Source organism: Paenibacillus whitsoniae, assembly GCF_003955665.1.
Classification (GTDB): Bacteria; Bacillota; Bacilli; order Paenibacillales; family NBRC-103111; genus Paenibacillus_E; species Paenibacillus_E whitsoniae.
In genome coordinates, this window is record NZ_RXHU01000062.1 from 1 (window position 1) to 57,671 (window position 57,671).

The following is a 57,671-nucleotide window of genomic DNA, read 5'->3' on the forward strand; positions in this document are numbered from 1 at the left end:
AGAAACAAACAAACGGCGGAGGCTACTCTGACTACTCTTCTTCGGTAAGCCGTACGTTTGAGGCTGTTAAATCTGATACAACATTGACGTACAGCATTAACACCATCGGTGACCTCTACTCGGCGCAAGATAAGCTGACTACAGGCGTAGCAGCCGGCGAAGGTTTGGTCGCGGGCAACAGCCAATTTGATAAAAAATTGTCCGTAATCGCAAAAGACTCTGCAGGTAACAAAGTGATTCTGCCTTCCAACTACGTACAAGGCATCTCTAGCTCGGATCCATCCATCCTAAATGTTGTGGCCGATGGGAACCAAGATGGTTATGTATTGGGTAACAAAGCAGGAACAGCAACAGTCTCCGCGGTCGTGTACACAAACAAAGGTGAGACAATTAACTTGACGCAACAAGTGACAGTGAAAGCTGATGCGATTACAGTGGATAAACTGGAAGCTGGTAAAACAACGGCAACGCTTGATACTAGAACATTTGCTTATGAGTACTTTACAGATGGCGATAACACATTGAAAGTAACAGACCAATACGGCATTAAGTACGAAAACGCAGCAATTGCACAATATGATGCAGTACTTGGACTTCGTTACACTGTAGCGACAGTAGGCGGAACTGGTAACGTAACGGTAGATGCTAAAACAGGTGAGATTACACATGTAGATAGCACAGTAACAGAATTTGTTGTAACAGCAATTGCCCCTAACGGTAAATCCGTACAAGTATCGATCGCTGTTCCTCAAAACTAAGAACGAATAATTAAACAAAAAAAGACCCCATGGGGTCTTTTTTTGTTTTTTCGAAAGTTTTTTCAAATATTTTTATTTGCATCGCAACTTTTTAGAAAACTATGCGTTTAATACTTTGAAACTAAGCAAAAGAAATGCATTAAGAAAATAATTCTTTACGATGCTATTCGACCAATGTATAATGTGAATTGGTGTATGTGCCTATTTTTCTATCTAAAAGTTTACTAGTTTTCCTTTGTAGCATTATAAGCTGCAAGTGAACTTAGTTATATACCGCTCTAACTCTGGAAAGGGGGTGAACCAAAAAATGAGTACATCGAGCTACAATAAAGTTAGATCTAACCTAACAAATAATGATAAAGATATTCAAGGAGGAGAAAAAAAGGTTATGAAGAAAAGTTTATCCGTAATACTTACTTCCGCAATGGCATTATCCATGTTTTCTTCCGTAGCATTCGGTAAAACATCCGCAGACTTCACAGATCTTAAAGATCTTGACGCAGCTACAAAAGCGAAATTCGATGCAATGATTTCCGCTGGTATTTTTGATGGTGTGAGCGAAGATACTTTTGGCCTGAAAGAAGAAATGAACCGTGCACAATTCGCAAAAGTAGCAGCACTTCTTTTGGGGCTGAAAGCTGATGCAACAACTTCCAGCTTCTCTGATGTTAAGGCTGACGACAAAGCTAACGGCTATGCTCTTCCTTACATCGAAGCTCTGAAAACTGCTGGCGTAACAGATGGTTACGGCGAAGGCACTTACAACCCAGCTGGTAAAGTAACAAAAGAACAGCTGGCTACTTTCTTGGTTCGCGTTCTTGGTAAAGATGCTGATGCTAAAGCAAAAACTGGTACAGATGCAACTGTTTCTGACTGGGCTCAAGGTTATGTAGCACTGGCTCTTGAATTGAAGCTTCTTGCTAATGGCGAAGACGGCAAATTCGGTGGTCAAGCAAACGCTACTCGTGACCTTCTTTTGACTGGTGCGTATGAAGCGAAACAACAATACGTAGTTCCAGGTAAAATTTCTTTGACTGAAGCAAAAGCGGTTGGTGTTTATAAAGTTCAAGTGACTTTCAACAAACCGGTTGATACAGCAGCTGCGAAATTTGCTTTGACTAAAGGTACAGCGCCTGTAGTTACTACTACTACAGCACCTGTATGGTCCGAGGATAAGAAATCCGTTACTCTTACAACTGATTCAAGAATCAGCGAAGGTGACTACACTGTAACATTGTCTGGTCTTGATGCTGCAAATGTTGACAAAACAACTGCAACATTCAAAGGAACTGATGAGCAAGTTTCCAAAATCGACTTCGTAAATGCTGGCGATACAGTTGCGTACAGTACAGATGCTTCTGTTAAAGTTAAAGCTGTTAACCAATATGGTGAAGCTGTATCTATCTCCACTTCTGGCTTTACAGCACTTGTAAGCGGTCAAGCGCCTACTTCCTTTAAAAAAGACACTGACGGGAATTTCGTGCTTACATTCGCGACTAAAGCATTGAATAATGGCATTACTCAAGGCAATGGTATTGTTCCAATTACTGTTTACTTTAACAATAGCAACGTTACAGTATCTAAAAACTTTAAAGTGGGGACAGTTCCACTTCTAAGCAAAATTGAGGCTGGTAAGGTTACTTATTCCAATACCACAACAAACAAATTGACTTCTGCTGATGATAGTGCTTCAATTCCGTTGACATTACTTGACCAGTACGGAAATGAAATTGTTAGATCCCAGTTCAATGGTGGTACTCCAGAAGTTAATGCGAGCAATATTAACCCAGTGGTCACTCCATATGAGGAAAAACTGGTAGTTGATAAAGCAGGTTCGACGCTTGCTGTTGGCGACTTGTTTGATGACAATGGTAATGCACGAATCAAAGTAAAATTGACTGGAAAAGTAGACAAAAATGCTGATTTCACAATCAATATTTATGGTGGCTCTTCATCTGCATCTGCTACAGTTAGTGTAGGCGCTGGTAATCTGGCTACTAAAGTTGAGTTTGATACATCTGCTGTTTCCGTCAGTGCTACAGATAGAGAAGTATTCGTTCCACTGATCGTATCTGACGCTAACGGTAATAAACTGAGCGCTCAAGATATCGTTGATAACAAAGCACGATTCACTTTCTCGGTATCTAATGGTACAGCGGCAATTCAAGAAACAGGTGCAGATAAAGGTAAGCTTCGTCTTGCCTTCACTACAGACAATTCTGTAGGTAACAAGCTATACATTTCTGGTCAAATCAATCAATCCCAAAGCAATACATTTGTTCAAACGAGTGTAAATGTTGGTGAAGGACGTTACCCAGATTCCTTCGTTGTGAAAACAGAGTCTGCTGCAAAAGCAATTTTGGGTGCAGACGATAAAGTTGTTTTCCAATTGGTTGACCAATTCGGTAAAAACCTAAATGACAATATCGGTGCAACTATCCCTGGTCAAAATGGACGCACTGCTGAATACCAAATCAAAGCTGAAGTTACAAGAGATCAAGCTGGAAATGATACAGATATTACACCTAGAGGCACATATACATCGACCAGCACTGTTGGTAATGTAACGACTTATGTTTTTGACAACACAAAGATCGACCAATTCAACAAAGGTTTTGATACAAAGACTAACTTTACTGAAGGTAAAGCAACTATTAAAGTAGTAATTGAGAAAAAACCAGCTGGCGGTTCATGGGGCGAAAATTCCAGTACAGTTAGCCGTTCGATCCAAGCGGTAAAAGCTGACACTAAGCTGACATATTCCTTGAACGCTATCGGTTCCCTGTTTGCTGCTAAGGATAAATTGGGATCGGTATATCCACAAAGTCCTATGAATCCAGCTAATGAAACATTAGCTCCAGGCACAAGCGTTAGCCAATTCGATAAAAGCGTTGGTGTAACTGCGAAAGACGAAGCAGGTAATAAAGTTAAACTGCCTACGAATTACATCACTAGCCTGACTAGTTCTGACCCTAACGTAATCCTTACTGCTTCTAATACTGGCGCATACGATTGGGATCCGAATAATGCAACTGCACCTGTTCAAAAGGCTTATGTCCTTGGGTACAAGGCAGGGACAGCTACAGTATCAGCAGTTGTGTACACAAACAGAGGCGAAACTATTAACCTGTCGCAAGAAGTAACGGTTAAGGCTGATCCAATTACAGTTGATTCGATTACTGCAGGTCGTACAAGTGTAAACACAACTGAGAAACTAAGTGCTACAACTGGTTTCAACGTATGGCAGCTGTTCAACAAAGATAGCGACAATAAATTCAAAGTTGTTGACAACTATGGTATTGAGTACACTGATGCAGCAATCCTTACCTACAAAGCGGTGCTAGGCGTTAACTTCACGGTTAACACAACAGCTAGAACATCTGGCTCGGGTAGCGTTTCTATCGATCCTGCTACAGGTGTAGTAACAGTTCCTGCTGGTGTAGCCGAGTATGTTGTTACAGCTACTGCTCCAAACGGTAAATCCGTTCAAATCGTAGTAACTCCATAATCTTCGTTATAGTGAAAAGGACCCTTCGGGGTCTTTTTCTTTTCTAAATAAACTCATTAATAGAGTAAGGAGTAAAAACAGTGAAATTTTATACATCCTTGGCAATTATGGGGCTAATAAGTTTTGTCTTGCTCTCCACCTCCCAAGCCGAAGCCCCAACCGCGGGCTCTTCCAGTGATCCGGTGATCACGAAGAGCTACTTCGATCAGAACACCTTAAGCGAAGCAAAGGTGAAAGAGATTGTCGCCTCCGCGATCGCGGCCAATTCTGGTGGTAGCCAGAATGGCAGCGGGAGCAACGGAGGCACGGGCGTAACGCCAGCGGCGAATATGAAGGTTGTCCAGTTGAAAAATGGACAAACCCTGTACGCCGGCGCTGGCGCGGAATTTATCGTGCGAACGGGCAAGGTCCTCGCCGTGAGCAAAGATGGCAATGGCATCCCGGATGTCACGGGAGGCAAGGATTTGCCAGCGGGAACGGAAGTTGCGCTGAATCATCTTTTGATTTTCCCGACGGAAGGCCGTGGGATCCAGGTTTCACCGAAAAATGACGCCGAAGTTTATGTCATGGTACGCGGCGGATATCTTGTGCTCAATGCAGACGGCAGCACAGCCGAATAGCAATTTCATGAGGGTAAGCCAAGAGCTTGCCCTCTTTTGTTTTTGCGACGGGCATTGCCATCAGCAAACTCCTTGCCACGAAAGTCCGTGCAGATAACGCTCATTATTGCCTTCGAACATGGAAGTCGTTCCTTACATGCTCTCCAATATTTTACCCTTACAGCCAACTTCTTATTCGGTTTGAGCCGCGGAATCCAGCCATACTAAAGACATACCCCCACTAAAGCTCAGTCGTTAGAGGGGACCAATCTCTAAGAAACCTAAGGAGGCGTTTCGTTATGGCGAGAAACAGTAAAGTGGTTCCGGAATCCAAAAAGGCTTTGGATGTACTGAAATATGAAATCGCTGCTGAGCTAGGCTTGCCTGTTGGCAAGCAGATGTCATTAAATGCCGATACGGAGTTTGCAACAGAGCTAGGTGCGATCCCTTCCTCTTCTGTAAAAGAGGATTACTGGGGGCACATCTCCTCTAGAGACACGGGAGCGGTGGGCGGACGCATCACGGCGCGGCTCATTCAGAGAGCGGAAGAAACGCTTTTTAGTCTGTAGTGAACTTATTGTTTTTTTATTTTATAAAAGCCCCATGAATAAAAAATGATCGAAAGCTTAAAGTTTCCTTAAAGTATGGAACGGTGGATTTAAATTGACTTTCCTATATAAATGTAGTAAGATAACGAATTGAAGGTCTAACTTTCGTGTAACCTTTCTCGAGCGGGAAAGGTTCATTTTTTTTACGGAATTCGTTGTTCTTTCCAGCGCTTGCGCGCAAAAAGAGGGATTCCGTTTGGCGTGAAAAGCTGCCGCTAAAGCCGGGCCCATTTTGATATAGGCATCGATTAAAAGCTTTTCAATCATACTAAGAAATATAGAATGTAGGAGGATGAAGAGAATGGCGCATGTAAGCGGTCGTCGTTTATTTACATCCGAATCCGTAACAGAAGGTCATCCGGATAAGATTTGTGACCAGATTTCTGACTCGGTATTGGATGCGTTTTTGGCTAACGATCCAAATGCTCGTGTAGCATGTGAGGTTTCGGTAGCAACAGGTTTGGTATTGGTAATTGGTGAGATCACGTCGAAGTCTGAGTATGTGGATATCCAAGCTATCGCAAGACAAACGATTAAAGATATCGGGTACACGCGTGCAAAATTTGGTTTTGACTCCCAAACTTGTGCAGTGCTCGTTTCCCTAAATGAACAATCCCCTGACATTGCGCAAGGCGTTGACAGAGCGCTTGAAGCAAGAGAAGGTTCCATGTCGGATGCTGAAATTGAAGCGATCGGCGCAGGTGACCAAGGGTTGATGTTTGGTTTTGCTGTTAATGAAACACCTGAACTTATGCCGCTTCCTATTTCGATTTCCCACCAACTGGCTCGTCGTTTGACTGAGGTCCGCAAGAACGGTACGCTTCCATACTTGCGTCCAGATGGTAAAACACAAGTAACGGTTGAATACGTGGATGACAAACCGGTTCGCGTTGATGCGATCGTTGTATCCACACAGCATGATGAGAATGTGACTTTGGAGCAAATCCAAAAAGACATTAAAGAACATGTTATCGCGCCTATCGTTCCAGCTAACCTGTTGGACGAGAAAACAAACTACTTCATTAACCCAACTGGCCGTTTCGTTATCGGCGGACCACAAGGGGATGCTGGTTTGACTGGCCGTAAAATCATCGTTGATACTTACGGTGGTTACGCACGTCACGGCGGCGGCGCATTCTCCGGTAAGGATCCGACAAAGGTTGACCGTTCCGGCGCATACGCGGCGCGTTATGTTGCGAAAAATATCGTAGCTGCTGGCCTTGCTGACAAATGTGAAGTTCAATTGGCTTACGCGATCGGCGTAGCACGTCCAGTGTCTATCGCAGTTGATACATTTGGTACAGGCAAAATCAGCGAAGAAAAGCTGGTTGAGCTGGTTCAAAGCAACTTTGATCTTCGCCCAGCGGGCATCATCAAGGAGCTTGACTTGCGTCGTCCAATTTATCGTCAAACCGCTGCTTACGGTCACTTCGGCCGTAACGATCTGAACGTTCCTTGGGAGCGTACAGACAAAGCAGAAACGCTTAAAGCACAAGCACAAGCTTTGGTATAAAGCTGGCAGGTAGGAAACCGCCCGATTTGGGCGGTTTTTTGTCGTTTTTTATGACAAATTTCGACGAGAACGTTGCATTAAATTTGCATAAAAAATGGGAAAAAGCAATATTTTTGTCGTATAATATATTTGTGCAGTTAGGTGTGGTAAGATAGGAATAATCACTTATGAGACGGGAGTGAGTTGTTATGGATCATGAGTTGAAGGAAGTATTTAGAGCGGTTTTGAAAGAGGAATTGGTTCCAATTATTCAACGGCTCGACAATATTGAAACTCGACTGGAGAATGTTGAAGCGAGACTGGAAAAAGTCGAAGCTCGGTTAGAGAATGTTGAAGTAAGACTGGACAAGGTCGAAGCTCGATTGGACAATCTCGAAGTGCGTTTTGACAGCGTTGAACTTGAACAAAGCCAAATGAAGCAAGCGATCATGGAAACGAACGAAGCGGTGAAGCGCATCGAGAAGAATCAAGAGCAGCAACAGCAATTAATTGAGCTCTTATCGTATCGTTCGATCGAGCAAGAAGCGAAGTTGAAGAGAGTTAGCAGTTTATAAGCCTTGATTATAAATATAATCCAGTGTATCTCAAGCAGAGAGCAAACCCGCGGGCGGAAGCGAGGCATGCTCTTTTTATTTTTGGCTCGAAAACTGGGCGTTCTTTGAAATATAAATACAACGCGACAAATTTCGTAACTTTTTCCATAGTTTTAGAGTCTATATAAATATCATAAGACGATAACAATAGAGAGAGTATGGAAGAGGAGTGGAGATCCAGCATGAGGTTACAGAAGCAAGTCGGCGTCGCAGCATTAGCGTGCCTTCTATCATGGCAGTTAATTGCGGGGACGCAGGTAGCGGCCGTGGGTACGAAATTGACGCTGAGTTCACAAGAAATCATTACTTCCGGCGCAATAATGAAAAATTATATTTGGACAACCACCCGCAGCAACAAAGAGGTTTCCGTGAATGCGAATGTGATTGAGGTGGATTTGACGAACCCGAATGTGAAAATCGATGCGATGGCGGGAACGAACAATCAATTCACGAAAAATCAGAGTGTGTTGGGCATGGTGAAGGATACAGGGGCTGTTGCCGGGGTAAACGGTGACTTCTTCAACACACAAGCGGAGGGCGTGCCGGAAGGGGCGCAAATTACGAATGGACAGGTGATGGCGACGCCTGCGAAAATCTCCGGTCTGTACTCTTTCGCGATCACCAAAGATAATCAGCCGATTATTGATATTCTCGATTTTCAAGGGAAGGTAACTGCGAAGGATGGCACTTCATTTGAGCTCGGCGGTGTAAACAAAACGTTCTACTGGGATGATAATGGCACTCCGCTTATTGCAGATGGCTTATTCCTCTATACAAGCGCCTGGGCGATGACACAAAGGGCGGTTGATGGGACACATGTGCCGACGGAAGCACTCATTGAGAACGATATTGTCAAGGAAATTGCCGTGGACACGAATGTGAAAAAGGTTGCTCCCGTGAACGGTTATATTTTACGCGGGTCAGGGCTTGCGCGGGATTTTATCGTGAATCATCTCAAAGTCGGAGATAAAATTACGACAAAGTACGATATGATTCCTCATGATATTTCCAAAACGTATGATTGGAAAAATTTTAAAATGCTGATCGGCGGCTCGACGCTGCTGGTAGATGACGGGAAGCCAAGTTATTTTACCCGAGACATTAATGATTTCAGCGGCTACAGTCCTCGTTCTCGGACGGCGGTTGGGTATTCGAAGGACCTGAAGAAGGCATATATTATTACATCTGATCGCAGCAGCGGCAGTGCGGGAATGACGCTTCCGGAGCTCCAACAGTTCATGGTCGACGCCGGCGTATGGCGGGGGATGGTCCTCGATGGCGGCGGCTCAACGCAAATGGTTTCAAGATCGTTGGGAGATATGGATCCCAAGCTTGTGAATCAGACGGAGAACGGCAACCAACGCGCCGTTGCAAATGGTTTGGGCGTATACTCGACAGCGCCGAAAGGGAATTTGAAAGGACTTATCCTCAAAGGCCAGTCTTTACTTTTTATGAATGAATCCAGCACTTATCAATTTAAGGCCTATGATGATTATTACAATCCGATTTCCGTTTCAAGCGTAACGCCGCAATGGGGAAGTACAGGAAATATCGGCGTGTTTAAGGATAATGTTTTTACGCCAACAATGGTAGGAAAAACGCAGATCACAGCGAAATCCGGCAATGGCTCGGCATCGATGGATGTTGAAGTTGTAGGGCGGGATCAGATTACGTCTATGGCGTTTAGCTCGGGGGCTTTTTCCGTGACAGAGGGCGGAGACTTTAGACTGCCGATTACGGTGAAAACGCGAAGCGGTGCCACAAGAGAACTGCCTGCGTCGTCTGCGACATGGGAGTTAAGCGGAGTGAAGGGTACGATTACAAACGGTGTGCTGCATATCGACAGTGCCGCGGGGGCGAAGGCTGCCCAGGTTATTGCGAAATACGACGGGTACAGCACAATGGTCACGCTCCCGGTTGGTCAGGAGAAGATCTGGTACGACTTGGATAACTACGCAGTCATGACAACATCCGACAAGTATCCTGCTGAAGTAGGTGCCTCCGTAAATATTGTGACTTCCTCCGGAAGCAAAAACCTCGAACTCAGCTACGACTTCACTAAGGGAACCGGAACGAAAGCGGCTTACGCAAAGTTCAATGATAAGTATGGCGCTCCTATTGAGGGCGAACCGCAATTCTTGACGGCGAAAGTGTACGGTGACGGCAGTTTTAACTGGGTGAGAGCCGAGATTATTGACGGCAATGGAAAAAGTAATCTCGTCAGCTTGACGGAAAATATGAACTGGACAGGCTGGCGGAAGGTGACTGCAGACCTCTCCAACTTGAAATATCCGCTTACGATCAAGAGCGTCTATGTCGCTAATCCATTGAACGGTCAGGATGAAAGGGCGCCTAAGGGGAAAATTAATATCGATGATATTTCCTTTATTTATAAAGGTCAGCTTCCCGCACTCCCGAATAATAAAGTTCAATTAACGGTAAACAAGAAGCAAGCGACACTCAATACCCAGCCGATGACCTTGGAGCAAGCGCCGACGATCGTGAAGGATAATACGCTGGTCCCGATTCGTTTTGTGACAGAAGCTTTGAACGGTACGGTAAAATGGGACGAAAAAGAGCGCAAAGTAACCGTGATTCGTGGGGATAAGCTGATCGATTTGTGGATTGATAATGCGGATCTGATTGTGAACGGCCAGCGTGTTACCGCGGAGGTGGCTCCAGCCATTATGAATAACGTGACAATGGTCCCACTTCGTCTGATTTCTGAGAGATTAGGATTTAAAGTAGGCTGGGATCCCCAAAATTACGGGATAACGATTGAATAAATAGTACTAGAAGTTCACGGCAAAATCGAAGAAATGTGCTACAATATGGGGTAGACTAATTCCTATTAACTGGATTCACTAAAGGAGCTTGTGTCATTTGCAACCGGACGCTATCGATCGTGTCATAAAAAACGCCATTAACGTCATGGAGAGCAGCAAGTATCAGTTGTTTGAGATCGCTGAGGCCGCACGTTTGGAGAAAGAATCACTTGCGCGTGAGTTGGACGAGATTAAACAAGAAACGAGCCTCACCATTGAACTCGTCGACAAACTGGAGAAGGAGTATAAGCGATCTCGCATCCGCCTTACGGAAGTAAGCCGCGATTTTAATAAGTACCGCGAGGAAGATATTAAAGTTGCCTATGAAGCGGCGATTGCTTACCAACTCCAGCTTACCGTTGCTCGGGAGAAGGAGAACAACCTTAAGACGCGTCGTCATGACTTGCAGGTTCGTATGAAAAATGTGGACATGCAGGTTGAGCGCGCCGAAACGATTGTTTCGCAGATGAATGTGGCGTTGGAGTATTTATCCGGTGATTTAAATCAAGTGACTCGCATTATTGAATCCGCCAAAAATAGACAACTGATGGGTCTGAAGATTATTTTGGCCCAGGAAGAAGAGCGCAAGCGGATTGCTCGTGAAATCCATGATGGTATGGCGCAAACACTCGCCAACGTCGTGCTTCGCACAGAAATTGTACAGCGTATGTTGGTGAAGGAAGATTTTTCAGCCGTTAAGGACGAATTAGCGGATCTGAAAGGTCAGGTCAGAGGGGGGCTTGAGGAGGTCCGGAAGATCATCTTCAATCTCCGCCCGATGGCGCTTGATGATTTGGGGATTGTGCCTACGCTGCGGAAGTATGTGCAGGATTTTGAGGATAAGTATCGGATTGCGACGCAATTCAATCTGGTTGGAAAAGAGACGCGCATTCCGTCCGGTCTTGAAATTGCGATTTTCCGGTTAGTGCAAGAAGCTTTATCTAATGTCTACAAGCATGCAAAAGCGACTTTCCTTTCTGTTGAACTTACGCTCGAGTCGGACCAAGTGCAGATCTATGTAGCAGACAATGGTATCGGGTTCGATGTGCCGCAGACAGAGCAAAGAATAGCAAAGGGGAACAACTTTGGTTTACTGGGCATGCGTGAACGTGTTGAATTACTAGAAGGAACGATGGTTCTGGAGTCGGAAAAAGGTTCAGGCACAAAAATCACGATGCTCATCCCTATCGGCGGCGTTGAAGAGAACAAGGAGGAAAATGAGAATGGACAACACGGCTAGTCATAAACGCAATGTACAAATCGTGATAGCAGACGATCACCAGCTTTTTCGTGAAGGTGTTAAACGCATCATCAATATGGAAGACGACATGGAAGTCATCGGTGAATGCGGAGACGGTATCCAGGTGATTGAACTGTGCAATCAAATTGCACCCGACATTGTGCTGATGGACATTAATATGCCGCTCGAGAACGGTGTGGTGGCTACGGAGCGTCTTAAGCTGATTTTCCCGGAGATTAAGGTGATCATCTTGTCCATCCATGACGATGAGAGCTATGTGTTCGAGACGCTGCGCAAAGGCGCTTCCGGCTACTTGCTGAAAGACATGGAAGCGGAGTCGTTGATTAACGCGATCCGTTCGGTTGTCTCCGGCCATGCGTACATTCACCCTAAAGTAACGGGCAAGCTTATTAATCAACTACGCCGAATGACGTATTTGGACGATGCCGGGGTTGTGGGCAATGGACAAGGCGTCAAGGACAATGGTCTAAAATACATACATAATACAAACAGTCCACTAACCAAACGTGAGGCGGAAGTGCTCCGATTGATGGCTGAAGGGAAAAGCAATAAGCTGATCGGCGAATTCCTCTACATTAGTGAGAAAACGGTAAAAAATCACGTGTCCTCCATTCTGCAGAAGATGGAAGTGGACGACCGTACGCAAGCGGTTATTATTGCGATCAAAAATGGATGGGTGACGCTATAGCTTCGCCTGCCTGGCTTGTACCTAGCTAACAGAAGGAACCCCCCTTTGCGCTGCCGCATACACTGCAGGTAAGGGAGGGACCTGCGATGTGGATAGGATTGCTCGGCATTATCGGGTGTTATGGCATTAGTATAGCCTTGATTCATCTGCTGTTTGGTATTCGGAACAAACGGGGTAAGAAACCGATGAACGTTGTACTCGTGACGAAAAATAATCAGAGTCAGATTGAATGGGTGATCCGTTCAATGTTTTTCTTCTCGCGTATAAAGGGGAAGCCGGTTAAGGCGACAATCATCGATGAAGGGTCTTCCGATGAAACACGGGAGATTATTGAACGGCTGTCGCAGACGCATGCTTTGGATTTTCGGATTCAAACGGATTTTGATGCGATCGATCGTTTTCTGCGGGAACACGATGATGATCCTGTCGTGCTCATTCATCTCAGCAACCGGGAGGACCTTGTAAGAGTGCCTGTCTAAGCGGTGTTGGGGCAGTAAACGCTTTCGCCAATCTCAAAGGAAAGTGCGGTGGGGCATGAAGGTAGGAGTGTATGCTGTTCGTACGGGAACGCATTGGAGTTGGCATTACACAGTACATGAACAAACCGCTTGTCAATATTGGTTCGAACACTACGCAGCCGACGCCGGCCTCGTCGTGTTCGAACCTTTTGTTTCTTTAGGGCAAGGTGTGCGGGTGCTGGCGGCCTTGCGGCGTGGTGTGGAGGTGGCGCCGCCGGGCGAAGCGGCGGCGGGCTGGTTGCTCGAGCAGCTGCAGGCGGCTGCAGCTGCTTGCGGGTTGCCGGCGGGCCCGTTCGCGGCCCGCTGGGTGAGTTATGCGAGCTGGCGGCGCGCCAGCTCGGCGGGGTTGGACGCCGGCACGTACCGGTGTCTCGTGGAGGCCTACAGCGGCCGCTCGCTGCTGCAGGAGGAGCTGCACCAGTGCCTGGCGGCGCAGGGCCTGGTGCTTGAGGCGGGACGCGAGGAGCCGACGTGGCTCGCGTACCTAGAACTGGCCCAGCTCCACGGGGACGTGGAACTGACGCCCGGCCTCGGCGCCCGCAGTGAGCGGGACTGGCGCCGGGGGTTCCGGCGATCGCTCCGCTACCGCTGCAAGCGGTGCGGGAGCGGCAGCGATCGGCTGTTTTGGTCTTGGTGCGCGAGCTGCGGGGAGGACTGCCCTTATTGTGAGGCTTGCCTCACGATGGGGCGTGTCCGTTCCTGCTCGCTGCTCGTCAGGGGCGTGGCGGCAGGCGGAGCAGCCTCCTTGGAGGCCGCAGATGGCGATTTCAGCGCCTATCTGGGGCCCTGGGGGCTCAGCGAGGCGCAGACGGCGGCCTCGCTGGAAGGGCTGCGCTACCTGGCGTCGAGCCGGGTGTGCGTGGATCGCGGGCGTGAGGTGGCAGCGCGTCGGTTTTTGATCTGGGCGGTCACCGGGGCCGGAAAGACCGAGATGATTTTTCCTTTTATCCAATACATCGCTGCGCAGGGTGGTCGTGTGCTGATCGCGACACCGCGCAAGGACGTGGTACTGGAGCTACAGCCAAGGATCTCCCGGGCGTTCGAGGAATACCAGGTGGTGACCCTGTACGGCGGGAGCGAGGAACGCTGGGAGCAAGGTGTGATCACGATCGCGACGACGCATCAGCTGATGCGGTTTTATCAGGCTTTTGACCTGGTCATTATTGATGAAATTGATGCTTTTCCTTACCATAACAATCCCATGCTTGGTTTTGCGGCCGATCAAGTCTGCAAACCTGACGGGATGACGATTTTACTCTCCGCAACACCTCCGCCGGCCGTTCGGAAAGCTGTGGCTCGTGGGCGCTTGGCCCATGTCCGGGTTCCGGTTCGTTTTCATAGACATCCTCTGCCTCTTCCCCGGTTCATCCAAACGCCATCCCTTAGAAAAATGGTTGGAGCTCAGCGCATTTCCCGCTCATTGCTAGTTCTGGTGCAGCAATCCGTAGAACGGGGAGCGCAAGTGTTTATTTTTGTCCCTAACATTCAATTGGTCGAGCCTGTTGTTGGTCTGCTGAGGCGCGAAGTGTCGGTTCGCGTGGAAGGTACCTCGTCGCAAGACGATCTGCGAACCGATAAGGTACAGGCATTTCGCAAAAGAGACATTCGTGTGCTTGTCACGACAACGATTTTGGAGCGCGGAGTGACGGTGCCGAAGTCGGACGTGTTTATTTTAGATGCAGACTCAGGGTTGTTCGATGACGCTGCACTAGTGCAGATGGCTGGCCGTGCGGGGAGATCGAAGGAGGATCCGGCGGGCAGGGTTGTTTTTGCAGCGGCGGAAGTCACTCGGTCACAGAAGGAAGCACTGCATCAGATTCGAACGATGAACCGAATTGCGCGAAAGCGTGGGTTTTTGAAGGAGGACGCGAAGTGAAGCTGTGGTGGAACGGAGTGCGGGAGGCGCTTGTATCTTTTCTTGGCGCGAGCAGAGGAAACTGTTTGTTGTGTCAGCAGAGCAGTCCGCTCAAGGGAGAGGAGCTTGGGCTATGTTCATCTTGCTATAATCAAATTCCATGGATACATCGTGTGCTGTGCGCGTTTTGCGGGAGGGGGGAGTCTTGTCCGGATTGCCGACGTGAGCGCCATACGACTTTTGTGCTGAGCCGGAGCAGTGTGAGGTACGATGAGACGATGAAAGAGCTGTTGGCCAGGTACAAGTATCGCGGAGATGAACGGTTGCAAGCGGTGCTGGGGGCCATGTTGGTGCATGCTTTTCGTTTGGCACAGGAGAAGCTGGGAGCTATGGCAGCGGAGTCCCATGAGGTCATCACGTTTGTACCGGTGAGCGAGCTGAGGATGCAGGAACGGGGGTTCAATCAAGCGGAGCAAATGGCTCTGGAATTAGGACGGCGAGTTGGCCTCCCGGTAGTTCCGCTGCTCAGTCGGTCGAAGCATACGGACAAGCAAAGTTTTAAGGGGCGGCATGCGCGAATCGGGGATTTGGCGAATGTCTTTGAAGTCAGCTTGCCGGGGTCGGGAGCTCTTGCAGGAGTGGCTGTAACGCGGATTTATATCGTTGATGACGTATACACGACGGGGAGTACGATGAGCCAATGCGCTCGGGCGTTGGGAAAAGAATTCTCAGCTGAAATTTGCGGGTTGACCTGGGCGCGTTGACGTAAAATTTTCACATCATTTCTCCGATAATAGACATAGGCAAACGTTGTCGAATTAGGTAAACTGGAATTAATTCATCGGAAATGGGAATCATAAAAGGGGGCCATCTTATGGGCATGAATGTCGCGAATTGTCCGCGCTGCGGAAAAATATTCGTGAAAGGTTTTGCAGAGGTTTGTCCGAACTGCTTGAAGGATTTGGAGCAGCAATATGAGAAATGCCTGAAATACTTGCGCGATCATCGCGGTACGAATATTACGGATTTGAGCGAAGCGACGGGCGTATCGGTCAAGCAGATTACGAAGTTTATTCGTGAAGGCCGTATTTCGATTATGAACGCGCCGAACATGGGGTATCCTTGCGAGGTGTGCGGAACGCTGATTCGGGAGAATACGCTGTGCGAGCCTTGCCGGATGAAGCTGGTGAAGGATGTTCGTAACAACACCGAAGATGAACGCCGGAAAACGGAACAGGAAGTGAAGGACGCGCACGTTGCGTTCAAAATTCAGGAGCGTCTCCGCGATCGGCACTAGGCGCGGTGAAATAGGTCTGCGGAGATATAAAGTTTCATAAGAGAGATGCCGATAATAGTTCTAAAGATTATCGGCTTTTTATTTTGTCAGGTCAGAACTAGGAGTGAATCGGTATGAAAATTAACGATAATGGGCGAATCGGGGCTGTGAATCCTTATAAGAAAGCTGGGGATTCCGCTTTTGTTCCATCCGCAGGCAAGAAGGGGAAAGCGAAGGATCAAGTCGAAATTTCTGCAGAGGCGAAGGAATTGCTGGGCGCTCAAGGAGCGGTGCGTACGGAAGCGCACTCGCAGCGTTTGGAACAGCTCAAGTCGTCTGTCGCGTCGGGCACGTATTACGTGGATAGCGGGAAGATCGCAGAGAAGCTTCTACCTTACTTGAAATAGTGTTTGACCGTTAACCAACCAGATAAAGCAGGTGAAAGATCATGTCCATTCAGCCGTTGCTGGATACGATGGAGAAACTTCAAGAGGCGCACGAGGCTCTGCTGGAGCTCACGGTGCTCAAGACACCGGTTCTCGTGAGCAATGACATTGATCAGCTCAATGCAATTGTGAACCGTGAGAACAAGTGGATTCGGGCTATTGCCGAAGCCAATCAGGATCGGATCCAAGTGATTGGTTCCTACTTGATCTCGCGCGGATACAATCCGAATCCGAAGATTACGGTCGGCGATTTGATTAAGGTGATTTTTAAAGCGGAAGAGAAGCAAGCGCTGATGCAAGCACAGCAGAAGCTGCTGGCTACGATTGAGCAGTTGAAGGAAAAGAATGCGATCAACCAGCAATTAATCGAGCAGTCGCTTTCTTTTATCGATTATTCGTTGGATTTAATTATAGGCCCGCCTGAAGACGATGTGGTGTATCGGAATCCGAATCAGATGGGCGGCGGCAAGCGTATGGGGATGTTCGACCGGAGAGGTTAACGGAAACTAGCAAGTATGGGAGAGGGTAAGGATGAGATCAAGCTTTGGTGGAATTGAAATATCCAAACGGGGAATTCTGACACAGCAGGCGGCATTAACGACAGCGGGTCATAACGTAGCGAACGCCAATACGCCGGGCTATTCGCGCCAAGTGGTAAAAATGGTTGCTGCCGAGCCGATCGAGGCGCTGAGCTTGCAGCGTTCCACCATTCCTGGACAAATGGGGCAAGGCGTTCAGTTTACTGAGGTGAAACGGATTCGCGAAGCGTTCTTGGACAAGCAGTTTGCCAATGAGAATAAGAGTTTGGGCGAGTGGACGGTGAAGCAAGACACGCTTGAGAAGCTGGAAGCGATTATTAATGAGCCTTCAGATACGGGGCTTCGTCAGGTTCTGGATAACTTCTGGAACTCGTGGCAGGAGCTTAGCAAGCAGCCGGACAATCTTGAGACGAGAGCGGTAGTCAAAGAAAGCGCTTTGGCGGTGACGGATGCGTTCAATCATGCAGCGAAGCAGCTTAACGATCTTTCTTCCGACTTGAATGATAACATTTCGGTTAAAGTGACGCAGGTCGATACGACCTTGAGACAAATCGCGGGTCTTAATAATGAGATTTTTCGCGTAGAAGGCTTGGGGAATGACGCCAACGATTTGCGGGATCAGCGGGATCTCTTGGTAGATCAGCTGTCTAAAATTATTAATGTATCGGTTCAAGAAGAGTCTGGCGGCTATCATATTAAGATGGGCAATCAGGATTTGGTTGAGGGTAGCACGGCAACAACATTTGACGAGAGTGTAGCTACAGGTGCATATCCTAGCGATCTGAACAGCGGTGAACTGTATGGGCTGATGTATTCGAATGGCAGATATGTCGATGAATATCGGAATCAATTGAACTCTATGGTCACTACGATCGTGACCGCTGTGAATGACGCGCATAAAAATGGCTACACACTGGCGGATACGAATCCACCGACGAAGGGTGGAAACTTCTTCGATCCGGTCACGGATTTTGCTACGGCTGCTGCAACGGTTAAAGTAAGTTCCAATATCACGGACAATGTGGAAAATATCGCAGCTTCCTCCAGAACGTATACGGATGAGAATGGTGTAGTACGTGTGGTGAAAGGGAACAACGAGAACGCGTTGGCTTTGGCGAACATCAAGAATACGAAGTATAACTTTGACGGCTCCGGCGTGACGAAAATTATTTTGAACGGCGGTACGTTCGATGAGTTCCTTCGTGCGGTCGTCTCGGAAATTGGCGTTCAAACACAGGAAGCACAGCGGCAAGTGTCCAATCAGAAAATTCTGGTCGATCAAGTGGATGCCAGAAGACAATCCGTTAGCGGCGTTTCTTTGGACGAAGAAATGGCGGATATGATCAAGTATCAGCATGCTTACAACGCAGCAGCTCGTTCGTTGACAACTTTTGATGAGATGCTGGATAAGGTCATTAATTCGATGGGTACCGTTGGTAGATAGATTCGTAATTTGAACTCGATGAGGTGAAGAATCATGGCGTTACGGGTTACACAGGGCATGCTCAATACACAATTGCTTCGCAACTTGAACGGGAATATGACGCGCATGGAGGGGCTCCAGGATCAGCTGTCGACTGGACGCAGAATTAATAAGCCTTCGGATGATCCGGTCGGGATCAGTTTTTCGATGCGGTATCGCAGCGAATTGGATACGAATGATCAGTATAAAAGAAACGTCGATGCGACCGTATCGTTCCTTGATTATACGGATACGATGCTGGATCAGACTGGTAGTGTGATGCAGCGTGCACGGGAGCTAGCGGTAGCGGCTGCGAATGGTACAAATTCCGAGGATTCACTGAATGCGATGAAAACGGAGATTGACCAGTTGTACGGTCAGATGGTCAACATCGGAAACAGCCAGTTTAACGGCAAATATGTTTTTAACGGGCAGATTACGGATAAAGCACCTTTCCCAGATGCGGATAATGCGGCCAATGCAGTCACGGATAATGGTGAGATCAAGTTCGAGATTGGCGCTGGCGTTCAGATTGCGATGAATAAGACAGCGGAACAAATTTTTGGTACGTCTGGTACAACGAATAATGTATTTCAAATTCTCAAGGATTTGTCGGCTGCTTTGGGGTCTGGAGATTCTGCTGGTATTCAAAAGTCGATTGGCTTAATGGACGAGCGGATGAGCGTTGTATTAGGTGCTAGATCAGACGTCGGTGCAAAAACCAACCGTGTCCAACTGGCGGAAGATCGTTTGAGCGATATCGGTATTAACTTGCAGAACTTACAGTCCAAAACGGAAGACGCCGACATGTCGCTTGTCATAACGAACCTGAAAATGGAAGAGAACGTCTACCAGGCATCTCTATCCGCAGGCTCCAAAGTAATCGTTCCAACGTTAGTCGATTTTCTACGCTAATCGAAATGAGTAGGAGGCGGCTGTGATGCCGAGTATCCCCCAAATACAAATAAGCCAGCAGCCGGCCCTGATTGGCATTGACGCTGATTTAGGCACCCAGGATATCAAGCAGCCTCGTCCAACTTATGAGATGCAGGTAGAGCGGCCCAAGCAGGATATTCGTCAGCCGCGGGGCGATCTTGATATTGACCAAAGCAAAGCATGGGATGCGCTGGGGCAGGGGCCAATTTTACAGGCGATGAGCCGCATTTACTCGCAGTGTCATGAGATTGCCATGCAGGGCATTGCGCGTCGTGTCGAAGACGGAAATCGCATGTGGGCGATCCATCTTGGCGGCAATCCGATTGCCGAGATTGCGAAGGAGCTGAGCATCAGTCGTCCACAGTTTGATTACTACGGCGAAGCCAGTTACGACAACGTAGATATCACGTACACCGCGAATAAAGCGGAAATTAACGTTGTAGACGGCAAAGTTAATGTGAATGCGAGGGTCAATCCTCCGGAAATTGAGTATAATCGCGGTAAGCTCGATATCTACATGCGGCAATACCCTAAAGTTGAAATTACACCGCCGCAAATTGATTTCAAATCATAATGGGGTATAATCAGGCTATAGATGCGTTCTATGGCTTTTTTTATTGATCACATCACGGGTCGAAAGGACGGTAAGGGATGAAGGTTGCTACTTTATTTTTTGGTGAAGTCGATGTTCGAGAGGAAGATGTGATTACGTTCGGACAAGGATTGCCTGGTTTTGAGACTTTAACGAAGTTTACATGGATCCAATCGGAAGAAAGCGCGCCCTTTTCTTATTTGCAATCCACAGAAGAAGCGGGTGTTTCTCTGCTGGTGACAGATCCTTTCCTCTTTGTAAAAGAATACGATCTCACGCTGCCTGATACGCTGCAAAATGAATTGCAAATTGAGCAGGCTGAGGATGTTGCTGTCCTGGCGGTTGTCACCGTAAATAAAGACTACACCAAGTTTAGTCTGAACCTGCTCGCGCCGATGGTGTGGAATGTTAGGAGAAACTTGGCGAAGCAAATTATTTTACACGATTCGGATTATTCCACCAAATATGAAATTGCGATAGGCGAGATGATCGAGACCACACAGGCGGAGGGGTGAGAGGATGCTGGTATTGGCAAGAAAAAAAGGCGAATCCATTATGATCGGCGATCAAATTGAAGTTGTGATTTTGGGGGGCGACGGCGACAACGTTCGAGTCGGGATCCGTGCGCCTAAGCATGTCGAAGTGTACCGCAAAGAGCTGTATCAGCAAATTCAGGAATCCAATAAAGAAGCGCTCACGAATTCGATCAGTCCGCTAAACCTAAGCAAATTAATACATAAGCCGAAATAAGGAAAAGTGTCGACAGCCGGTCGACATTTTTTTTGTTTTCGCTATAAACTTTCGTTCTTCGCATGACGATATAGTTATCAATGGGACTTTGCGCAGGGCGGCCGACCTGCCTAAGTCTACAAAACAATCCACATGGACGTGGATTAAACGAACCTTCAGGAGGAAGAAAAATGAGAATTAATCACAACATCGCAGCAGCGAACACTCACCGTCAATTGACTGGTAACACTGCAGCAGCAAGCAAATCCCTTGAGAAATTGTCTTCCGGTCTTCGCATCAACCGTGCTGGCGACGACGCAGCAGGTTTGGCAATCTCCGAAAAAATGAGAGCACAAATCCGCGGCTTGGACATGGCTGCTAAGAATGCTCAAGACGGTATCTCCTTGATCCAAACAGCTGAGGGTGCGTTGAACGAAACTCACTCCATCCTCCAACGTATGCGCGAATTGGCTGACCAATCCGCAAACGGAACAAACACAGCTGACGACCGTGCAGCTCTGCAAGAAGAAGTTAAACAGCTGAAAGACGAAATCGACCGTATCGGTAACACAACTGAGTTCAATACTCAAAAGTTGCTGAATGGTAACTTGAAGTCTGCTGGTGGCGCGAACGTAGCTGCTGACGCAACAACAAGTGCAGTTATTGCGAAATTGTCTGGCGCACTATCTACAGGTGCTGCTGTAATTAACCAAAATGCTTCCAGCACTGTGTTCCAACAAGAAACCATCTCCATTGACGGTACTGATATCAAGATCGACTGGCAAAACCTCTCTACTGCAGAGAAAGGGATTCTGAGTGGTATGACAACAAGCTCCGCTTCTCGCAACGCGGCAGCTGATCTGATCGTAAGCAAAATTAATGAAGCAATTGACAAATCTGGTTCCAATGTGGCTCACATCACAGGCTATGTTGATTCCACTGGCCATTTGAACCTGAAAAGCGGTTCTGAAGGCATTGATTCCAAAATTACAACTACAACATCGGTGACAAACGGTGTTCTGACAAACGCAATTGGTGCTACTGCTACTACAGGCTCCACAAAATACAATGGCACCACAACTGCAGGCGTCGCTGTTGATATGCAAATTGGAGGCCAACAACTTCAAGTGACAATGCCAGTAGCTACAGCTGGTGATGATATGGCCACTGTTGCTGCCAACCTTCAAGCTGCTATCAAGACTGCAGTTGACGCTCGTAACACTGCTAACGGCGTTACAGCAGGTCAAAAAGGCTACATTGACGAAGTTGTTGTTAATGCGACAAAAGATGGTCGTCTAGAAGTTCTTAGTAACTCAGGTCCAATTACTTTCAGCGATCGTACAGGTACTACAGATGTACAAAACCTAGGATTGAGCCAAGCTCAAACTGAGAGCTCCAGTGGCGGTGGCGTTACATTCCAAATCGGTGCAAACCGTGGTCAAACAATCAGCTTTGGTATTGGCGATATGAGATCCGCAGCTCTGGGCATCTCGGGCGTAGATATTGGCAGCGCTACATCTGCTTCTCAAGCTCTTGATACACTTGATTCTGCGATCAAAAACGTATCTTCCCAACGTTCCAAAATGGGTGCTGTTCAAAACCGTTTGGAGCACACAATCAACAACTTGCAAACAGCTTCCGAGAACTTGACAGCTGCTGAGTCCCGTATTCGTGACGTAGATATGGCAAAAGAAATGATGGATTTCACAAAATCCAACATCCTTTCCCAAGCTGCTCAAGCAATGTTGGCTCAAGCGAACCAACAGCCACAAGGCGTTCTGCAACTGCTGCGTTAATATCTATAATTTTTTCGAGACTGGGCTTTTCAGCCCAGTCTTTTCTTGTTATTCCCTCTTTATATTTCTTCGACAAAAACCGATAATATTGTATAAGACTACATCATACAGGACATATATTGAAGAGGTGCTCTATGCCAAATAACCATAATAACTCCCAATTAAATGAAGTCGTAATGAGTTGGGAGCAGTATCTGAATCGTTCGGTGCCGTTCATGAAAGAGTTAGCGGATCGCTTTTATAGATCGATTGAACAACAGCCGTGGGGGGAACTGCCACAGCTAACTGAGGCTATTTTGTGGATTTTTCAAGTGTATGAGACATTAGCTCAAGCAGGGGCTTCCTCGTATGCGGTCTGGAAAGATGTTGAGCAGGTGATGAGCGGAATATCACGTGAATTGCAGGCGCTTAATGATGCTTTAAGTGACAAAGACCCTGTGGCAGTTGGAGATATAATGAATTACGAAGTATTACCTAAATTAGAAGAATTGCATAACCTGGTTTCAACAATCATTAAACATGAGGTTGTTCAATGAAACTTACTGATAATATAGTGTTACTAAAAGCCAAGTATCCCTATCTTATAAGTAGAATCGTTCTAAATGGGAGTAACGATACTGTTCAGGTTATAGAAACAAAGTCGGGGCATCCTACATTAGCAATTAATCATTCTGCTCATATTGATTATTTACATAGTAAGTATAATCCGGTGCATGAGGCTGAAAAGTTTATCGACCAATATGTTAATAGTGAGCACAATCATGTGCTTTTTTATGGTGTTGGACTCGGGTATCATATCGAATGCTTTGTAAAGCATTTTCCTTCAGTACCCTTTTCAATTTATGAGCCGGATGTTGAGGTGTTTCAGGCCTTTATTACGCATCAAAATCTGAAAAGCTGGAAGATGCTCAGATATATTTATGTGGAAAGCAATGCGCAACAATGCAGAGGCGATGTACAAGATTTTGTAACCCAAACTAACGGACAAGTTACGATCATTAGTTTGCCGAGTTACGAGCGTGCTTATGGAAAAGCCTATAAATTTTTCTCTGAGAGCATGCAGCATTGTCTCCAAGAAGCACGAAAGTTGTTTCAGATTAGACATGCCTTCGAAAAAAAATGGATCATTAATAGCTTAGATAACTTTAAGTATACGATTCAAGCAGGCAATATTTTCGATAAAAAAATGGTTTTTGAAGGAAAGCCTGTTATTATCGTAGCTGCTGGACCTTCCTTAAATGAAGAAATCGAAAATTTGCGTTATATTAAAGAAAGCAAATCGGCCTACATCTTTGCAGTAGGGTCAGCCATTTCATCCCTTCTGCACAATGGGATTATTCCAGACGGAGCTTGCACCTACGATCCGCATTTTCACAATGTAAATGTTATTAAGAAAGTAATCGAAGAGAAGATAGAGAGCATTCCACTTATCTACGGGTCCACGGTAGGGGCTGGAACGCTCAAGGACTACCCAGGGCCGATGCTATCGTTCTTTACTGATAAAGATCCCGTTGCGGATATTCTTCTCAGAAGGCCGGACGGTACTGCTTTTGAGAAACTTGAGGATGCTCCATCTATTGCTGTTGTAGCGCTACAGTTATTTTATCGATTAGGCTGTAATCCGATTATTATGGTGGGTCAGAACCTGGGATTCCGGAATAACAGCTACTATGCGAGTGGCATCCAATATGGAGAGCGCGGTTCTCAGCTTTTACAAGGAGATATCGATGCTGCTTTTCAGGTTGAAGATGTCTTTGGAAATCTTATTCAAACGGACTGGTCTTTTAACACTATACGCTTGGACATGGAGTTCCACTTGAAGAATTACACAGATAGAATGATTATTAATACCACGCAGGGTGGTGCTAAGATACAAGGAACACAATTTATGAATCTTAAAGATGTGATAGGGCAGCATTTGCAGCAACAAGATATTACTGATGGAAATTGGTATGTAAGTAAGGAGCCTACTTATGACCGTGATTACATGAGAAAACAATTTGAGTTTTTAGATGAGAAGTATATAGATTTTTTGCAACAAGTGGATGAGGTTGTTAGACTATTGAGCGAAATGAACCGTAGTGTTAAGCAAAAAAACAGCAAAAAGGCATTCAAGCTTTCCCATAAGTTCGATACCGCATTCGAGATTTTTCAAAGAAATGAGTATTACAAAACGGTTTTAAAGCCTATGAATATGCTTCAGCTTGAGTGGCTTATCAAACAGTTCGATGCTATTGTTCATGAACCGGATATGTTGGTTAAAACAACGAAAATTATTGAGAAAATTGGCAAGGTTGTCTATGATATCCGGCAGGATTTATCAATGATAGAACCCTTGTATTTAAATGCACGACAAGCTGTACAGAATGCCTGAGTCCTGAAAGTGCCGTTATTAATTAGAAGTGGGGCCGTATTTTATATGTATACACAAAAGAAAATACTAATTACCGGTGGAACAGGCACCATTGGGCGACATTTACTGAAAACGATTCTTACTTACAGCCCTACAGTTGTGCGTATTTATAGCCGCGACGAGCATAAGCAGTATGAAATGCAGCAGGAGTTCAAAGAATTTACAAACATCCGCTATTTAATCGGCGATATTCGTGATGAGGTTAGATTGCTGCGCGCAATGGAAGATATTGATTACGTATTTCACCTGGCTGCGATGAAGCACGTGCCAGCATGTGAGTATAACCCGTTTGAAGCTGTGAAAACGAATGTACTGGGCACACAAAATGTCATTCAAGCAGCAATTGCTGCAAAGGTGAAAAAAGTGCTTTTCACAAGCACTGATAAAGCGATTTCTCCGACAAACACTTACGGAGCAACTAAGCTAACTTCCGAAAGATTGATTTCTGCCGCGGAGTATCAGAAGGGGCCAAAACAAACGGTGTTTTCATCGGTTCGGTTTGGTAATGTGATGAGTTCCCGCGGCTCGGTCATTCCTCTTTTTAAAAAGCAAATATTAGAAGACCGTTGTATTACGGTAACAGACCTGAAGATGAAAAGATACATGATGACTCCTACTCAAGCGATCTCACTTATGCTTAAAGCGAATGAGTTAGCTAAGGGAGGAGAGGTATTCGTGCTGAAGATGCCTGTCATCAACCTGAAGGATTTAGCGGAGGTCATGATCGAGAAAGTATCAGAGAAATACGGTATCACTGAACAGGTTGAAATTAAGGAAATTGGCTTACGACCTGGTGAGAAGATGTATGAGGAACTCATGTCTGATGACGAAGTAAGGGGCTCGTTGGAGACATCTGAGATGTACATTATTCCTTCGCATTTTACTGATCATGAGTACAGCGAAGCGGTTAGAACGTTGGCGATGCCTTCAATAGAAACGGATGCTTACATTGGTAAAGATGTTCTGGGTGAATGGTTACTGTCTGAAAAGCTAATATAGGGAGATAATGGATATGAAAGCTGTAATTCTTGCTGGAGGCCTTGGTACTAGAATTAGTGAAGAAACCCATCTTAAACCAAAACCCATGATTGAAATTGGTGGAAGGCCGATCCTATGGCATATCATGAAGATATATTCTCATTACGGTATTAATGAATTTATTATCTGCTTAGGTTATAAAGGGTATTTGATTAAGGAGTATTTCGCTAACTATTTTTTGCACATGTCTGACGTGACGTTTGATTTATTGAAGAATACAATGGAAGTTCATCAAAATAATGCAGAACAGTGGAAAGTGACCCTTGTGGACACTGGAGAACATACGATGACTGGAGGAAGACTTAAGCGAATTCAATCCTATATTGGAAATGAGCCGTTTTGTTTTACTTATGGTGATGGTGTAAGTGATATTAACATTGCGGAGTTGATTAAATTTCATCAAAGTCGACAAACTCTTGCGACTGTAACGGCGGTACAACCTGCGGGGCGTTTTGGAGCATTGGATCTCAATCAACACTTAGTGACATCCTTTGATGAAAAACCGCAAGGTGATGGGGCCTGGGTCAATGGAGGCTTTTTTATTCTAGAGCCACAGGCGCTAAATTATATCAAAGGCGACGAAACCGTGTGGGAGCAGGAGCCCATAGAAAGATTAGCCCAAAATTCGCAGCTTTCGGCCTATCGCCATAATAGCTTCTGGCAGCCAATGGACACGCTGAGAGACAGGGTGAAGTTGGAAGAAATGTGGGAAACAGGAGCGGCGCCGTGGAAGGTATGGGTATAAGTATGAGACAGCAATTCTGGCAAGGAAAGAGAGTGCTTATTACAGGTAATACAGGCTTCAAAGGAAGTTGGCTATCCCTATGGCTAACTCATTTAGGAGCAGAAGTGTTTGGGTTTGCTCTAGAACCAAAGAACCCTAGTCTATTTAAACTACTTCGCTTGGATCAGAGTATGGCATATACGTTTGGGGATGTTCGTGATACAGATCGCGTAGTAAAGGCTGTAAGCGAATTAAAACCTGAAATTATCTTCCACTTGGCAGCGCAATCCCTAGTCAGGCCTTCTTATACAGATCCTGTAACTACATTTTCTACGAATATTATGGGCACGGTTTCCATAATGGAAGCTGCTAGGCTTCAAGATCATGTTCGAGTTTTAATTAATGTAACAAGTGATAAATGTTATGAAAACAAAGAATGGATTTGGCCGTATAGAGAGACGGATCCTATGGGTGGGCATGATCCTTATAGTTCGAGCAAGGGCTGTTCAGAACTAGTGACATCGGCGTACCATAAGTCATTTTTTGATAAAGGAAACAGAGATATAGCAATCGCATCTGCGAGAGCAGGGAATGTTATTGGTGGAGGAGACTGGGCGGCAGACCGGCTCATTCCTGATATATTAAATGCCTTATCTGAGAATAGGAATATCGTCTTACGGAATCCAAATGCAATTCGTCCATGGCAGCATGTGCTCGAAGCCTTAGGAGGATACTTACTGTTGGCCGAGAAGGTGTGGGAGAATAAAGATCTATCCGGTGCTTGGAATTTTGGGCCATCACCATCTGCGGAGACTGCTGTAGTTAATGTAGCGAGTAAGCTGGTTCAGTTCTGGGGACAAAGTCGCAGCAAGGTAATTTATGATACGCTTGAAAACCCTCATGAAGCAATGACACTTAAATTAGATAGTACCAAAGCGCATTTCCTTTTGAATTGGAAACCACGTCTTACACTAGATGAATCCTTGAAGTGGATTGTTGATTGGCATCGTCAATACTTGCAACAAGAAAATATGCATCACGTTACGCTGGAGCAAATAGTAAAGTATGAAAAGTGTAGTAGTTCTGAGCTAAGGAGCAGATCCTGATGGAAGATAGAAAATGTCGCTTCTGCGACGCGGCGCTTACAGTAACTTGTGTTGATCTTGGTATGACACCTTTATCGAATTCCTATTTGCATCAGGGTTCTTTAGATAAAAAAGAAAGTTTCTATCCTTTGCATGCCTATGTGTGCGGAGAATGCTTTTTGGTTCAATTGGAGAAATTTGAATCAGCTGAGCATATTTTTAGTGACTATGCATATTTTAGCTCATACTCCGATAGCTGGCTTGAGCACATGAAGCAATATGTGAGCGAGATTACTTCTGATTATGAATTAACTAGCGAATCTCTGGTAATTGAAGTAGCTAGCAACGATGGATATTTACTGCAATATTTCAAAGAGTTGAATATACCTGTTCTAGGAGTTGAACCGGCAGCTAACGTAGCTAAAGTTGCTAAGGAGAAGGGGATTGAAACGTACGTTAATTTTTTTGGGAGGAAGGCGGCGTCTGAGCTAGCATCAATGGGTAAGCAAGCGGATTTGTTGATTGGCAATAACGTTTTGGCTCATGTACCGGATCTTCATGATTTTGTGGAAGGTATGTCTTTAGCGCTTAAACCAAATGGTATTATTACCATGGAGTTTCCTCATCTTCTTCGGCTTATGTCGGAAAATCAATTTGATACCATATATCACGAGCACTTTTCTTATTTTTCACTAATTACTGTTATGAAGATCTTCGCCTCAAAAAAATTAACCGTATTCGATGTCCAGGAGTTGCCGACTCACGGGGGCTCTATACGTATTTACGCTCAACATAAGGAGTCCGGAGAACATCCGGTAAGTAGCAGGGTAGAGAATATGTTGAAAAAGGAAGAGTCTTTCGGAATGTATGATCTATCAAGATATACAGCTTTTTCAGAGAATGTGAAAGCAACGAAGCGTGCGATTCTGGAGTTTTTCATCACAGCTAAAAATGAGGGCAAAACCATAGTCGGGTATGGAGCTCCCGCAAAAGGAAACACGCTTTTGAACTATTGTGGAGTTGGTATGGATTTTATCGACTATACAGTAGATCGCAGTCCTCACAAGCAAGGATTATTTCTACCAGGCACACGTATTCCAATCTATGATCCGATCAAAATCGCAGAGACAAAACCAGATTATATTCTAATTTTGCCATGGAATCTCAAGGATGAGATTAGTAAACAGATGAAACACATTTATGAGTGGGGAGGACGATTTGTCGTACCGGTCCCTGAAGTGGAGGTGTTTTAACTGCTATTCACAGAAACTAGATTAAAGGATGCTTACATCATTGAATTGGACAAGATAGAGGATGATCGCGGTTTCTTCGCCAGATCCTGGTGCCGAGAAGAGTTTAAGCAACGGGGAATGAATCCGAATCTTGTTCAGTGCAATATCTCCTACAATAAGAAAAAAGGAACATTAAGAGGAATGCACTATCAGGTAGCCCCTCATGAGGAAGCTAAGTTGGTGAGATGCACCAGAGGTGCTATTTACGATGTCATTATCGATTTGCGCCCCGAGTCTAAGACATATAAGAAGTGGGTTTCAGTTGAATTAACCGCGGACAATAGAACGATGCTGTATGTTCCAGAGGGATTTGCTCATGGGTTTCAGACGCTTCAGGATGAAACAGAGGTGTTTTATCAGATGAGTGAGTTTTATGATCCTGAATGTGCGAGAGGTGCACGGTGGGATGATCCGGCCTTTGGGATTGAGTGGCCTGGGGAACATGGACATGTCATATCAGCCAAAGATAGAAGTTATTCGGAGTATCTGTTATGAAAAGAATATTGGTGACTGGGGCAAACGGTTTTATTGGCAAGAATGTTTTACTTCAGTTAGCTAATTCAGAGTATGAGGTTCATGGGACTACTAGAGATTTAGTTCAACATAGTGATCAGTCGAATATGCAACACCATCGAATTGATCTAATGGATCGCATGCAAGTAGTTTCATTGATGAATGAAGTTAGGCCGACACATTTACTACATTTAGCATGGTATACAAAGCCCAAAATGTATTGGTCCTCATTGGAGAACTTTGAGTGGTTGCAAGCCAGTATTCATTTGGTTCAAGAATTCTATAGATCAGGCGGACGGCGGGTTGTTGTTGCAGGAAGTTGCGCTGAGTATGATTGGGTACAAGGTTATTTACAAGAAGCTATAACACCTTTATGCTATACATCTCCTTATGCAGCCTGTAAGAATTATCTTCAGGGTATTCTAGAATCATATTCCAAGCAGGTAAACTTAAGCTATGCATGGGGAAGGATTTTTTTCTTATACGGCCCTTACGAGCATCCCGATAAGCTAGTTTCCTCCGTAATAACTTCGCTATTAAAGAGTCAGGAAGCACAATGCACACACGGGGAACAACTTAGGGATTTTTTACATGTTAGCGATGTGGCGAATGCTTTCATCTCTATACTTAACAGTGAGCTCCAGGGGACGGTAAATATCTCCTCAGGTCAGCCTATAAAAATAAGTGATATTATTATGGGGATTGCTGCAAAGTTAAACAGGGAAGATCTGGTCAAGTTTGGAGCTATTAAATCACCTCTAAATGAACCTTATTTTATAGTTGGAAGCAATCAAAGGATTACTCACGAAACGGGGTGGACTCCTACGGTTTCGCTTTCTGATGGTTTGGAAAATACAATTAACTGGTGGAAAAGTCAGTTGTCTTAGGAGGAAACATGAACTCTATCCCTCAGTGCCCAATATGTAACTCACTTGAAACAAAATGTTTCCTAAGAAGATTGGAAGTTCCTGTACACCAAAACTTACTTATGAAGAGTCAAAAGAGTGCACAAAGTATAAACCGTGGCGATCTGTCTTTATATGTTTGTACATCATGTGGATTTGTATTTAATACTGATTTCGACCTTGCGAAGATGAACTATAGTTCCGAATATAATAATTCTCAAACATATTCCCCTTTTTTCGAGCAATATGTCAATGGTCTTGTTCAGCGTATATCCGAAGAAGTAGGTGATACAGACTGCACAGTGATCGAAATTGGTTGTGGCAAGGGTGATTTTCTTAAGCGTATTGTACAAACTAACCCGAATGTTAAAGGTTTTGGTTTTGACCCTAGCTATGAAGGGGATAGCACTTACAATGATGGTAGACTGACTTTCATAAAAGAATTTTATGATGCAAACTATGCTCATATTAACGCCGATATAGTGATATGTAGGCATGTTATCGAACACGTAGAAACTCCTGTTCAGTTGTTAAGTACTGTTCGACAAGCCCTAATTTCAAGTGCAAATACGAAGTTGTTCTTTGAAACTCCTTGCGTAGACTGGATATTGGAAAATCAAGTTTATTGGGATTTTTTCTATGAACATTGTTCGTATTTTACGAAGAGTTCTTTAACAACCGCTTTTGAAAGGGCTGGCTTTCAGGCTGAAAGAATTACCCATATATTCAATGGACAGTATTTATGGATGGAAGCGACTTTAGGGGATGTCAAGGATACGGTTTCAGTAGATGATTCAAAAAGAACGTATCAGTTGGCTGAAAGGTTTACTCAGAATGAATTTGTAATAACAAATAAATGGAAAACTACGCTTCAAACAATGGAACTACAAGGAAGTATTGCTGTTTGGGGTGCAGGTGCCAAAGGTGTCACCATCGCGAATTTGTTAGATCCAGAGTGTAAACTAATAAGTTGCATTGTGGATATTAATCCCGCCAAGCAAGGGAAGTATTTGCCTGGGACAGGACATCCGATTGTCGGTGTTACAGAGTTGGAATACTATAATATTTCTGATGTGGTTGTAATGAATTTGAATTACAGGGATGAGATAGCAAGTTTATTACAACAGCACAATATAAAAGTAAATTTGATTGAATTGGAGACCCACAATGAGAATAACCATTGATACTGAGAAAAGATTGCTCATTGAACAATCAGAACATCAATTAATTGAAAGGCCTCTCTATTCTAAAGAAGCATTCGAAATCATTTCCGAACTTTGGGTAAAAGTAGGATGGAATGAGAAATATAGCTACACATTTTCATGGATGGGAAGGCCTGTAATTCAACTTCCAGAAGATATGATACGTATTCAAGAGGTTATTTACGAATTAAAGCCTGATGTTATTGTTGAAACAGGAGTAGCACATGGCGGATCTCTGATTTTTTATGCGACCTTGTGTAAAGCGATGAACCAGGGAAGAATCATTGGCGTTGATATTGAAATACGCCCGAACAATCGTAAAGAGATTGAAAGTCATGAACTAGCCTCCTACATTTCGTTGGTAGAAGGCGATTCTGTACAAGAAGCAACACTAAGTCAAGTTAAGTCACTAATTAAAAATGGTGAAAAAATTCTAGTTGTACTTGATTCTAATCATTCTAAGGATCATGTTGCAAAAGAGCTAGAAGCTTATCATGAGCTGGTTTCAGAGGGATCGTATATTGTGGTTACAGATGGGATTATGAAAGATTTATATGATACTCCTCGTGGAGAAGGCGATTGGAAACAGGATAACCCGGTTAGTGCAGTTGAAGAGTTTCTAGAAAAATATCCTCAGTATCAATTATCGCAACCAAGTTGGCCTTTTAATGAGAGTGAATTGACGGAGAATATTACACATTGGCCATCATCCTGGTTAAAAAAGGGGAAAATGGAATGAATCTATATATTAATCCAACAGTAAGCAGCGAAGAAATTCATAATAAACTCTATGCTGGTGATTTATTAGTGTTTACTAATAAGAGAAGCGCCTTGCTATTAGTAGAATACGCAAGAGAGTTGATAGCAGAAGTTTTTGGCGAGCTGAATCCATTGAAAGCTCAGGAAGCAATGACGGTGGAGGAATTTGTGAAAATCGTTGGACCCCTGAAATCAAAATTCACCAATAGTCCTCGTACTAAAGAATTAGTAAAAGGCATAATGGAAGAACTTGATTACGATCTAACAGAAACTTATTTTGATGTACCGCGGCTACGAATTGTCACACATGATAATTACTTGAGTTCAGGAGTCGGTTATGCCTATAAGCCACACCGTGACACTTGGTATGGTAGTCCAGTGCAACAAGTGAATTATTGGCTTCCAGTATTTGATATTACCTCGAAGAATGGGCTTGCATTTTATCCTAAATATTGGAATGAAAAAATCGCGAATACTTCATCAGAGTTTAGTTATAAAGAGTGGGTTGAGGTCGGTCGAAACTTGGCTATTTCTCAAATTAAAACAGATACTCGCAAGCATCCATTGCCAAGTGAGGAAATTGCTATTAGTGATGAAATGAGATTTAGCTGTAGTGCCGCAGAAATGGTGGCATTTTCTGCTTCGCATCTTCATGGGACAGTTCCAAACCAAGCTGGTTTTACACGTTTCAGTATAGATTTTCGTGTTGTAAAACATAAAGATTTAAAAGATGATTTTGGGGCACCCCATATAGATAATGATTCAAAAGGTACGACACTAGGTGATTTCCTGCGAGGCAGTGATCTTGGGCCTATACCACGTGATATTGTTTCTAAATTTGAATGAGGAGTTTCCAAATGACTAAAAATATGGATGATCCATCACCAACAATGCACGATCCCAATACACAGTCGCAGCAAGACTACACATATAGAGAGGCGTTAGAAGCATACTTTCAAGAGAGCCTTGGATCTGGTGTCGAGAAGATGGAGAATTTCACTAAGTATACTCCGAGGCAAACCTTAGCACGTTTTTTAGCTAGGTATGAAATATTCAAACTGATTGAGAATGTTCATGGCTCAATCGTAGAATGCGGGGTCTTGTTTGGTGGTGGCTTAATGGGTTTCGCTAATATTAGTACAATTCTAGAGCCTTATAATTTTCAAAGAAAAATTATTGGGTTTGATACGTTTAGCGGTTTTCCTGAAGTAGCGGCTGAGGATTTAGAGGGATTGTTAGAAAGAAAGTCAACTCATTTAAAAAAGGGTGGATTTGCTGCTCCCAATGCTTATGAGGATCTTAAGCAATCAATTGAGGTATTCAATAAAAATCGGTTTCTTTCTCATTTCTCTAAGGTTGAGGTCATTAAAGGGGATTTTGAGGAAACTTGTGAGAAGTATATCTCGGATCACCCTCATCTAGTAATAAGTTGTCTCTATCTTGATTTTGATATCTATAAGCCGACCAAAGTTGCGATAGAGAAATTAGTGAACCGTATTCCAAAGGGTGGAGTTATAGTGTTCGATGAGTTAAATGAAGAAGCATTTCCTGGGGAGACTATTGCTGTTATGGAAATGATAGGGATTCCTAATCTTCGAATTAGAAGGTTCACATTTGAACCTAGAATTTCATATGCCGTTATTGGGGAATAATCAAAAGGATTTCTACAGGGGGGATAGTATGTCAATCTTGCAAGAAGAAAGATCAATACTCATTTGGGGAACAGGAGAGGGGGGGAGGAAGAGCTATTAATTTTATACAAGTGACTCTAATAATACGGTAATTGGGTTTGTGGACTCAGATACTAAGAAAGCCGGTAGTACATTATTTGACTTACCTATTTACTCTCTTGAGCAATGGATTGTTAATTATAAAGATAGCGCGCTACCGTACATTGTTATTGGGTCATCTTTTTTTGATGAAATTATTCAAGTGCTAAATAGATATAATTTACTTGAAGGGGCGAATTATGAAAAAAGCAAGGTGATTAACCCCAGTAGAAGAAATATATATCTGGGGTAATGATTAGAAAGCAGTGGAGACTTATAATCACTACTACTATAAAAAGAATATGAACATACTTGGGTTTGTTACTGATAGCAAAGAGAATTCATTGACTAATAATGTGCCATTATTTGATGAGAAAGTATTAATTGATGATTATAATCCATATGTTATTATTGGATCTCTATTAGTCGACTCGGATAAGGAATAAGCTATTTTTAAAGGGTATGCATGAGGGTATTGATTTCGAAGTAAGTGAATTAATAAATCGGCCTCAAAAAGTGAATTTTTCTGGATGGGGAATGCAAACTGCTCATGAGAATCCGTGGAATGATAAATATCAATGGGGAAATTTCCGGGAAACAAATACGTTATTGAAAAGTAACTTCGATCATGGATTACTTTATGGAGTTAGCTCAAATAATATTGATTATTTACAGTATAGACATTGGAATGTTTCTTTTGCAATAAGATATGCACTTGAATTCAAAGAGGATAATTTAAACTCTTTTAATTTAGTTGAATGTGGAGTAGGAGACGGATTGAGTGCCTTGTTTGCACTAGCGGAAGTTGATGACTATTATAAAAAATTAGCAGGGTCTGTATCGTACAAATTCCATCTATATGATGCATGGGAAGACATAAAAAACGATGCTACTCTTTCTTCTGAGATGAAATCAGTTGGAGTAAAATATCAAACACAATCAATCGAAAGAGCCAAAAGTAATCTTATGAAATATTATCAGCTTTACAATTTTTTTATCCCCGCTTAGCTAGAAGAGGTGTTGTTGTTTTTGATGACTACGGGTGGGCAAATTACAAGGATACTAAAGAGATTATAGATGAATTTTTCTCTGATAAGCCTGGTATTATTATGAAGCTTCCAACAGGACAAGCGATCTTTTTTGGAAATAGTCAATATTAATTGATCGGTTTAAAGGTTTTCACCGAGATTCCATTTCATCACAGATTCCTGTGGGAGAAACTCCTTACATCGGTGAATACCGGGGGGTTATCTTTTAAGGGGGGAACTAACCTTTGAATAAAGAGAATGAAATATGTATCACGTCCGCAAATATTCAAGAACAGAGGAGAATTACGGATCACAAACATCTCTATTGGCACCAAACGAAAATAACGAGGGAACAAAGGAGCAGTTTAAATGGTCATAAAAGCTTCGTTATTTGGTTTTCAGGATTATCTGGATCAGGAAAGTCCAGTTTGGCAAATGAAGTAGAAAGAATGTTATACGATAAAGGATTTAAGACTTACATATTAGACGGAGATAATGTGCGCCATGGACTAAACAGAGACCTTGGCTTTGGTATATCGGAAAGAAGGGAAAATCTAAGAAGAATAGGAGAAACTGCAAAGCTATTCATTGATGCAGGTGTAATTGTATTAGCAGCTTTTATATCACCCTATCATGAAGATCGTCAAATGGTATATTCTCTTTTCGATAAACAAGAAGTTATTGAAGTATATGTAAAATGTTCATTAGAAGAGTGTGAACGTCGTGATGTAAAGGGACTATACACCAAAGCAAGGAAGGGGGAAATTAGGGATTTTACCGGTATTTCCTCCCCGTATGAAGAACCTGTTAATCCTGATTGCGTTGTAGAAACAGAAGTACTATCAAAAGAGGAATCAGCAAAGCAGATTATCGATTTTTTAATTGAGTCAGGGAAAATAGAAAAATAGCGTATTGATAATTTTGATAATTATTAAATAAGGAGGGGGATGTTTTGTATGAATGAAATAAATGATAACTTGCTTATACACCTGCATGTTCCCAAAACGGGCGGCACAACAATGAGAAGTTTAGTTAGACGGCAATTTGACCGTTCTAAAATAAAAGAAATATACCCGCACTTTGGAATGGCAGACTCTATTAATCAGATTCATGACATGACGCCTGAAGAGAAAACTGCAATCAATTGTTTGCAAGGACATTTCGTATATGGTGTCCATGTTTATTTTCAAAGACCTGTACAATATATTGCTATGCTTAGAGATCCAGTCGAACATATCATTTCTACCTATTACTATATAAAAGGTGATCCCAACCATCCGTATTATCAAGAATTAACGACCAATAATATAACATTAGATAATTTTCATGAGTGGAGATCACAGTACTTTACTGAGCTTAACAATTCACAAACGAGGTACATGGCTGGGGTTGCTTCAAGAGAGCTATTACCTGAGGATTTGGAAGCTGCGAAGAAAAACGTTCGAGAGCAGTTCGCATTGGTGGGTTTGACTGAACGGTTTGACGAATCCGTCTTTTTATTAAATAAAACCCTTGCTTGGAATATCGTGACTTACAGAAGTCAAAATGTTACAGCTGTTCGTCCGAAGCAAAAAGAGTTACCGCATGATTTGATTCAAAGAATTCGAGAGAACAACAAATTAGATGTTGAATTGTATAATTTTACTGTTGAGTTATTCAATCAAAAAATTGAGGAACTAGAAGCTGAGACTAAATTAGAGTTGGCTAAATTCATTCAGAACAGAAAAAGTTTTGATTTCATTTACGATTTTGGAAAGAGTATGTTGAGTGAACAATTTATTGATTGGATTGTGAATGTTGGAAGTTGTCGGGTTTATTTATTTGGAGCTGGGGAGGCTGGCAAGCTTGCGCACAATGTAATAAATGAGATGAATAATAGACTAGGGTTAAATATTGAGATACAAGCATTTATAGATAATGATCCACAAAAGTGGGGCCAGTATTTGCTCGGAACTCAAGTTAAGGGAGTTGATTCAATTGATCATTCTATAGCGGACCATATTGTTATTGCTTCTATGTATGCAGATGATATTGAAAAGCAGTTATTAGAAGTTAAGATACCTGAAAATAAAATTATTTTCAGTCTGATTAGATGAAGGCTTTAAAACCAACTGTCTTTAATTTATATTCAGGCAAGGTGGTTGAAATATGAGTGATTATGAGAATGAGCCATTAGTAAGCATTGGCTTACCTGTGTATAACGGAGAAAAGTATTTACAATCTGCATTGGAATCATTGCTTTCTCAGGACTACAGAAATATTGAAATTATCATTTCAGATAATGGTTCAGAAGATTCAACAGAGGATATTTGCAAATCCTTTTTGTATGGCGATTCCAGAATTCATTATTACAGAAATGATACGAACATAGGAGGAATCCAAAACTTTAAGAAAGTACTAGAGCTTTCAAGTGGAGAGTATTTCATGTGGGCGGCCCACGATGATTTAAGAGAACCTCAATTTGTCAGAGATTGTGTAAAACAGTTAGAGAATAATCCTACTGCAGTTATGTGCATGTCTGATGTACTTCTAATTGATTCGGAAGGGAAGACAATTAAAGAATTTGAAGTATTTGATACTCGAGGGAAATCAATCAGCGAGAATATTATTGAATGGATAACCAGGTTTTGGTGGTATGAGATTTATGGATTAATACGAAGGAAAGATCTAAGTGCACTTGATATAAGTCGTGAAGAATTCGGAATAGATGTTATTTGGGTACTCGAATTAATGCTTCGTGGGCAGATACTAAGAGTAGATAAGAAGTTGTTTCAATATAGACAAATAACCAAGCCAGCGGAAGAGAATGTCAATGCAATCACATCTGATGAACAGAGAAGATTGGAAATATCTTCAATGCCTTGGACACAATTTGCAAGAAATTTATACTTAACTATTGAGAGCTCTGATTTAGAAGCCGAGACTAAATCTGATATTCTAGGGCGAATGACTAATGTGTTTTCAAAAGATTATCAGGAATGGAAAAACCAACTTTATCTTGAGAATCTGGAGTGGTGTAATTCTATTCTAATTGATTCGGATTATATTGAAGAATTTTTGTATCTAAGGCTCACCTCAATGCTATCTGTGGAACAAATCTTAGCAAGACTAAGCACGCAATCGCTTGATAAAAGGTTAAAAGAAATATCAAAATGCCGGCCAATTATGATATGGGGTACCGGTAGTGTTGGGGAAAACGTTTATCAGGAGTTAAGCTTATTCAATATTAAAGTATCTGGCTTCTTAGATTCTAATTTGGAGAAGAATGGAGTGGTTTTTAATCGAACACTTATTCATTCTCCCGAGATTTTGGGTGTAACTAAATCCCCATCACCATTCGTCATTATTGCATCAAGCTATGCAAAGGAAATCTCGACTAATTTGATTGGAAAAGGGTATGAAGAAAAGAAGGATTTCATTACGAAAGATATAAATAAGAAGCACGCGTATGTTTGAACTTTGAGATGTACTGGGGGCAACGTTGGTGTATAAAAATTTAACAATCGCAACATCAATTGCACCATTTAATTTATCGGTTCAGAAGCAAGCAATTAGTTCGTGGTTAAATTGTGGATTTCGTGTTGTTTCGATTAATTCAATAGAGGAAATAAAGATATTACAAACTGAATTTTCCAATGTGGAATTTGTTGAAACGAAAAGTAACGCGGCGAATAAATATGGGAAGCCTTATATATATTTTGACAATTTTTTAGATTATTTTAGTTCTGCCGACTCGAAGATATGCGGAATTGTCAATTCAGATATTCACTTTATTAACTTTAGCGATCAATTATTTCAATTCATAATAGGACAATCTAATCAGTCAATTGTATATGGTTCAAGAATCGATATTGACTCAATTGTTAACTTACACGGGGATGTCTATGAATTGGGATTAGACTTTTTCTTTTTTGATAAAGACATAATTCCCCTTTATCCGAAAAATGAATTTTGCATAGGACTCCCGTGGTGGGATTATTGGGCGGTTCTAGCTCCTATCCTAAAGGGGATAACGGCAAAAAGGTTGATAACACCGTTTGCATACCATATAAAACACTCGATCAACTGGAACAAAGATTACTGGTACAGTCTTGGAATCACCTTATCACAATTCATAAATACTCATACAATTAAAAATGATGAAGATTTAGGGGAGTTTGGTTATTCTGTTTTAGATTTCATTGAAAAAAGTTCAAGTTACATTAACTTGTCTGATAGAGTCAAAACAAAACGTATTTTATTTGTTTATGATAATAAAGGAATACAAAGTTCTGAATCTAAAACATATGAAAGTATAGTTAACCAAACTTATCCCAATAAAAGTATCGTTTTTGGTAACAATCAAGATAATTTTCATGACCAGGTTGAATATGACTACATCTCTTATATTCAAGAAGGAAGTATCTTGCATCCTAATTATGCAGAAATAATGTTATCATTTAACAATGACCCTGATATTATCTTCTGTAATTTTAAAGTTAATAAAACGAGAACGAGTATATTTTATTTGTCTTCATCTGTTTCTGAGGAGGGAGAAGTCAGTAGACACTACAATTCAAACATGGTTTACAAGCGTGGGGTTTTCTTACGAGATGGAATAATTCGAGGAGAAAAGAAGGGTAGCAAGGCATGTTTCGTTGGACATTCACTTGTCCATACGAATTACACAAGTTATATTGAGAATTTACTCCAAGGGAAGAAAAATATCTTCATATATGGTTGTGGAGGTCATACTAAACAACTCATTGAACTGGTTGATTTTAGCTCATTTGATTTGAAAGGTATCATTGATAGCAATCCTTCAGGCAATTATTTTGAAGGATACCCTGTCTATGCAGCAAATGAAATTAACAATTTGGTAGTTGGGTGTATTCTTATTTCGTCATTTTCCTTTGAAAGTGAAATATATGAGCAACTAATAAAAGTCATTAATAAAGGTAAGATTATTCGAATTTATAATAATACTTAAGATAGTATTACATATATACTAGATAAATGAGGGAGAAGATAAATGAGTAAGAAATTGAGAGTCTCCATCATAACAGCTTCATACAATAGCGAGAAATATATTGAACAAACCATACAAAGTGTTGTTCAACAAACATATACAAATATCGAGTATATCATCGTAGACGGAGGGTCTACTGATAGCACATTAGAAATTATACAAAAGTACCGAGAGCGAGTAGCAATTCTGATCTCTGAACCAGATAATGGGGTATTTGAAGCTTTTAACAAAGGGCTGAGAGTTGCAACTGGGGATATTATTTATTTTCTTAACTCAGATGATTTTCTTGCTGACGATAAAGCTATTGAGGATATTTCACGAATATTTAATGAATACCCAGATGTGAAATTCGTTCATGGTAATATTGAGACACTGAACGATTCTACCGGTTATTTTGATATAAGTGGCCAAAGTGTATCTCTATTAGATATTAAGGAGGGAAGGATCCCCCCACACTCTGCATCGTTCGTAAGGAAAGAAATTATTGCTGCATGTGGTGGGTTCGATTTGGAATATAAGATTGGCAGTGATACAGATTTAATTGTAAATATTTTCAAAAACTATTCGGAATACTGCCTTTATACAAACCGTGTCATATCGAAATTTAGGTTAGGCGGCTTATCCAGCCAAGGGAAAAACCGAAAAAAAGCGATAGAAGAGATAAATAATATCCTGCAAAAGCACTTTGGAACGCGACCAGATTATCAACAAACTATTTTGAATACGAATTTGAAGTACTATAAGAAATGGGTTGAGATTCTGCTTTTTTCAGATCATCCTATTTCTTCATGTTTAACAGAATATACGATCAATAATGTGGCAATATTTGGAACGAGGGAGATTGCTGTATTGATGTTGCAAGACTTAAAAAGATCGAGTATTCATACAGTTGCGTTTTTAGATAATAATGTTTTAAGACAAGGAAAAGAGATTATGAATACGCCTATTTGCTCTCCAGATTGGCTCAAGGATCATAATCAGGATATAGATGCCATTATTCTGGCTATAGAAGGCGAATATGAGGAAGAAATCAAAGATCAAATTAAAAGCATTACTAATAAAGATCAATTAAGAATTTTTTCGTGGAGAGAAATTATTCTGATGAACCCTAATAATACTTTTATTTAGTATACAAAGGAGTATCAAACCTTGTCTATTGAAATAATGAATACATACCCGCGGCTCTTTGAAATTAAGGAATCGGCAATTTTAATGCCTAATATTTTATTCCGCTTTGATGTACCTCGAGAGAATGATAAATGTGTTTTTATTGGTGAGGACTGCATCATTAATTGCCAATTTATATTCGAGTCCAGAGATGGCTGTATCAAGATCGGTAACCGTAGTTTTATCAATGGTGGGACAAGGCTTATATCTAGAACTCAAATAACCATTGGGAACGATGTTACAATCGCTTGGGGTTGTACAATTTACGATCATGATTCCCATTCATTAAATTGGGAAGCTCGTGTTGAGGATATGAAGCAGCAATTGGCAGACTACAGATCGGGAAATAATATGGTACTAAATAAAAATTGGGACACTGTGAATTCTAAGCCAATTACAATAGAAGACAAGGTATGGATAGGTTTTGATTCGGTAATTTTAAAAGGTGTTACGATCGGCGAAGGAGCTGTCGTAGGCGCCAAGTCTGTCGTTACAAAAGATGTCGAACCATGGACTGTTGTGGCGGGTAATCCGGCACGGGTAATCAAGCGAATTGATCAGGAGAGAAAATGAAACATACGCGTATTATAGTTACTGGTGCAGGTGGGTTTTTAGGATCGTATTTATCTCATTACTTTCATTTACAACGTGCTGAAGTTATTCCTTGTGGTCGGTCTTTGAGTCAGAATGACCTAATCAAGAAAGTTCACTGGGAAAGGAAAGTTGAAGCTCAATTGCCCTCGAAAGCATTTGAATCGTTGCTGCTACAGTCACCACCATCCTTAATAATCCATTGTGCGGGCACATCTTCAGTTCAGCATTCAGTTGCCGAGCCGTATGAAGACTTTAAGCAATCAGTAAATTTGTTTTCCTATGTTTTAGAGTGTGTAAGAAAGTATTCTCCTAGGACTAAAGTTGTCTTATTATCAAGTGCCTCGGTGTATGGGTGCCCTGAAACCTTACCTGTTTGCGAAGACATGCAAACACAACCTATCTCGCCGTATGGTTATCACAAGTTAATGAGTGAATTATTAGCAGAAGAGTATTCTAAAGTCTATGGATTATCTACGCTAGTATTAAGGATTTTCTCCGCATATGGAGAAGGGTTGAGAAAACAGGTTCTGTACGACTTATGTTCCAGATTTTTAGATCATACCAGCGATAATGTTCTAGTTTATGGAACAGGAAATGAAACAAGAGATTTTATTCATATTAGCGATTTGGCTAAAGCAATAGATGTATTAATCCATCATAATACATCAGGTATATTTAACATAGGTTCAGGTATAGGAACTACAATAGGAAAATTAGCCTATCTCATCCGTGACAGTTTCTCAATTGATAAAGAAATTGTGTTTACAGGTAATGTAAGAAAAGGGGATCCGTTATACTGGGAGGCCAATATTGATAAGCTTGCTTCTTACGGTTTTACTCCAGAGATATCCATAGAAGCAGGGGTAAGTAAATATTGTAATTGGGTGAAAAACCATAGTGGAAGAAGGTAGGGGGTTCTTTATGAAAGCCAATTATAAGATTGCTCTCAGGATAATTGGTGGCGAAAAGTGGCTAGGCGGAGTTTCTTATATTGAATTACTTGCAAGGGCTGTGTCCACCCTGCCACCAATGGAACGTCCTGAATTATTTTTAGTTGCGGCAGACAGCAGTCTGGATGATTTTTACCTTCATGAGCATTTTCTTCATTGTTTCGATGGCATTATTTATGTAGGAAAGGATACTACGAGAGCATCCGATCAAATTAAACACCCATGGATTCATTGTTCTTCTTATGATGAACTATCTGAAAAGATAGACTTCTACTATCCTGTATTAATGGATGTTTTGCCTCATCGTTGTGCCGCTTCATGGATTCCGGATTTTCAGTATCGGTACCTTCCCGAAATCACTTCACAGGAAGAACGTTTGAAACTAGATCTCAAGTATCAAGAAATAGCTGATCGAGCTAAGCTTATTGTTTTTAGTAGTAATGATGCAAGAGAGGATTTTCATGGATTCTACCCTGACTCCAAAGCTGTAACTAAAATATTATCATTTCACGTGGAGCCGGACGCCAGATGGTATGATGTGAATCCTAGGGACATACAAAATAAATTTGGTTTGCCCGATAAATATATCATATGTTGTAATCAGTTTTGGGCACATAAAAATTTTGAGGTATTGTTCAGGAGTATACGTATATTGAAAGACAACGGTCATGTTATTCATGTTGTTTGTACAGGGTCGACCGAAGACTATCGGGTACGGGATTATTTTACAATGATAAAACAATTAATTAGTGAACTGGACATATCTGATCAAGTACATATTCTTGGAATTATTTCTCGAGAAGAACAGATTCAATTAATACGCAGAAGTTGTTTAGTTGTTCAACCATCATTATTCGAAGGCTGGAGTACTATAGTAGAAGAATGCCGTGCACTAGGAAAGACAGTGGTATTGTCCGATCTTAAGGTTAATCTGGAACAAAATCCGCAGCATGCTATTTATTTCGATCGCACGGATGCAGAGGATCTAGCTCAAAAATTGAAACATGCCTATCTTGCAGCGGCTGGGCCTGATTTAGAGCGTGAGAAGGTAGCTAGAGATAATTCAGTGCATTTGATGCGGACCTTTGCTTTGCAATTTAGTGATATATGGCAAACAGCTAAGCAAATTTTTTGATTTTTGTGTTTAATTAAAGGGGGGCTATTATGAGTACAAGCCTTAAAGTATCCGTTATTACTGCAACTTATAATAGCGAAAAGTATGTTGAGAGCGCGATTAAAAGTGTAATAAACCAAAGCTATAAAAATATTGAATATATTATTATTGATGGGGCATCTAAAGATAATACATTAAAAATAGTTGAAAATTATGATTCCAAAATAGATAAGCTGATTTCCGAAGAGGATTTGGGCATTTACGATGCTTTTAATAAAGGAATTCGACATGCTACTGGAGATATTATTTATTTCTTGAATTCTGATGATACATTATCTGATGATTCAGTGATTGAGGAAGTAGTGTCACTATTCGATGAGAATCCAAATACTTGGTACGTATATGGGAACGTTCAGTTCCTTGAGAACACAGAAGATATGACTGTTTACGGTAGAGAATTTTCCGTTCAAGATTTCCAAAAAGGATATGCGCCACCTCATCAAGCTGTGTTCGTGAAAGCTGAATTTTTCCATCAATATGGTCTATTTAATTTAGAGTATGCTGTTGCGGGGGACTTTGAATTTTCATTACGATGCTTTTTGAATGCAGCAGAAAAAGAAACTATGTATGTAAATAAAGTATTAGCTAATTTCAGAATCGGTGGAGTTTCTTCTAGTTATAAGACAAGAATAAGAGGTTTAATGGAGAAGGAAAAAATTATTAATCATTATTTCCGAGTTTCTACTGATTTCACCAGTGTTGAAATACAAAATAACGCTTTGTTCAGGACATGGTTCGAGATTCTTCTTTTACAAAACAAAGGAATATCCAGGGTATTAAAAAAATATGAGATCAACAATGTTGCTATATTTGGAACATTAACTACTTGTAAGTATTTAATTAAGGATTTGGAATTAGAAAATTTATGCATTAAAGGGATTTTGGATAATAATGAAAATATGCAAGATAAAAAAATACTTGGCTATGATATAAAGCCCGTGCAGTGGGTTAAAGAGAATATAAAACTTGTAGATGCTATTATTGTATCTATTGAAAGTTCAAGAGATAAAGAGGTTATTAAATTTTTGAATGATGCTTTTGCAGATCAAATTAAAGTATTCTCTTGGAAGGATCTGATTGAATCTTATGCTTCCCATTAGAGGTCCCAAAATTTCCATCATTACAGCGTCTTATAATAGTGAATCTACAATTAAGCAGACCATTCAAAGTGTTTCGGAACAAACCTACTCTAATATAGAGTATATTGTCATTGATGGAGGCTCTATCGATAGAACTAAAGACATCTTGAGGGCGAATCGCAGTAGTATTTCACATTTGGTTTCAGAACCGGATAAAGGTATATATGATGCATTCAATAAAGGGGTTTCCAAAAGTACAGGAGATATTATTTATTTCCTAAATTCGGATGATTCGTTATATGACCAGTATGTTATAGAAGATATTGCACGTTTCTTTGTCGAGCATCCTGAAGCTGACTTTTTATGTGCTAAAGTTTTGGCCAAAGAATTCAACAGCGATTTTTCCTACAAAATGGGTAAGTATATGACGTTAGATGATTTTAAAAGTGGTCAAACGTATCCTCACCAAGGTTTTTTTGCAAAGAAAAAGTTGTTCGAACGATACAAGGGTTTTAATTTAAAATACAAGCTTGCTGCAGATTTGGACTTTATGTTGAAATGTTTTGAAGATAACAATAATTCATTCCATTTTCTGGATCGAATAGTGGCTTTATTTAGATTAGGGGGAGCTTCCAATGGTAGTTCCGGAAGGCAAGATACAATCAATGAAGCTAATTTCATTTTGCGTGAGCATTTCGGTGTTGAAGATCAGCTGACGGCGATAGCCCCTAAGGAGGAGTTGCAAGGTCTGTATAAAAGTTGGTTAGAAAAACTGCTTTTAAATAAAAGAGGCATCTCTTCAGTTTTGAAGGATTTAAACGTCAACAGAATCGCTATATTTGGTGCAATGAAAACGGGGCTTTACCTTCTTGAAGATTGTTTGCAATTTGGAGTTGAGGTATTAACATTCTTGGATAACAATCAGGCAATGCATAATGAGTTTACGAGGGGGGTTTCTATACAATCCCCGGATTGGTTAAGAAGTCATCACAGTCAAATTGATGGCGTTGTCATCTCTGTTGAAGGCCCTGTGGATCATGCTATACGTAACCAAATATTTAGTATTGCGGGCAGTGAAATAAAAGTGTTCACATGGAAAGAATTAATTTTATTACTGTAACTTACATAGACGGGAGATAATTAAAGTGAAACCCAAAGCACTAATTACAGGTGTGACTGGACAAGACGGCGCGTACTTATCCGAGTTTCTTTTGAAAAAAGGCTATGAAGTCCATGGTATCAAGAGAAGAGCATCTTCATTCAATACCGACCGAATTGATCATTTATACCAAGATCCCCACGAAAGCAATGTTAATTTTCACCTCCACTATGGGGATCTAACGGATTCCACCAATTTAATCCGCATCATTCAAGAGGTAAAGCCCGATGAGATTTATAATCTTGCTGCGCAGAGCCATGTCCAGGTATCCTTCGAAACCCCGGAGTATACAGCTAATTCGGATGCATTAGGAACTCTTCGCTTGCTGGAAGCCATTCGTATTACGGGACTTACTGAGAAAGTGAAGTTTTATCAGGCATCAACCAGCGAGTTGTATGGTAAAGTACAGGAAATTCCTCAAACAGAAAAAACACCATTTTATCCACGTAGTCCGTATGCCGCGGCTAAAATTTATGCATATTGGATCACAGTAAATTATCGTGAAGCTTATAACATGTTTGCATGTAATGGTATTTTATTTAACCATGAATCACCTCTTCGGGGTGAAACGTTTGTAACAAGGAAAATTACAAGAGCTGCATCACGTATCAAACTTGGACTTCAGAATAAGTTGTATTTGGGTAATTTGAATGCCAAAAGGGATTGGGGATTTGCCGGAGATTATGTCGAGGCCATGTGGCTGATGCTTCAACAGCAAACTCCTGAGGATTATGTAATTGCTACTGGAGAAATGTACTCGGTGAGGGACTTCGTTTCGGCTACATTTAAAGAAGTCGGCATAGAGTTAGAATGGACTGGTGTAGATACTGGGGAGAAAGGTATCAATAAAGAGAATGGACAGATTCTTGTTGAAGTCGACCCCCGCTATTTCCGACCGACAGAGGTAGAGCTTTTGTTAGGCGATCCGACAAAAGCAAGAACCAAACTTGGCTGGAAACCGAAGGTTGGATTCCCTGAGCTTGTGCGAATGATGGTTGAGGCAGATATGGAAGAGGCGGAGAAAGACCTTCTTATTTCCAAAGAGGGTTATAAAACCAAGCGCTATTTTGAATAATAAGGGGTCTTGTACAATGGATAAAACGGCAAAGATCTTCGTTGCTGGTCATCGTGGATTGGTGGGATCATCCATCTTGCGCAAGCTGCATAATTTGAAATATGAGCGTATAATTACGCGCTCCAGATCAGAGCTGGATTTGGGAAACCAGCAAGCTGTGCTTGAGTTTTTCATGGATGAGAGACCGGACTATGTCTTCTTAGCTGCAGCTAAAGTGGGCGGGATACATGCAAATCATACATACCCAGCACAATTTATATATGAAAATCTCACGATACAGGCAAATGTGATTCATTCGGCTTATCTCTCGAAAGTTACTAAATTACTCTTTCTAGGTAGCTCCTGTATTTATCCTAAGTATGCTCCGCAACCAATGAAGGAAGAGTGTCTATTAACCGGAGAGCTCGAACCGACGAATGAGTCTTATGCTATCGCTAAAATCTCAGGCATTAAAATGTGTGAGGCTTATAATCGACAATATCAAACTCAATTTATTTCCGTAATGCCTACCAATCTATATGGTATTCACGATAATTTTGATTTAGAAACATCGCATGTATTACCTGCACTCCTAAGAAAATTTCATGAAGCTAAATTAAATAACCAACCCTTCGTTAGTGTATGGGGAAGCGGTAAGCCTAAAAGAGAGTTCCTTTATGTAGATGATCTGGCAGATGCTTGTGTATTCCTCATGCAGCGGGATGTTAGCGGTGAGCAAAGCATTCTCAATATTGGGGTGGGTCAAGACCTATCTATCCTTGAACTTGCACTTTTAATAAAAAAAATTGTAGGGTATGAAGGTGAAGTACGATTTGACCCAGAGAAACCGGATGGAACGCCTAGGAAGCTCTTGGATGTATCGAGAATGGAGAAGCTTGGTTGGAAGGCTAAGGTAACTTTAGAAGAGGGTTTAAAACAAACCTATGAATGGTACGTCAATCAAGGAATTGCAGGCTACGAATTATGAAGTTGATTTTATTATCAGGAGGCTCGGGGAAAAGGCTTTGGCCTTTATCCAATGATGCTAGATCAAAGCAATTTCTGAAAGTTCTTAAAAGCGATAAAGATCAGAATGAGTCAATGGTCCAAAGGGTATGGCGACAGTTAGGCGACGCAAACCTGCAAGAAAATACGTTGATTGCAACCAGTAAGACGCAAGTCGAAATGCTGCAATCTCAGCTTGGGTCGACGGTTCCTTTAATTGTCGAACCCATGAGGCGCGATACGTTTCCAGCGATTGCTTTGGCTTCTGTATATTTATATAGCGTTGCAAAGGTAAGTCTTGAAGAAGTTGTGTGTATTCTTCCTGTGGACCCTTATGTGGAACATACCTTTTTTGAAAGTCTTCACCAACTGGATAATGTACTTAAGCATAGTTCTGCTGATATGGCGCTAATCGGAGTGCAACCTACTTATCCTTCGGCCAAATACGGATACATCTTAACCGAATCTGCAGAAGGAAGTGGAAGTGATAGCGGTTATCGTAGAGTTACCAGATTTCTAGAGAAACCGACTGAAGAGAAGGCGGCAGAGTTAATTAACAGTAATGCTTTGTGGAATTGCGGTGTTTTTGCTTTTCGTTTGAAATATATGGTGGAACTACTTCGGAATAACGGGTATTCGCTTGTTTATGAGGATTTTGTTGGAAATTATAGTGACCTACGTCGAATTAGCTTTGATTATGAAGTTGTTGAGAAAGCAGCTGAGGTTGTTGTGTTACCTTATTCCGGATCATGGAAAGATCTTGGCACATGGAATACCTTAACAGAAGAAATAAAAGATAGGTGTATGGGTATAGGGAAAATAAGTGACGATTGCCATCATACGCATCTTATTAATGAACTTGAGATACCGATTACAATTCTAGGGGTATCAAATGTGGTTGTTGCTGCAAGCCCAGATGGAATATTAGTGACGGATAAAGCGGCAAGTCCAAGGCTTAAAGACCTAGTGGCAAATTTCACAGATCCCCCCAGGTACATAGAGCGACACTGGGGATGGTCGAGAGTTCTCGATCAGTCCAAATTGAGCAACGGGTTAGAGATGCTTACTAAAAGAATTTGTTTATATAAGGATCATAATCTCAGTTATCAGAAGCATAGAAAACGTGAAGAAGTATGGACGGTCATTTCTGGTGAAGGAGAGATTGTCCAAAATGGATACCTCCAACAAGTTAAGGTGGGTTCTGTTGTTACTATTCCTCCCGAATCGTTACATGCCATTAGGGCAGTTACTGAGTTGGAAATCATTGAAGTGCAAATAGGCAAAGAGTTAATTGAAGAGGATGTTGAGAGAATTGAATTGAGCTGGGAGAGTATCCTGCAACAAGCAAAGGGCGATGGAGCCTAACCGTATTATTCTAAGTAGGAGGAACTCACATGAACGAACAAAAACTTAAAGCCATTTTCGCAGAAGCATTAGGCATCTCCGAAAGCATTGTTGTAGATGATCTACTTTACAACAGTATTGAACAATGGGATTCGATTGCTCACATGTCGCTGATCGCGGCGATCGATGAAGGCTTTGATATTATGATGGATACGGACGATGTCATTGATCTAAGTTCATTTGCAAAGGCCAAAGAGATTCTGAGCAAGTATGGAGTGGAGTTTTAAATGCTGCTTGAGGGCAAGGTAGCTTTAATTACAGGTGCTTCGAAAGGAATTGGGCGGGCGACAGCACTCGTTTTGGCGAAGCACGGGGCTGCTGTAGTTATAAATGGGCGGAACGAAAATGATTTGCAATCGTTAGCGGCCCAGATCAGCGAGATCTCCGAACATGTGCCGCTTGTTCTGTGCTACGATGTAACGGACGCAGGGGAGGTTAAACGAGCCTTTCAACGCATCCATAAACAATATGGAAAGCTGGATGTTCTTGTCAATAACGCTGGAATTCTCAATGACGGCATGCTGGGGTTAGTTCAACAGGAAAAACTCAATGAGATGTTTGACGTCAATGTGATGGCCACCATTTCGCATATGCAGTACGCGACACGCTTGATGATGCGCAAAAAAAGTGGGTCTATTATTAATGTAAGTTCCATTCTCGGTAGATATGGAGATGTTGGGCAGGTCGGCTATGCGGCAAGTAAGGCGGCTGTGATTGGGGCGACAACATCCGCAGCCAAAGAATTTGCTCCGTCCAATATACGGGTGAATGCTGTGGCGCCTGGTTTTATTGAAACGGATATGACCTCTAAGCTATCGAAGGAAAGATACAACGACCGTTTATCGAACATTCATATGGGTCGAGCTGGGAAGCCGGAAGAGGTGGCGAATACCATTCTTTTCTTAGCCTCGGATTTGTCTACGTATGTGACAGGACAAGTACTTGGAGTCGACGGCGGCATGGTCGTCTAACGTTTGGATCGTGTCTGATGAGGTTGTTTCAAAGGTGCAGGTTAAGGCACTTTTTGAAACAACCTTATTATTTTCTAATTAGATGCTTGCCAGAAGCCGATAATAGTAAAAGGAAACCTGCGATAGGAAAAAGGAAGTGTGCACGGTGTCTTTGTTTTGGAACGTTGGTAAGTATAGTGAGCGAACAGCGGTCATTTCGACTGCTGATAAAGATATCACCTATGGTGAGCTGCAGCAGCGTGTGGATGACTTTCGTGCACAACTGCCTATGTCGGGTCACAAACAACTTGTGCTGCTGCTTTGTGCAAATGACACAGCAACCCTCACTGCCTATGTGGCGTGTTTGCAGGCAGGCCATGCAGTTATGCTGCTCGATGGGCTGCTAGAAATAACGCTGCTTGAGCATATTGTTCGTACATATGAGCCTAATTGGATTGTATCCCCGTCTCACGTGCATGCATTCGAGGGTTACTATAAATCTTCGTCCACTGTGTGGATGAAGCAGGAATTCTCCCGTACAGCAGATATCTACCCTGATCTTGCGGTACTGCTGAGCACTTCGGGAACGACGGGCAGCGCCAAATTCGTACGTCTCTCGTATGCGAATTTGCAAGCCAATGCGCAGTCGATCGCGACTTATTTGCAGTTGAATGAAACGGAACGGGCCATTACGACCTTGCCATTTCAATATTCTTACGGATTATCTGTCATTAACAGTCACCTGCTGGTTGGGGGTGCATTACTAATAACGAACGATTCGATACTCTCAAGAGAGTTCTGGAGTTTTTTTAAAGATCAAAAAGCAACATCGCTATCTGGTGTACCGTATACCTACCAAATGCTCCAACGACTCCGTTTTGGGCAAATGGAGCTGCCTTCTTTGCGGTATTTTACACAAGCTGGTGGCAGGTTGGCCCCTAATCTGGTTCAATCTTTCCAGAACATGGCCGTTGAGTCAGGAAGACGGTTCTACGTGATGTACGGACAGACCGAGGCAACTGCGCGGATGAGCTATGTTCCTCCAAATAGACTCGCGGAAAAAGCCGATTCTGTCGGTATTGCGATTCCCAATGGAACGTTTCGACTTGATGAAGTATCCTCAGAACTTATCTACGAGGGCCCAAATGTGATGCTTGGTTATGCCGAAACGGGCGAGGATCTGGCCAAAGGTGACGAACTCGGCGGAACGCTGCATACCGGAGATCTGGCTGAGATCGATGATGAGGGATATGTGTATATAAAAGGTCGAATGAAGCGTTTTATTAAGCTTTTTGGTCTGCGAATGAATTTGGACGAAATCGAAAGGCAAATAGAAGTGAAGTTTTCGCTGCCGGTTGCTTGTACAGGAGGCGATGACCTACTGCTCATTTTTACGGAAGATGAATCGAAGATTGCCGTTCTTACCGAGTATGTACGTCAATTGTACAAGCTGCACGTATCGTCATTTTCTGTAAAAGCTTTGCCTAATCTGCCGCGGCTAGAAAATGGAAAAATGAACTATCTGAAGCTAAAGGACATGATGCCATGAACGAAGCCGTTTTCCAAACTCCCTATGCAATGAATCGCACCGCAAAGCAAGATTCTTTAGTCAATGAGTTAAAAGGATTAACGGACTTTCATCAGCGGCACTGCGAGCCCTATCGGCACATTTTGGATAAAGTCCCCTTTGAGCCAGAAGTCCTTCGTGTAGAGGATTTGCCGTACTTGCCTGTTCAGCTTTTTAAAATGCTTGATTTATGTTCGGTACCTAAGGAAGAAGTAATCAAAACCCTAACATCCAGCGGGACGACTTCCCAGCAAGTCTCGAAAATCTTCATTGATCGCGCCACTTCAGAGCTTCAGTCAAAAGCGCTTGTGACCATTGTGAGAGATTTCATTGGAAAGCAGCGTCTGCCGATGATCATTATCGATACCAAGAATGTGATCAAAGATCGTAAAGCTTTCAGTGCAAGGGGAGCGGGCATCGTTGGGTTTTCAAACTTTGGACGCAATCATTTTTATTTGCTGGATGACAAGATGGAGATCGATTGGCCAGGTTTGAATGCCTTTTTAGAAAAGCATGCGGGTGAACGTATCTTGTTATTCGGGTTTACGTTTATGATCTGGCAATATTTATTTAAAGTTTGTCGTAATCAACGTATCCAACTTCCGCTGAGTAATAGCATTTTGATTCACGGTGGCGGTTGGAAGAAGTTAAACGATGAAGCGGTCAGCAATGAAGTGTTCAAGCAAGCCCTATTTGGGCAATTTCAGATACCGCTTATTCACAACTACTACGGCATGGTTGAGCAAGTGGGCTCGATTTTTATGGAGTGTGAACATGGATATTTTCATACACCTGGCTTTGCCGATGTCATCATCCGGGATTTTGAAACATTGAAGCCTGTTGCGAATGAGAGCAAGGGAATTGTGCAAGTCATCAGCACGTTGCCGCAAAGCTATCCGGGTCATAGTTTGCTAACGGAGGATGTCGGAACGATACACGGAGAAGACAATTGTCCATGCGGTCGAATGGGGAAATATTTCACGGTCGAAGGTCGGATTCCTAAGGCGGAAATTAGAGGATGCAGTGACACCCATGCCTATGATCGGCAGATTGGGGTGAATGTGTAAATGGAAGCTCTTATGCCGATGGGGCTATCTACGGAGGACTGGCAGGCACATGCAGCCAACATGGCGAAGGTGAAGCCGTTGCACCCGTTCTCCCCCGTTGTCGTGCAGTTTTTGCAGGAAGTGTCTGCGGTCATTCTAAAAAACAAACAAATGCGAGCCTATCCGGAATTAATGGCTACAGGGTATTGGCTCCGGAAGGCAAATATTGCACAGATCCAACGAGATTTCGAGAAGCGCAGTGAGAGTCGTATTTTATTGGCAAGAGGGGTAGTGCTTCACTTCGCTCCATCGAATGTCGATACGATTTTCTTGTATTCCTGGGTGCTGTCGATGCTGGCGGGAAATATCAATATCGTCCGCTTATCGCAAAACAGGAATGAGCAGCTTACCTTACTGCTGGGCATTATCGATAAGGTGATGGATCAGGCCGCCTATGAGGAGATTAGGCAGCGGACGCTGTTTTTGACGTATGCGCATGATCGGCAGATCTCGCAGTTCTTATCGAGTTTATGTCACGCGAGGGTCATCTGGGGAGGCGATCAGACGATTCGAACGATTCGCGAGATTCCTTTACCGCCGTTAGCGACGGAGTTGGTCTTCGCTGATCGGTTTTCAACGGTCGTGCTCTCGGCAGATGAGCTTATTGCCCTATCAGACGAAAGTTTGGCGAAGCTCGCGCATGATTTTTATAACGATGCTTTCTGGTTTCAACAAATGGCTTGCTCTTCACCAAGGCTTGTCTGTTGGGTAGGGAATGAGCAGCATATTGAACAAGCGAAAATGAGGTTTTGGAACGCGCTGACAGCCAAGCTCCAGGCAGCTCAATATGAATTGCCAAAGGCTTTACAAGTAACGCGGTTAACGACAGCTTTTTTCTATGGTGCCCATTCGTACACGGAGGCTGTATCTTCGGCAGCCCTGCATACGCCGACACGCGTTGAGGTGACCGAAATGAATGAGCAAATCAGGGAGATGCATTGTGGCGGTGGGTTGTTTTTAGAATTATCCTGCTCGACGTTGCTAGAGGTCTCGACATTTGTATCAGACAAAGATCAAACCTTGTCCTACTTCGGATTTACCAAAGAAGAGTTAAAGCGGTTTATCTATGCTTTGAATGGAAGGGGAATCGATCGGATTATTCCCGTCGGGAAAGCGTTGGATTTTGCTGAAGTCTGGGACGGGTATTATTTACTAAGCTATTTGACAAGAGAAGTGGATTTACGATGAGGAGGAAGCGTTTGTGGAATTTTTAAAGCTGAAGGAGGAGCATTTAGAGCAGATTTTGAAATGGCGAACAAGTGAGCACGTTACCAAGTACATGTTTACAGACGTTGAATACAACTTAGACCGCCAGAAAAAGTGGTTTGAGCGCATTTCCAGTGATTCAACGAGTCGATATTGGTTAATTACTTCGAAGGAAAAGCAACTCGGGCTTGTCTCGTTAACGAACATAGACCGGCATCATTTACGTGCCTACTGGGCATATTACATCGGTGATACGCAGTACAATATGGTCGGTGCAATGATTGGGCCCTACATCTATAACTATGCCTTTCAGAAGTTGGGTTTCAACAAGCTGCTTGGCGAAGTGATGGCTCACAATGACAATGTGAGGAAGATCCACTTGAAGCATGGTTGTACGGAAGTGGGACACTACCAGCAGCATATTCTAAAAGATGGTGTATTTCATGATGTATATATTTATGAAATGCTCGCGGATGAATGGAAAAAGAGAAGCGCTTCGTACGATAGATTTGTTGGCAGTTTTGAAGAATAGGCGGTAATTGGAATGAAAACAGTGATGATAATCCAGGCGAGAATGGGGTCTTCACGGCTGCCAGGGAAAGTGCTGCTGCCCCTTGGCAAAACCGTTGTGCTCGATTATGTAGTTCAGCGTTGTCGCAACGTACAAGGTGTAGACGAGGTTATTGTCGCAACCTCCGTTCTCGCTCCAGATGATGCGATCGCAGCATGGTGTGAGCAAAACGAAGTCATCTGCTTCAGAGGTTCTGAGGATGATGTGTTGTCACGGTACTATATGTGCGCAGCGGCATATGATCCGGACTACGTGATTCGAGTAACAGCGGATTGCCCGTTTGTTGATTACGAAATGGCGAGCGGGCTAATTCAGCAAATGAAGCAAGAGCGAGTAGATATCCTTGATCTCGTAGGAGATGTTCCGCGGGGTCTAACTGTTGAAATCGTTGCATTTTCTGCACTCGAGACCATGTATAACGTAGGGAAAGAGCTCCGTCACAGAGAGCATGTCACGTACTATGCTTATGAACATCGCGAACAATTTACCCGAAAATCCTATCCTGTTTCGACTCCACTCCTTCACCCAGAGCTCAGAATTACGCTCGATACCGAAGAGGACTATGCACTGTGCAAAAGAATCGGAGACCATTTCCGGGACAATATGCTTGTTTCTTCTGAGGATGTCGTGGAGTTCCTACTGCAAAATCCCGACGTAGCGGCATTAAATGCACATATTGAACAGAAACCGGTTGTATAGTCGGTTTGGAAAGTGAGGTATTACCGTGCATGTATTTGTACGCGTGGATGGTTCGACAGCCATAGGAACGGGCCATATCATGAGATGCGTGCTTTTGGCGGAAATGCTGGTTCAAGCGGGAGCGTCTGTGTCTTTCATCATGAGAATGGGGCGAGGCCATCTAGGTGACTGGGTCGCACAAAAGGGATTTCAAGTTTTTATGCTAGGTGAGGAAGTCTTTACGCAAAGTGAGGATGCTGATAAAGTTATAGATATTATTAGCGAGATTGGCTCGGACGGATGGATGATTGTTGACCATTATGGTCTAGATGAGCAGTGGGAACAGCGGATTGGGCCATACGTTAAACACATCGCTGTCATTGATGATCTTGCTGACCGGAGGCATCAGTGTGAGCTTCTGCTCGATCAAAATTATACGACGAATCTTGAGCAGCGGTATCATTCGTTAGTTCCTGCTGACTGCCGGTTGCTTCTAGGGCCTTCTTACTTATTATTGCGCCCCGAATTCTTATCTATGCGGAAGCACATGCGTAAGCGAAAGGGGTCAATTAAGCGAATTCTTGTTTTTTTTGGCGGAAGTGATCCAACCAATGAAACGATGAAAGTGCTTAATGCGTTAGAAGCAAGCCAGATTAGCGGGCTTTATGTAGATGTAGTCGTAGGTACCGCGAATCCTGTCCGAGTTGAAATAGAGGAACAATGTGCGCGGTCCAATTACCATTATCATTGTCAGATTGATTACTTGAGCTCGTTAATGAATGAGGCGGACCTGTCATTCGGAGCAGGTGGTGTAACGATGTGGGAGCGTTGCTATCTTGGTCTTCCTTCTGCCGTCACCGTTGTGGCGGATAATCAGACAGAATCAACGGAGGCAGCGGCTCGATTCGGGGCGATTTGGAATATGGGATTTTATGATGATGTGTACGTGCAAGATTACGTAGAGGTGTTAGATAGAGCTCTACTGCATCCACAAGATGTGGTGGAAATGAGCGAACGCGCTCTTCAGTTGCTGGGTAATTCAACAGAAGCTGGCTTACATCCGGTCGTGAAGACGATCATGGAGGGATAACTGCTGATGAAAGACATTCAAATAGGTCATCGTTTGATCGGACCCATACATAAACCATTCATTATTGCCGAGATGTCGGGGAATCACAATCAATCTTTGGATACGGCGCTTGCCATCGTAGAAGCTGCCGCTCAAGCTGGTGTAGATGCCCTGAAATTGCAAACTTATACGGCAGATACCATGACGATTGATATCGACAGCGGCGATTTTTGGATTGATGACCCGAACAGTTTGTGGAAGGGAACTTCTCTCTATAAGCTCTATCAAGAGGCGTACACACCTTGGGAATGGCATGAACCTATTTTCAAAAGATGCAGAGAATTGGGCATTATTCCTTTCAGCACACCTTTTGACGAGACGGCTGTCGATTTCTTGGAACAATTGAACGTCGATTGCTACAAAATAGCTTCGTTCGAAAATACAGATATTGAGCTCATACGTTATGTAGCTAGCAAAGGCAAGCCGATGATTATATCGACGGGAATGGCCTCAATTGCAGAGTTGGACGAAACGGTTCGTGCCGCAAGGGAAGCGGGCTGCAAGGATCTTGTGCTGTTGAAATGCACCAGCACGTATCCCGCCTCCCCTGAAAACACCAACCTATCGACCCTGCCTCACCTGCGGGACTTATTCCGCTGCCAAGTCGGCGTTTCCGATCATACAATGGGCATCGGCGTCA

At 42.7% G+C, this 57,671-nt stretch carries 55 protein-coding genes and 1 pseudogene (1 of these 56 running past the window's edge); all 56 read left to right on the top strand.

What is annotated here, in order from left to right; translation table 11 throughout:
• Positions 1-758: pseudogene (locus tag EJQ19_RS31915) on the top strand (hypothetical protein); the annotation flags it as partial.
• Between the two features lie 307 nt (positions 759-1,065).
• Positions 1,066-4,266, top strand: coding sequence for an S-layer homology domain-containing protein (locus EJQ19_RS19745; RefSeq protein WP_126142960.1), 3,201 nt, complete (start codon positions 1,066-1,068; stop codon positions 4,264-4,266).
• Positions 4,267-4,346: 80 nt separating this feature from the next.
• Positions 4,347-4,886 carry a hypothetical protein gene (locus EJQ19_RS19750; RefSeq protein WP_241243000.1) on the top strand — a complete coding sequence of 180 codons (540 nt, stop codon included), beginning with the start codon at positions 4,347-4,349 and terminating at the stop codon, positions 4,884-4,886.
• A gap of 278 nt (positions 4,887-5,164) precedes the next feature.
• Positions 5,165-5,434, top strand: a complete 270-nt coding sequence (locus tag EJQ19_RS19755) for an alpha/beta-type small acid-soluble spore protein (protein WP_126142961.1) — start codon at positions 5,165-5,167, stop codon at positions 5,432-5,434.
• Positions 5,435-5,774: 340 nt separating this feature from the next.
• Positions 5,775-6,986, top strand: coding sequence for a methionine adenosyltransferase (metK, locus tag EJQ19_RS19760; protein ID WP_126142962.1), 1,212 nt, complete (start codon positions 5,775-5,777; stop codon positions 6,984-6,986).
• Positions 6,987-7,174: 188 nt separating this feature from the next.
• On the top strand, positions 7,175-7,540 hold the full coding sequence (locus EJQ19_RS19765; protein WP_126142963.1) for a hypothetical protein: 366 nt from the start codon (positions 7,175-7,177) through the stop codon (positions 7,538-7,540).
• 221 nt (positions 7,541-7,761) lie between these two features.
• Positions 7,762-10,365, top strand: coding sequence for a stalk domain-containing protein (locus EJQ19_RS19770; RefSeq protein WP_126142964.1), 2,604 nt, complete (start codon positions 7,762-7,764; stop codon positions 10,363-10,365).
• Between the two features lie 97 nt (positions 10,366-10,462).
• The gene (locus EJQ19_RS19775) at positions 10,463-11,644 is read left to right on the top strand and encodes a sensor histidine kinase (RefSeq protein WP_126142965.1); all 1,182 of its coding nucleotides are present in this window, start codon (positions 10,463-10,465) and stop codon (positions 11,642-11,644) included.
• The gene (locus EJQ19_RS19780) at positions 11,628-12,353 is read left to right on the top strand and encodes a response regulator (protein WP_126142966.1); all 726 of its coding nucleotides are present in this window, start codon (positions 11,628-11,630) and stop codon (positions 12,351-12,353) included. Before EJQ19_RS19775 ends, EJQ19_RS19780 begins: the two co-directional genes overlap by 17 nt.
• A gap of 86 nt (positions 12,354-12,439) precedes the next feature.
• On the top strand, positions 12,440-12,832 hold the full coding sequence (locus tag EJQ19_RS19785; protein ID WP_126142967.1) for a glycosyltransferase family protein: 393 nt from the start codon (positions 12,440-12,442) through the stop codon (positions 12,830-12,832).
• A gap of 55 nt (positions 12,833-12,887) precedes the next feature.
• Positions 12,888-14,747 (top strand): ATP-dependent helicase ComFA, encoded by a 1,860-nt coding sequence (locus EJQ19_RS19790; RefSeq protein ID WP_126142968.1) that lies wholly within the window; start codon positions 12,888-12,890, stop codon positions 14,745-14,747.
• Positions 14,744-15,490 (top strand): ComF family protein, encoded by a 747-nt coding sequence (locus EJQ19_RS19795; RefSeq protein ID WP_126142969.1) that lies wholly within the window; start codon positions 14,744-14,746, stop codon positions 15,488-15,490. Before EJQ19_RS19790 ends, EJQ19_RS19795 begins: the two co-directional genes overlap by 4 nt.
• A 110-nt stretch (positions 15,491-15,600) precedes the next feature.
• Positions 15,601-16,023 (top strand): TIGR03826 family flagellar region protein, encoded by a 423-nt coding sequence (locus EJQ19_RS19800; protein ID WP_126142970.1) that lies wholly within the window; start codon positions 15,601-15,603, stop codon positions 16,021-16,023.
• 113 nt (positions 16,024-16,136) lie between these two features.
• Positions 16,137-16,409 (top strand): flagellar biosynthesis anti-sigma factor FlgM, encoded by a 273-nt coding sequence (gene flgM / locus EJQ19_RS19805; protein WP_126142971.1) that lies wholly within the window; start codon positions 16,137-16,139, stop codon positions 16,407-16,409.
• Between the two features lie 41 nt (positions 16,410-16,450).
• A complete protein-coding gene (locus EJQ19_RS19810) occupies positions 16,451-16,948 on the top strand; it encodes a flagellar protein FlgN (protein WP_126142972.1) in 498 nt (165 codons plus the stop codon).
• A 31-nt stretch (positions 16,949-16,979) separates the two neighbouring features.
• Positions 16,980-18,431: a flagellar hook-associated protein FlgK gene (gene flgK / locus EJQ19_RS19815; RefSeq protein WP_126142973.1), complete on the top strand. Its 1,452-nt coding sequence runs from the start codon at positions 16,980-16,982 to the stop codon at positions 18,429-18,431.
• Between the two features lie 33 nt (positions 18,432-18,464).
• Positions 18,465-19,364, top strand: coding sequence for a flagellar hook-associated protein FlgL (gene flgL / locus EJQ19_RS19820; protein WP_126142974.1), 900 nt, complete (start codon positions 18,465-18,467; stop codon positions 19,362-19,364).
• A 25-nt stretch (positions 19,365-19,389) separates the two neighbouring features.
• A complete protein-coding gene (locus EJQ19_RS19825) occupies positions 19,390-19,959 on the top strand; it encodes a DUF6470 family protein (protein WP_126142975.1) in 570 nt (189 codons plus the stop codon).
• Between the two features lie 77 nt (positions 19,960-20,036).
• A complete protein-coding gene (fliW, locus tag EJQ19_RS19830; RefSeq protein WP_126142976.1) occupies positions 20,037-20,492 on the top strand; it encodes a flagellar assembly protein FliW in 456 nt (151 codons plus the stop codon).
• Positions 20,493-20,496: 4 nt separating this feature from the next.
• Entirely contained in the window at positions 20,497-20,727 is a 231-nt protein-coding gene (gene csrA / locus EJQ19_RS19835) for a carbon storage regulator CsrA (RefSeq protein WP_126142977.1), read from the top strand.
• A 170-nt stretch (positions 20,728-20,897) separates the two neighbouring features.
• The gene (locus EJQ19_RS32895; RefSeq protein ID WP_126142978.1) at positions 20,898-22,502 is read left to right on the top strand and encodes a flagellin N-terminal helical domain-containing protein; all 1,605 of its coding nucleotides are present in this window, start codon (positions 20,898-20,900) and stop codon (positions 22,500-22,502) included.
• A 134-nt stretch (positions 22,503-22,636) separates the two neighbouring features.
• Entirely contained in the window at positions 22,637-23,038 is a 402-nt protein-coding gene (locus tag EJQ19_RS19845; RefSeq protein ID WP_126142979.1) for a hypothetical protein, read from the top strand.
• On the top strand, positions 23,035-24,876 hold the full coding sequence (locus EJQ19_RS19850) for a motility associated factor glycosyltransferase family protein (protein ID WP_126142980.1): 1,842 nt from the start codon (positions 23,035-23,037) through the stop codon (positions 24,874-24,876). Before EJQ19_RS19845 ends, EJQ19_RS19850 begins: the two co-directional genes overlap by 4 nt.
• Positions 24,877-24,921: 45 nt before the next feature.
• Positions 24,922-25,914 carry a polysaccharide biosynthesis protein gene (locus tag EJQ19_RS19855; RefSeq protein WP_126142981.1) on the top strand — a complete coding sequence of 331 codons (993 nt, stop codon included), beginning with the start codon at positions 24,922-24,924 and terminating at the stop codon, positions 25,912-25,914.
• A gap of 13 nt (positions 25,915-25,927) precedes the next feature.
• Positions 25,928-26,698 carry a glucose-1-phosphate cytidylyltransferase gene (gene rfbF / locus EJQ19_RS19860; RefSeq protein WP_126142982.1) on the top strand — a complete coding sequence of 257 codons (771 nt, stop codon included), beginning with the start codon at positions 25,928-25,930 and terminating at the stop codon, positions 26,696-26,698.
• Positions 26,689-27,783, top strand: a complete 1,095-nt coding sequence (rfbG, locus tag EJQ19_RS19865; RefSeq protein ID WP_241243006.1) for a CDP-glucose 4,6-dehydratase — start codon at positions 26,689-26,691, stop codon at positions 27,781-27,783. Before rfbF ends, rfbG begins: the two co-directional genes overlap by 10 nt.
• Positions 27,783-29,015, top strand: a complete 1,233-nt coding sequence (locus tag EJQ19_RS19870) for a class I SAM-dependent methyltransferase (RefSeq protein WP_126142983.1) — start codon at positions 27,783-27,785, stop codon at positions 29,013-29,015. Before rfbG ends, EJQ19_RS19870 begins: the two co-directional genes overlap by 1 nt.
• On the top strand, positions 29,016-29,549 hold the full coding sequence (rfbC, locus tag EJQ19_RS19875) for a dTDP-4-dehydrorhamnose 3,5-epimerase (protein WP_126142984.1): 534 nt from the start codon (positions 29,016-29,018) through the stop codon (positions 29,547-29,549).
• On the top strand, positions 29,546-30,454 hold the full coding sequence (locus EJQ19_RS19880; RefSeq protein WP_126142985.1) for an NAD-dependent epimerase/dehydratase family protein: 909 nt from the start codon (positions 29,546-29,548) through the stop codon (positions 30,452-30,454). Before rfbC ends, EJQ19_RS19880 begins: the two co-directional genes overlap by 4 nt.
• Before the next feature lie 8 nt (positions 30,455-30,462).
• Complete coding sequence (locus EJQ19_RS19885; protein WP_126142986.1) at positions 30,463-31,656, top strand: class I SAM-dependent methyltransferase; 1,194 nt, start codon at positions 30,463-30,465, stop codon at positions 31,654-31,656.
• Positions 31,640-32,413 carry a cephalosporin hydroxylase family protein gene (locus tag EJQ19_RS19890; RefSeq protein ID WP_126142987.1) on the top strand — a complete coding sequence of 258 codons (774 nt, stop codon included), beginning with the start codon at positions 31,640-31,642 and terminating at the stop codon, positions 32,411-32,413. The genes EJQ19_RS19885 and EJQ19_RS19890 overlap by 17 nt, the downstream gene beginning before the upstream one ends.
• On the top strand, positions 32,374-33,279 hold the full coding sequence (locus EJQ19_RS19895) for a hypothetical protein (protein WP_126142988.1): 906 nt from the start codon (positions 32,374-32,376) through the stop codon (positions 33,277-33,279). Before EJQ19_RS19890 ends, EJQ19_RS19895 begins: the two co-directional genes overlap by 40 nt.
• An 11-nt stretch (positions 33,280-33,290) precedes the next feature.
• On the top strand, positions 33,291-34,085 hold the full coding sequence (locus tag EJQ19_RS19900) for a TylF/MycF/NovP-related O-methyltransferase (RefSeq protein WP_206438452.1): 795 nt from the start codon (positions 33,291-33,293) through the stop codon (positions 34,083-34,085).
• Between the two features lie 579 nt (positions 34,086-34,664).
• A complete protein-coding gene (locus tag EJQ19_RS19905) occupies positions 34,665-35,210 on the top strand; it encodes a hypothetical protein (RefSeq protein ID WP_126142989.1) in 546 nt (181 codons plus the stop codon).
• A 322-nt stretch (positions 35,211-35,532) separates the two neighbouring features.
• Positions 35,533-36,138, top strand: coding sequence for an adenylyl-sulfate kinase (gene cysC, locus EJQ19_RS19910; RefSeq protein ID WP_126143046.1), 606 nt, complete (start codon positions 35,533-35,535; stop codon positions 36,136-36,138).
• Between the two features lie 48 nt (positions 36,139-36,186).
• Complete coding sequence (locus EJQ19_RS19915) at positions 36,187-37,326, top strand: sulfotransferase family 2 domain-containing protein (RefSeq protein WP_164716638.1); 1,140 nt, start codon at positions 36,187-36,189, stop codon at positions 37,324-37,326.
• Positions 37,327-37,378: 52 nt separating this feature from the next.
• Entirely contained in the window at positions 37,379-38,686 is a 1,308-nt protein-coding gene (locus EJQ19_RS19920) for a glycosyltransferase (protein WP_126142991.1), read from the top strand.
• Positions 38,687-38,714: 28 nt separating this feature from the next.
• Entirely contained in the window at positions 38,715-40,199 is a 1,485-nt protein-coding gene (locus EJQ19_RS19925) for an LbetaH domain-containing protein (protein ID WP_126142992.1), read from the top strand.
• A gap of 42 nt (positions 40,200-40,241) precedes the next feature.
• On the top strand, positions 40,242-41,366 hold the full coding sequence (locus EJQ19_RS19930; RefSeq protein ID WP_126142993.1) for a glycosyltransferase family 2 protein: 1,125 nt from the start codon (positions 40,242-40,244) through the stop codon (positions 41,364-41,366).
• 21 nt (positions 41,367-41,387) lie between these two features.
• Entirely contained in the window at positions 41,388-41,978 is a 591-nt protein-coding gene (locus EJQ19_RS19935) for an acyltransferase (protein WP_241243002.1), read from the top strand.
• The gene (locus EJQ19_RS19940) at positions 41,975-42,910 is read left to right on the top strand and encodes an NAD-dependent epimerase/dehydratase family protein (protein ID WP_126142994.1); all 936 of its coding nucleotides are present in this window, start codon (positions 41,975-41,977) and stop codon (positions 42,908-42,910) included. The genes EJQ19_RS19935 and EJQ19_RS19940 overlap by 4 nt, the downstream gene beginning before the upstream one ends.
• Positions 42,911-42,920: 10 nt before the next feature.
• Positions 42,921-44,084 carry a glycosyltransferase family 4 protein gene (locus EJQ19_RS19945; RefSeq protein ID WP_126142995.1) on the top strand — a complete coding sequence of 388 codons (1,164 nt, stop codon included), beginning with the start codon at positions 42,921-42,923 and terminating at the stop codon, positions 44,082-44,084.
• A 29-nt stretch (positions 44,085-44,113) separates the two neighbouring features.
• A complete protein-coding gene (locus tag EJQ19_RS19950) occupies positions 44,114-45,223 on the top strand; it encodes a glycosyltransferase family 2 protein (protein ID WP_126142996.1) in 1,110 nt (369 codons plus the stop codon).
• Positions 45,210-46,322: a glycosyltransferase family 2 protein gene (locus EJQ19_RS19955; RefSeq protein WP_241243007.1), complete on the top strand. Its 1,113-nt coding sequence runs from the start codon at positions 45,210-45,212 to the stop codon at positions 46,320-46,322. The genes EJQ19_RS19950 and EJQ19_RS19955 overlap by 14 nt, the downstream gene beginning before the upstream one ends.
• 25 nt (positions 46,323-46,347) lie before the next feature.
• Complete coding sequence (gene gmd, locus EJQ19_RS19960; RefSeq protein ID WP_126142998.1) at positions 46,348-47,436, top strand: GDP-mannose 4,6-dehydratase; 1,089 nt, start codon at positions 46,348-46,350, stop codon at positions 47,434-47,436.
• Positions 47,437-47,452: 16 nt separating this feature from the next.
• On the top strand, positions 47,453-48,403 hold the full coding sequence (fcl, locus tag EJQ19_RS19965; RefSeq protein ID WP_126142999.1) for a GDP-L-fucose synthase: 951 nt from the start codon (positions 47,453-47,455) through the stop codon (positions 48,401-48,403).
• Positions 48,400-49,785, top strand: coding sequence for a sugar phosphate nucleotidyltransferase (locus tag EJQ19_RS19970; RefSeq protein WP_126143000.1), 1,386 nt, complete (start codon positions 48,400-48,402; stop codon positions 49,783-49,785). The genes fcl and EJQ19_RS19970 overlap by 4 nt, the downstream gene beginning before the upstream one ends.
• A gap of 29 nt (positions 49,786-49,814) precedes the next feature.
• Positions 49,815-50,051 carry an acyl carrier protein gene (locus tag EJQ19_RS19975; protein WP_126143001.1) on the top strand — a complete coding sequence of 79 codons (237 nt, stop codon included), beginning with the start codon at positions 49,815-49,817 and terminating at the stop codon, positions 50,049-50,051.
• Entirely contained in the window at positions 50,052-50,795 is a 744-nt protein-coding gene (locus EJQ19_RS19980; protein ID WP_126143002.1) for an SDR family NAD(P)-dependent oxidoreductase, read from the top strand.
• Positions 50,796-50,940: 145 nt separating this feature from the next.
• Complete coding sequence (locus EJQ19_RS19985; RefSeq protein ID WP_241243003.1) at positions 50,941-52,323, top strand: AMP-binding protein; 1,383 nt, start codon at positions 50,941-50,943, stop codon at positions 52,321-52,323.
• Positions 52,320-53,408 (top strand): LuxE/PaaK family acyltransferase, encoded by a 1,089-nt coding sequence (locus tag EJQ19_RS19990; protein WP_126143003.1) that lies wholly within the window; start codon positions 52,320-52,322, stop codon positions 53,406-53,408. Before EJQ19_RS19985 ends, EJQ19_RS19990 begins: the two co-directional genes overlap by 4 nt.
• Complete coding sequence (locus tag EJQ19_RS19995; protein ID WP_126143004.1) at positions 53,409-54,635, top strand: acyl-CoA reductase; 1,227 nt, start codon at positions 53,409-53,411, stop codon at positions 54,633-54,635.
• A gap of 13 nt (positions 54,636-54,648) precedes the next feature.
• Positions 54,649-55,185 carry a UDP-4-amino-4,6-dideoxy-N-acetyl-beta-L-altrosamine N-acetyltransferase gene (gene pseH, locus EJQ19_RS20000; protein WP_164716639.1) on the top strand — a complete coding sequence of 179 codons (537 nt, stop codon included), beginning with the start codon at positions 54,649-54,651 and terminating at the stop codon, positions 55,183-55,185.
• Positions 55,186-55,197: 12 nt separating this feature from the next.
• Positions 55,198-55,923 (top strand): cytidylyltransferase domain-containing protein, encoded by a 726-nt coding sequence (locus tag EJQ19_RS20005; RefSeq protein WP_126143006.1) that lies wholly within the window; start codon positions 55,198-55,200, stop codon positions 55,921-55,923.
• Between the two features lie 43 nt (positions 55,924-55,966).
• Positions 55,967-56,992 carry a UDP-2,4-diacetamido-2,4,6-trideoxy-beta-L-altropyranose hydrolase gene (gene pseG, locus EJQ19_RS20010; RefSeq protein WP_277600970.1) on the top strand — a complete coding sequence of 342 codons (1,026 nt, stop codon included), beginning with the start codon at positions 55,967-55,969 and terminating at the stop codon, positions 56,990-56,992.
• Between the two features lie 6 nt (positions 56,993-56,998).
• A protein-coding gene (pseI, locus tag EJQ19_RS20015; RefSeq protein WP_126143008.1) for a pseudaminic acid synthase crosses the window boundary here: on the top strand, positions 56,999-57,671 show its 5' portion. Its footprint extends 377 nt past the window's final position; 673 of the gene's 1,050 nt are visible here — the first part of the coding sequence; the start codon lies at positions 56,999-57,001; its stop codon lies off the right edge, out of view.

Bases quoted from the DNA above. Each gene is read 5' to 3' on its own strand.
- EJQ19_RS19845 (WP_126142979.1), top strand. From the start codon at position 22,637: ATGCCAAATAACCATAATAACTCCCAATTAAATGAAGTCGTAATGAGT.
- EJQ19_RS19990 (WP_126143003.1), top strand. From the start codon at position 52,320: ATGAACGAAGCCGTTTTCCAAACTCCCTATGCAATGAATCGCACCGCA.
- EJQ19_RS19810 (WP_126142972.1), top strand. From the start codon at position 16,451: ATGTCCATTCAGCCGTTGCTGGATACGATGGAGAAACTTCAAGAGGCG.
- EJQ19_RS19790 (WP_126142968.1), top strand. From the start codon at position 12,888: ATGAAGGTAGGAGTGTATGCTGTTCGTACGGGAACGCATTGGAGTTGG.
- EJQ19_RS19770 (WP_126142964.1), top strand. From the start codon at position 7,762: ATGAGGTTACAGAAGCAAGTCGGCGTCGCAGCATTAGCGTGCCTTCTA.
- EJQ19_RS32895 (WP_126142978.1), top strand. From the start codon at position 20,898: ATGAGAATTAATCACAACATCGCAGCAGCGAACACTCACCGTCAATTG.
- EJQ19_RS19765 (WP_126142963.1), top strand. From the start codon at position 7,175: ATGGATCATGAGTTGAAGGAAGTATTTAGAGCGGTTTTGAAAGAGGAA.
- EJQ19_RS19900 (WP_206438452.1), top strand. From the start codon at position 33,291: ATGACTAAAAATATGGATGATCCATCACCAACAATGCACGATCCCAAT.
- EJQ19_RS19780 (WP_126142966.1), top strand. From the start codon at position 11,628: ATGGACAACACGGCTAGTCATAAACGCAATGTACAAATCGTGATAGCA.
- EJQ19_RS19915 (WP_164716638.1), top strand. From the start codon at position 36,187: ATGAATGAAATAAATGATAACTTGCTTATACACCTGCATGTTCCCAAA.
- EJQ19_RS19945 (WP_126142995.1), top strand. From the start codon at position 42,921: ATGAAAGCCAATTATAAGATTGCTCTCAGGATAATTGGTGGCGAAAAG.
- flgM (WP_126142971.1), top strand. From the start codon at position 16,137: ATGAAAATTAACGATAATGGGCGAATCGGGGCTGTGAATCCTTATAAG.
- EJQ19_RS19980 (WP_126143002.1), top strand. From the start codon at position 50,052: ATGCTGCTTGAGGGCAAGGTAGCTTTAATTACAGGTGCTTCGAAAGGA.
- EJQ19_RS19905 (WP_126142989.1), top strand. From the start codon at position 34,665: ATGCATGAGGGTATTGATTTCGAAGTAAGTGAATTAATAAATCGGCCT.
- EJQ19_RS19800 (WP_126142970.1), top strand. From the start codon at position 15,601: ATGGGCATGAATGTCGCGAATTGTCCGCGCTGCGGAAAAATATTCGTG.
- EJQ19_RS19975 (WP_126143001.1), top strand. From the start codon at position 49,815: ATGAACGAACAAAAACTTAAAGCCATTTTCGCAGAAGCATTAGGCATC.
- fcl (WP_126142999.1), top strand. From the start codon at position 47,453: ATGGATAAAACGGCAAAGATCTTCGTTGCTGGTCATCGTGGATTGGTG.
- EJQ19_RS19850 (WP_126142980.1), top strand. From the start codon at position 23,035: ATGAAACTTACTGATAATATAGTGTTACTAAAAGCCAAGTATCCCTAT.
- flgL (WP_126142974.1), top strand. From the start codon at position 18,465: ATGGCGTTACGGGTTACACAGGGCATGCTCAATACACAATTGCTTCGC.
- EJQ19_RS19745 (WP_126142960.1), top strand. From the start codon at position 1,066: ATGAGTACATCGAGCTACAATAAAGTTAGATCTAACCTAACAAATAAT.
- EJQ19_RS19940 (WP_126142994.1), top strand. From the start codon at position 41,975: ATGAAACATACGCGTATTATAGTTACTGGTGCAGGTGGGTTTTTAGGA.
- EJQ19_RS19930 (WP_126142993.1), top strand. From the start codon at position 40,242: ATGAGTAAGAAATTGAGAGTCTCCATCATAACAGCTTCATACAATAGC.
- csrA (WP_126142977.1), top strand. From the start codon at position 20,497: ATGCTGGTATTGGCAAGAAAAAAAGGCGAATCCATTATGATCGGCGAT.
- EJQ19_RS19955 (WP_241243007.1), top strand. From the start codon at position 45,210: ATGCTTCCCATTAGAGGTCCCAAAATTTCCATCATTACAGCGTCTTAT.
- EJQ19_RS19880 (WP_126142985.1), top strand. From the start codon at position 29,546: ATGAAAAGAATATTGGTGACTGGGGCAAACGGTTTTATTGGCAAGAAT.
- EJQ19_RS19970 (WP_126143000.1), top strand. From the start codon at position 48,400: ATGAAGTTGATTTTATTATCAGGAGGCTCGGGGAAAAGGCTTTGGCCT.
- rfbG (WP_241243006.1), top strand. From the start codon at position 26,689: ATGGGTATAAGTATGAGACAGCAATTCTGGCAAGGAAAGAGAGTGCTT.
- EJQ19_RS19870 (WP_126142983.1), top strand. From the start codon at position 27,783: ATGGAAGATAGAAAATGTCGCTTCTGCGACGCGGCGCTTACAGTAACT.
- fliW (WP_126142976.1), top strand. From the start codon at position 20,037: ATGAAGGTTGCTACTTTATTTTTTGGTGAAGTCGATGTTCGAGAGGAA.
- EJQ19_RS19755 (WP_126142961.1), top strand. From the start codon at position 5,165: ATGGCGAGAAACAGTAAAGTGGTTCCGGAATCCAAAAAGGCTTTGGAT.
- EJQ19_RS19920 (WP_126142991.1), top strand. From the start codon at position 37,379: ATGAGTGATTATGAGAATGAGCCATTAGTAAGCATTGGCTTACCTGTG.
- rfbF (WP_126142982.1), top strand. From the start codon at position 25,928: ATGAAAGCTGTAATTCTTGCTGGAGGCCTTGGTACTAGAATTAGTGAA.
- EJQ19_RS19825 (WP_126142975.1), top strand. From the start codon at position 19,390: ATGCCGAGTATCCCCCAAATACAAATAAGCCAGCAGCCGGCCCTGATT.
- EJQ19_RS19995 (WP_126143004.1), top strand. From the start codon at position 53,409: ATGGAAGCTCTTATGCCGATGGGGCTATCTACGGAGGACTGGCAGGCA.
- flgK (WP_126142973.1), top strand. From the start codon at position 16,980: ATGAGATCAAGCTTTGGTGGAATTGAAATATCCAAACGGGGAATTCTG.
- EJQ19_RS19855 (WP_126142981.1), top strand. From the start codon at position 24,922: ATGTATACACAAAAGAAAATACTAATTACCGGTGGAACAGGCACCATT.
- EJQ19_RS19885 (WP_126142986.1), top strand. From the start codon at position 30,463: ATGAACTCTATCCCTCAGTGCCCAATATGTAACTCACTTGAAACAAAA.
- EJQ19_RS19785 (WP_126142967.1), top strand. From the start codon at position 12,440: ATGTGGATAGGATTGCTCGGCATTATCGGGTGTTATGGCATTAGTATA.
- EJQ19_RS20005 (WP_126143006.1), top strand. From the start codon at position 55,198: ATGAAAACAGTGATGATAATCCAGGCGAGAATGGGGTCTTCACGGCTG.
- EJQ19_RS19890 (WP_126142987.1), top strand. From the start codon at position 31,640: ATGAGAATAACCATTGATACTGAGAAAAGATTGCTCATTGAACAATCA.
- EJQ19_RS19950 (WP_126142996.1), top strand. From the start codon at position 44,114: ATGAGTACAAGCCTTAAAGTATCCGTTATTACTGCAACTTATAATAGC.
- metK (WP_126142962.1), top strand. From the start codon at position 5,775: ATGGCGCATGTAAGCGGTCGTCGTTTATTTACATCCGAATCCGTAACA.